The following is a 57671-nucleotide window of genomic DNA, read 5'->3' as shown; positions in this document are numbered from 1 at the left end:
TGAAGGAAGGGGCTCTGTTTTCGAAGGACTCGCACTGTGTTGATGGGATAGTGTTGGGGGTCGGCCACATGTGGCCGACCCCCAACACTGCGTCTGTGGTAGCTTTCCCTTATGCAGCTTCAATGAGTTCAAGACCCAGAAAGTCTGCTGCAGCGATGCGGCTGGCAGGCACACGCAGAGCCTCGATGGCGCGACGTACGTCGCCGTTCGTGAAATCAGCAAACCACGGGCGTACCGCATTGGAAAGTTGATCAAGCAGAACGTTGTTTGCCTGCCGATCCGAATTCCGGTCATGGACTGACACGGTCTTTGCATTGCGATCTTCAATTGTCATATTTCTATCCTCTTCTTCTTCCTCACGCCATAACGGGGTATGTACTCTTTGCGCACAGGCCGCCCCGTCAGGCATTCAGTTCTCAATCACACTCGCCCACCCCTCATCAGGTGGAAAGTGTGAAGTCATATCAGCGCAACTCTCAACACCAGGTTGACAGTTTGCATCCACGTCAACGATAACACATCATCGGGTCGCGTGAGAATAAGCCTCGGCGGCCGTTAGAGAAAACGTCCTCCCCGCAGCATCGCCGTTGATGCTGACGGCTCGACGCGATCATCTACTGTCTGCCCAGCATTCCGACTCGGCCACCAATGGAGTAATCAATATCGTCACCCACTGAGTGAACACGAATCAGGTTCGACGAGCCCGACACGCCCGGCGGCATACCGGCCACGATGACCAGCTGGTCACCCTGCTTACACAGCCCGGCTGTCTGTGAGATTTGATCGACCTGCCAGACCATGTCATCGGTGTGCATCACCGAGGGCACACGGTAGGTCTGCACTCCCCACGTCAGTGCCAACTGCCTGCGTGTCTCTTCGAGCGGCGTGAAAGCCAGCATTGGGATAGGGCTACGCAGACGCGCCATATAGCGCGCCGTCATTCCTGCCTGCGTGAAGGTCACCAGGAACTTCGTATCGAGCTTCTCTCCCACTGACACGGCGGCCTGGGAGATCACGGCCGAGCGGTCTGCGATGAAACCACCCAACGGCGCGATGCGCTCACCACCGTTTTCTTCGATGTTCTCCACAATGCGTGCCATCGTGCGTACAGCCTCGATCGGATACTGACCAATCGACGTTTCACCCGACAGCATGACGGCATCAGCACCGTCAAGGATCGCGTTCGCACAGTCCGATGCCTCAGCCCTGGTCGGACGCGGGTTCTTGATCATCGACTCCAGTACCTGGGTCGCAACGATAACCGGTTTGGCTGCCCGGCGTGCCAACTCAATGGCGCGTTTTTGAACCAGCGGCACAGCTTCAAGCGGCATTTCCACACCCAGGTCACCGCGCGCCACCATGATGCCATCGAAGGCGTCGACGACCTCCTCGAGCACCTCAACGGCCTGTGGCTTTTCAATCTTCGCGATGACAGGGCGCCTGCGGCCTTCCTCGTCCATGATCGCGTGCACTTCGTCAATGTCGCGGGCGTTGCGCACAAAGGACAATGCAATAAAGTCCACACCGATCCTCAGTGCCCACCGCAGGTCATCGCGGTCCTTTTCCGACAGCGCCGGCACTGACACCGCAACACCCGGAAGGTTCAGGCCCTTGTGATCGGACACAAATCCGGGGACCTCTACCTTGGTGGTTACGTCGGTGTCCGTTACTTCCATGACACGCACGGCGACGTTTCCATCGTCGATCAGGAGACGGTCACCAGGACGACAATCCCCCGGCAGGCCTTTGAACGTCGTGCCGACGCGTTCCTTGGTGCCCTCGACATCTTCAGTCGTGATCGTGAAGGTGTCTCCCATCTCAAGGAACTGCGGGCCGTCCTTGAATGTCTGCAGACGAATCTTCGGGCCCTGGAGGTCCGCAAGAACAGCTACGGCCCGGCCCGACGTCATCGCTGCACGACGCACACGCTCAATGACACGTTCGTGTCCTTCGTGAGTTCCGTGTGAGCAGTTGATACGGGCCACATCCATGCCCGCGTCCACGAGTGCCTGTACTTGTTCGGCAGATTCAGTGGCTGGGCCTAACGTACACACGATTTTTGCTCGACGCATACTCTTACTCTACAGTGCCGATCTCGATTCAGGGGAACCCTCACCGGCTTCGGCGCTATCAAAGACGTTTTTCGCGCCCTGCACGCTGCCCGATTCGTCCGCGAGTTTCGATACATCCTCTTCATCTAAAGATTCGTCGGCCTCATTATCTGCGCCATCCGACTTGTCGAGGCCCAGGTGTGCCCGTAGGCGCTCATGCTCGTCTTCGCTGACAGTCGTTGACCTGCCGAGGCGTCCTGCCACGCAGAAAACGGCCAGGCCCGCGAGGAAGACCGCGATCGATGTCCACACGTTCAGACGCAGCCCCAGAATGTGCTGCGCTTCGTCAACGCGGAGCATCTCGATCCACACACGCCCGAGCGTGTATCCCATCAGATACAGCCCGAAGACCTGACCTGAAGCGAACCGTGCGCGTCGATCCACCCACACGATCAGTGCGGCAATAACCAAATTCCACAGGCATTCATAGAGAAATGTCGGGTGAAAGAGCGTGCCGGCGGCATACTGGGCAGGCATGTGAGCCGCGTCGACCTGCAGCCCCCACGGTAGTGTCGTCGGCGCGCCGAACAGTTCCTGGTTAAACCAATTCCCCCACCGGCCTATTGCCTGTGCCACCAGGAGGGCCGGTGCAATGGAGTCAGCCAGAGGTCCCATTCGTTGGCCGGCGCGTCGCAGCGCAATGTAGGCACCAACAGCGCCCAGAGCTACGCCGCCCCAGATTCCAAGACCGCCATTCCAGATTTTGAACGCGTCAATGGGATTGCCGTTGGGGCCGAAGTAAGCATCAGGTGAGGACACCACGTGGTAGATTCGCGCTCCGATGATTCCCAGCGGGATCGCCCACAACGCAATTTCGTACATGAAGTCGGCCACGCCACCGCGCCGCTCGTACCGCCGGCCGGTGATCCACACTGCAGCGACCATCCCCAGCATAATGAGGATGCCGTACATATGGATGGTCAGTGGACCAATGTTCCACGCTCCCTGCGGCGGAGACGGTATCGCTGAGCCAATCAGTGAGCTTGCCACAGTCAGATCGTTCATCGTCACCGCGCCTTCCGGTTAGACAGTTCGTGAGTTCTTAACGCCATCACTGAGTTCACGGGCCAAAGTTCCGAGCGCTTCGAAAGCCTGTTCCCTGTCCTCGTCAAAAAGTGTGCGCACAAGTGCAGAACCCACAATAACGCCATCGGCGTAGGAGCCTATTTCATGTGCCTGCGTGCCGCTGGAAACGCCCAGACCCACGCACACGCGCTTTGCACCGGCTTCACGCGTGCGTGCGACCAGTTCGCGCGCGTGAGTGCCGACCGAGGATCGTGCCCCTGTCACGCCCATCGTTGACGCGGCGTACACCCATCCGCGTGCGTGGGAACTGATCAGTTCCAAACGCGTGCGAGTTGACGACGGTGCCACCAGGTAGATGCATTCCAGGTCATTTTCGCGAGCGGCATTTTCCCATTGCTCGCCTTCTTCGGGTGGCAGGTCCGGCGTGATCAGGCCTGATCCGCCGGCCTGGGCAAAGTCGCGGGCAAAATGGTCCACGCCGTACCATTCGACCGGGTTCCAGTACGTCATGCACACGGTGGTCAGACCATAGTCCACGACTTCTCTGGTCGCTTCCAGCAGGTCCTCCAGGTGTGTTCCATGTTCGAGGGCGGCCACGGTTGCGCGCTGGATCGTGGGGCCATCCATCCCAGGGTCGGAATACGGGAAACCAAATTCAAGGACATCAACGCCGTTATCTGCCAGAACTTTCGCTGCACGCACCGAGTCTTCCACAGTGGGGAAACCGACGGGCAAATATCCGATCAGGGCGGCGTGCCCGGCATTATTGGCGCGATCAATCGCATCTGCGCTGTGCATCATTTGTCGGCCTCCCTGCTCGGATCAATGTTCTGGTATGTGGGTTCACCCAGGCCGAACCACTTCGAAGCGGTTGTCACGTCCTTATCGCCGCGCCCAGACAGGCACACCACGATAACGGGTTCCTTGCCTTTTTCGATCGGTCCTGCTTCGAGTCGCTCGTGGGCCCACTGAATTGCCCCTGCAAGTGCGTGTGCCGATTCGATGGCGGGAATGATACCTTCGGTGCGACACAGGCGCACGAATGCGTCCATGGCGTGCGTGTCGTCAATCGCAATGTAGCGTGCTCGTCCGGAACGGGCCAGCCATGCATGTTCGGGTCCCACACCCGGGTAGTCCAGGCCCGCAGAAATCGAATGGGAGGCCTTGGTCTGCCCGTCGCGTTCCTGCAGCACGAATGTGCGCGCACCGTGCAGAACACCGACTTCGTTCGCTGAAATCGATGCAGCGTGGCGACCGGTGTCGATGCCGTCGCCTCCGGCTTCACATCCGATCAGCTCGACGTCCTCATCATCGATAAAAGCAGTGAACGATCCAATCGCATTTGAACCACCGCCCACGCACGCGGTCACGGCATCCGGCAGGCGCCCCTCGCGCTCCAGGATCTGCTCGCGGGCTTCGTCACCAATGACGCGTTGGAGGTCACGGACGAGGCTGGGGAACGGGTGCGGACCTGCAGCAGTGCCGAAAATGTAGTTCGTGGTCTCCACATTCGTCACCCAGTCACGGAACGCTTCGTTAATGGCGTCCTTGAGCGTTTGAGACCCCTGAGTCACACCAATGACTTCCGCGCCGAGCATCTGCATGCGGGCTACGTTGAGTGCCTGACGTTCGGTGTCTTCCGCGCCCATATAGATCGTGCAGTCCAGGCCTAGCAGCGCCGCGGCCGTTGCGGTGGCAACGCCGTGCTGTCCGGCTCCGGTCTCAGCGATGATACGGGTCTTGCCCAGTTCCTGTGTGAGCAACGCCTGTCCCAGCACGTTGTTGATCTTGTGGGATCCGGTATGGTTGAGGTCCTCGCGCTTGAGGAAGACTCGGATTCCCCCCAGATCGGCAGCAAAGCGCGATGCTTCTGTCAACAATGAGGGGCGTCCGGCATAGTTGACGAACAGGTCATGGAGTCGTTTCTGGAAACCGTCATCATGCCACAGACGCTGCCACGTTTCATCAAGTTCTTCCAGTGCAGCCATCAGCGATTCGGCCACGAAACGACCACCGAAGGCTCCAAAATACGGGCCTCTCAGATCGTCCGAGCGCGGCGATGCGGTACTCGACATGCCGACTCCTCCTTACTCGTCAGATGATTCATTGCGTGCCATGCGCACGCGAGCTTTTCTATCGGTGAGCAGTGCCGGATGTTGGCCGGCGCTGACGATATCGCTGACGGCGGTCGCTGGATCACCGGACGTTACCAGTGCTTCTCCGACCAGCACAGCATCAGCGCCCCAGTTGGCGTACTGGATGACGTCGTGGCGATCGCGCACACCGGATTCGGCTACAGCGATCACGTCGGGCGGGATGACATCGATCACCTGCTCGACAACAGTTGGATCGACATCCAGGGTGGTCAGGTCGCGTGCGTTCACGCCAATGACGCGCGCTCCGGCATCGAGCGCCCGCAGCACTTCCAGACGCGAATGCGCCTCGACCAGCGCCGTCATTCCCAGTGATTCCGTTCGTTCCAGCAGCGACACCAACGCCGGCTGTTCAAGTGCGGCAACAATCAGCAGCACAATGTCAGCGCCGTGAGCGCGCGCTTCATGGACCTGATACGGGGTGACAATGAAATCCTTGCGCAGCACAGGGATATCGACTGCTGCGCGCACTGAGTCAAGATCGGACAGTGACCCCGAGAAGCGACGCTGTTCAGTAAGCACCGAGATTGCAGCCGCACCGTTCGCCTCGTAGATGTGGGCCAGTGCTGCCGGATCGTCGATATGCGCCAGCGCGCCCTTCGAGGGCGAGGACCGCTTGACCTCCGCGATCAGCGAGACGGCACCACTGCTGCGCAGTGCTGACACCGCGTTTTTCGCGTCGGCGCAGCGTTGCGCACGCTTCTTGATGTCATCCATCGGCACGCGTGCTTCCCGCTCACGCAGATCTTCCAGCACTCCCGCGATGATCCCATCGAGGACTGTTGCCATCGCTCCTCCTCACCGTTGCCTACTGTGATGCTAACCAAAGTCAGGGTGTTTTCCCCAATTGGCTCACATGATGGGCTCAGTCCAGGTCCCCCGTCAGCTTCGCTGCGGTCAGTACGGATGCCAGTGCCGCGGCCGCTTTATTACGGGTCTCCACATACTCCGTGTGTTCAACCGAATCGGCCACAATTCCAGCTCCCGCCTGCACGCTGGCGCGGCCGTCTTTCAGGCATGCTGTGCGGATCGCGATCGCAAAATCTGTGTCGCCGCCCAGGTCAAAATAGCCGACCACTCCCCCGTACACGCCGCGCGCACACGGTTCGAGCTCGTCGATCAGTTGAATGGCGCGCGTCTTGGGCGCACCTGACAGTGTTCCGGCCGGGAACGTTGCCACCAGGCAATCCAGCGCGTCCACCCCCTCGTTCACGATGCCCGTAACGGTGGAGGAAATGTGTTGAATATGGGAGTAGCGCTTGATTTCCATCAGCGTAGACACTTCCACCGATTCAGGCCTGCAGACTCTCGACAGGTCGTTGCGCGCCAGGTCCACCAGCATGGCGTGTTCGGCCAGCTCCTTCGGATCCTTCAGCAGGTCTACGGCCAGGTCGTGGTCCTCGCTCCCGTTCGCTCCGCGTGGGCGTGACCCGGCAATCGGATAGGTCCACACGCGCTGTCCCTGCGTACGCACCAGTGTTTCAGGCGAGGAACCCACCACGTCGAAGTCACCGCCCACGCCATCGGGCAGGCGCAGCAGGTACAGATAGGGCGAAGGATTGAGGGTGCGCAGCACCGAGTACACGTCCAGCGCATCCGCCTGGGTGGACACATCCATGCGTTGCGACAGCACAATCTGGAAAGCGTCGCCTCGCCCGATCGCCTCTTTCGCATCCCTGACGGATTGTTCAAAATCGTCCTGCGGTGTGCGGTGCTGGATCGCCAGATCATCCGACGAGGGGGATGCACTGACCCATACAGCTGGATTCATGCTGGATTCCAGGCGATGACACATGTCGCCCACTCGACGGCACGCTTCGTCATACGCCCAGTCGACTCGTTCATCGGTACCGTCCATGTTCCACGCATTCGACACCAGCCACAGTGAGCCGTCACTGTGATCGATAGCAGCCACGTCGCGCGCCAAAATGAGCGATGCATCCGGTACGTCCATCTCGCGCGGAGCCGACATCGTGATGCTCGGCTCCCATTCGCGGGCCATTGCCCAGCCAATCGAGCCGACAAAAGCGCCCGTCAAGGGTGGCAGACCTTCGATGGGATCAGCTCGCAGCACCTCGAGAGCCGAGTGCATCACCTCGCGAAATGATCCGGTCTCCATTGCGCCCCTCGGGCACACCCCCTGCCAGGACGTGACGCCATCACGGGTGATCACTGACGAGGCGGAATCCACTCCAATGAATGACCAGCGTCCCCACCTGCCGTCGTGTTCGGCTGATTCAAACAGGTACGTCCCCGGCTTCGAGGCGCACAGGTGGCGGTACAGACCCACCGGTGTAATATCGGGCGCCAGGACTTTCCGCGCCACGGGAATGAGGCGTCGGTTGGCCGCCAGCTCATGGAACTCTTCACGCGATGGCCATATCTGTCCCAGATGCAGGTCAGTGGCGTGACGTGTCATTGAATTGTTCCTCCCGCTTCAAAACATGAATGTGTCCCCGTATGGCACGCAGCACCGATCTGATCGACTTTCATCAACAGGGCATCCCCGTCGCAGTCAATCTGAATGCTCTTGACGTGCTGCACGTGTCCTGACGTGTCGCCTTTGCGCCAGTACTCCTGACGGGAGCGTGACCAGTAGGTGGCACGCCTGCTTTCCAGTGTGCGTCGCAGTGCTTCGTCGTCCATCCATGCCAGCATCAGAACTTCGTCAGTGTCGTATTGCTGGACGATGACTGCCACGAGACCTTGCTCATTTCGCTTCAGTCGCTGCGCGATGCGCGGGTCGAGGCTCTCAGCCGACCGTTTCACAGTCGCACCGCGATTCCGGCACGCGCCATCGCGTCCTTGACTTGCGTGATCGTCAAGGTACCGAAGTGGAACACTGAGGCAGCCAGAACTGCGTCCGCACCTGCCTGAGCTGCCTGAACGAAATCGTCAGTTGTGCCGGCCCCGCCCGAAGCGATCAGAGGAATGGACACTGTGGATCGAATCGCGCCGAGCATTTCCAGGTCGAATCCGCCCTGAACCCCGTCTGCGTCCATCGAGTTCAACAGGATTTCGCCTGCTCCCAGTTCGGCGACCCGGTTTGCCCACTCGACCGCGTCGATGCCGGTTGAGCGCGTTCCACCGTGTGTCGTGACTTCGAATCCGGAGGTCGTTGAGACACCCTCGGGCGTGCGCCGTGCGTCCAGAGACAGCACGATGATCTGGTCGCCATAGCGTGAGGCGACCCGTTCGATCAGGCTCGGGTCAGCGATCGCCGCCGTATTGACTGATACTTTGTCGGCTCCGCAGTCCAGCAGGCGTGACACGTCGTCCACACTGCGTACACCGCCACCGACAGTGAGCGGCACAAAAATCTGGCTCGCAGCGGCAGAGACGACATCGAGCATTGTCGAGCGCTGCTCGGTCGAGGCGGATACGTCGAGCAAAGTGATTTCATCAGCGCCCTCGTCGCTGTAGTGACGGGCACGTTCAACAGGATCGCCCGCATCTTTCAAATCTGTGAAGTTGACACCTTTAACGACGCGTCCGGCGTTGACGTCCAGGCATGGAATGATTCGGCAGGTCACTGACATGCTTCCATCGTAGCCATGTGCACGCACTTGGTTGGCACCGGCTCAGGAAGTGGATGACGACGGCGGGTAGGTGGCAAGGATATCGACCAGGACGCACAGCGTATCGTCACCTTCGGCCAGATCAGGAGGAATGGTGATCGCCAGGCGTGAGCCGACTCTTTGATCGACCAGCCCCTGCTGCAGGCCCGGCATGATGGTCGCCATGTCCAACCGTTCCGGCATTCCGTCGTTCCACGTTGATCGACGCTTGTCCGGATTGTTCCACCCCGCAATCACGTATTGCACCAGGACCCGGTCATCGGGCCCGACCTGAGGACCGTCACCTTTGATATGTGGGGCGATGACGATCTGGCTGGGGGCCTCCCCCGTGTGAGTGACCTTGAAACCATCTTCTGCGAATTCGACGCTGAATGGCTGGGTTGGTTCGGGATCAATCGGTGTGCCAGTAGCAGTCGAGGAGATCACATCGACGACGTCAATTTCAATGCGTGGCTGCGCAGGGGTCGTTCCGGCAAGTGTCTCCCCGTCCTTATCCGACGCCGGTGTCAGTGGTCTGACGAACAGGAGGCGCGTCCCTTCGCGAGACCCGATCAGGGCCTGAACCAGCGTGGCATCCAGTTCGTCACTCGTTGCACGCTCCGTAAAGATCGCGGGCTGCCCGTCGGCCGTGATGACTTCCCCCGTGTCTCCGTCAAACGGTGTGATCGCGGCGATCACGGGCGACCCCTCGGTAATTTCCCGTCCTTGCCCCTCGATAATCGTTCTCACGAAAGGTGCCGTCACCGTCAAGGTCCCGTGAATGGACACAGTCGGTATGGCGCCGTGGTTACCGAATACTTCAACCTGATTGCCCACTGACTGTGTGTCATCAGCGCTTTGCACCACGTCAGGTGAGCTGCGGCGCCCCAGGGTCCACCACCCGACCATGATGAGGACGACGACCACCAGCACAGTCACTGTGGCAACCGTTCTGCGCGAAGACAGTGTCATGTGATCACGCCGGCAAGTCAGGCGCCGACTGGTTAATGTGCTCGATCAGCGCATCCACTCGCGCATCCTCGTTCGAGAGCGGGTCATTGAGTGTCAGTGGGGTGGCTGAAATATCTCCGAGCCGCACGTGCACCCAGTCGACCGACAGATCCCGGCGCGCGTCCTGTGCTGCACCGATGATCCGGCCGCGCAGGGACGCCCTCGTTGTGGCAGGAGGCGTGGTGACTGCGCCTGACACCTGGTCGGCCGCGATCAGCCGGCGCATCAATCCGCCGCCTTCCATGCGGTCACGCAGGCCTGTCGCCGTGATGTCGTGGTAGCTGAGCTCCAGGCGCGCCACGCGCGTGTCGGACAGCGGCACTGAGCGGCGTTCACAGTACTGGCGCAGCAGGCGGCGCTTGATTGCCACATCCAGTTCGGTCTCGACGCCGGACCAGTCTCCTGATTCGATCGCATCCAGTCCACGCTTCCACAGGTCCAGAACGTAGGTGTGCATGGGATCGAGGGCGCTGGTGTCCGTGTGGTCGAGGATCCTGCGCCGGATTTCCCGCTGGATTGCCACAGGTGACATGGATGTTCCCGAGGCCAATGGGATAGGTGCCTGTCCCGTCAGGTCCGCGTTGATGGAGCGAATAGCCGACATGGGATCGGCCAGCGCCAGGTCTGCCAGCTTCACACCATCTTCGACCGCGCTCAGCAGCAGCTCGGTTGCCCCGACCTTCAGGGCGGTTGTCGGCTCGGACACGTTCGTATCCCCCACGATCACATGCATACGCCGGTAGGAGCCTGAATCTGCCAGTGGTTCGTCGCGCGTGTTGATGATTGGGCGCGAACGAGTGGTTGCTGCCGAAACTGCGTCCCACATCTGGTCTGCACGTTGGGAAAAGACGTACGTACTGCGTCCTGAAATGGTGCGGATATGTCCAGCTCCGACGACGATTTGTCGGGTGATGAAGAATGCGACGAGGGCGTCCGCGACTTCTCTGAAGTCACGTCGGCGGTGCAGCAGATAGTTCTCGTGGCAGCCGTAGGAGTTTCCCTGGGAGTCCACGTTGTTGCGAAACAGGTGGAGTCGGGCTGGGACGCCCTCGGACTGGAGCTGCTCGTCTGCGCGAGAGGCGAGGTCAGCCAGTAGAAGGTCACCTGCACGATTGTGGGCCAGGAGGTCCTCCAGCAGGTCGCATTCGGCTGTCGCATATTCGGGGTGTGAGCCGACGTCAAGGTACAGGCGCCCGCCGTTGCGCAGGAACAGGTTCGAGGAACGTCCCTGGTCAATGAGCGGGGCGAACAGGTACCGCGCCGCCTGATCCGCATCCACTGGTGAGGGCGCGGAGGTGGTGGAAGCTGCGGTCAGCCCGTATTCCGTTTCGATTCCGACGACTCGGCGCCTCACTTTATTGGCCGCCCTTCTGCACGAAGCCCTGAACGAAGCTTTGCGCGTTTTCTTCCAGGACGGTGTCAATGTCATCCAGCAGGTCATCGAGGGAATCGGTGTTCGCCTGAACCTGCCCGGCCTGGGCGTCGTCCTCGTCGAGCGGGTCTGAGTGAGGTGAATGTGTGTGTGACTGAACCATGGATGCTCCTTAGACAAGGTCAGAGATGTCGGTTGTGGTATCAGATGCGTCAGGCAGTGAGATGCGGACCAGGCGGTTGTGTTCGGGGTCGTCGACTACCACTGATGTCCATGATGCCCGAACGACGTTCGGCATCGAGGCAACAGCGTGTCCGCGTACTCTGGCGCGGGTTGACTGTGGCGGCGTATCGGCCGCACGGATCACGTCGTCAGGTGTGAAGAGTCTGCGAACTCGTCCCGCACGGTCGAGGCGGTTCACCAGGGAGCGTTCTTCTCGCAGGTCCGCCCATTGCAGATCCATTGCCGCCAGACGTGGGTCGGCCCAGTCGGTGTTCAGCCGCTCACGCTGGCGATCGAAAAGCTGGTATTTTGCCACCCATTCAACGTCGCTGGCCACCGAGAACATGTCGGTGCGCAGACCGTCCAGGACTCGCTGCCAGGTGTCAAGCAGGTCGCGTGTGTCCTCATCCGGATTCTGGCCAGTCTCGTCGAGTGTTTCGAGCACCAGATCCAGGTAGATCTGCTGAATATCAACGGCATTCAGTGCGCGTCCGGCAGCGATCGGAACTTTGTGGCTCAGCGTCGGGTCGTGACTGACGTTCCATGTTTCCTGCACCGGATCGTCAATGCTCAGTCCATCCCAGTGCATCGACGTGCCCTGTTCAATGGCCCACAGGACAATCGAGGTCGTCCCCATCTTGAGGTAGGCCGAGATGTCGAAGAGGCTGGCATCGCCTCCGATGACATGCAGGCGACGGAACCGTGCGGGATTGGCATGAGGTTCGTCGCGCGTATTGATGATCGGGCGATTGAAAGTGGTTTCCAGGCCGACCTCGTTTTCCACGAAGTCAGCGCGCTGCGAGAGCTGGAAGCCGGGAGCCTGTGACTTTTGACCCAGCCCGACCCGACCCGAACCACAGGTGACGGGGCGCGTCACCATGAATGGGATGAGGCCGCGGATCAGGTCATCCAGATCAACTGAACGCTCCACCTGGTAGTTCTCATGAGTGCCGTAGGCCGCACCTTTACCGTCGGTATTGTTCTTGACCAGGACGAGCGGCTCCTCCGAGCTGGCATCGATATGTGCCATGATTCGGCGCGCAATCTCATCACCGGCCCTGTCCCACAGCACTGCTTCGCGCGGTGACGAGGTTTCAGGTGCGGAATACTCCGGATGTGCGTGGTCGACGTACAGGCGCGCACCGTTGGTCAGCACCGCCACCGTCGGGGTTGGCAGTGCGCGCTCACTGTCACTGGGGCGTTCCAACGCTTCCACGCCCCCTGACGGTGCCAGGTGGTAGGGATCATCGGTCAACAGTGACGGGTCGGCTGCGGCACGGGACAGGCGCATACCGCGCAGATCATTGAGCGGGTCCTCACCCGTGTAATCCCATCCAACAGGGTCGCCCTCGCGTGACAGCTGTCCGCCTGCAGCGATTGCCTGCGTGGACAGTGCGACCGCATTTGCCCACGGGTTGCCTGGCTGATAGACACCGAATTCTGTTTCGGTGCCCATGATGCGGTGGACGCTCATTGTGGATCTCCTTGAATGGGGGTCACGGATTGAATATCATCACGCACTCCCACGGTGCGTGCCCAGTCCACTGGCGAAGACGTAGCAGCCAGCTCCATTGATTCGCGCATCTCTTCTTCCACGCCGCGCAGCACGTGTTCCTGGCTCAGCCCCTGCTCGCTCCCGCCAAGCGTGGCGCGGATAGCGTGTTTCTTGGCTCGCTCCACGCTCGAGGCGATCAATGCGCCTGAAACGATGTCACTCAGGTACAGCGTCGTCTGCGCGCCTGAGGTCAGCGTCGCGTGGAACAGTGCAGTGGACTGATCGCGTGCATACAGACGCTCCACGGCGGCGTCGATCATCTGATTGAGGGCCTCCTCGTGGCTCCCATAGCGGGAAATCTCGCTCGCTGCAATCGGGACGTGCGTGGTCAGATACTTCGTGAAGATGTCGCGCGCGCCCGTCCGGTCGGGTCGGTCGATGCGTATACGCACGTCGAGGCGTCCGGGCCGCAGTACAGCAGGGTCGATCATGTCGGCTCGGTTGGATGCGCCAATGATGATGACATTGTCGAGGGCTTCCACTCCGTCCATTTCAGCCAGAAGCTGCGGGACAATCATGGTTTCCACGTCAGAGGAGATACCTGCGCCGCGCGTGCGGAACAGAGCTTCCATCTCATCGAAGAACACGACAACAGGGATCCCGGTTGCCGCCAGTGCACGAGCACGGGAGAAAATTGCCCGAATCTGGCGCTCTGTCTCCCCTACGAATTTGTTGAGCAGTTCGGGGCCCTTGATAGACAGGAAGTGGCCGCGCACGCCTGATTCGGTCTGCGACAAAGCGTTTGCCACTGCTTTGGCAATGAGTGTTTTACCCGAACCTGGCGGCCCGTACAGCAGGATGCCTTTGGGCGGGCGCAAGCCGTAATCGCGGTAGAGCTGCGGGTGACGCAGCGGCATCTCGATCGAGTCACGCACACTGGCCAGCTGCTGATCCAGTCCGCCGATGTCGTCGTAGGTGACGTCCGGGACCTGCGGGGTGAGCAGCTGCTCGACATCCGAGCGGGTGACGCGTTCGATGGCCTGACCGGCGCGCAGATTCGCCATGACGGAATCGCCTGCCCGTACGCTTCCGTGCCGCAGTGGTCCGGCCAGCGTCAGAACCTGTTCCGCGCCGCCTTCCAGGGACACCAGTACGCGATCGGCGCCCAGTACTTCCAGCACCGATGTCAGTGTCCCGGTGCGCTCGAAGTGGTCCACACCCACCACGACCATGTTCTCGTTGAGGCGTACCAGCTGTCCGACGGCCACCGTTGACAGGTCAACACTGGAGTCAACGGTCAGGCGCATGTGTTTGGTGCCCACCATCGCATCGATCTGACGCGCGGCGGTATCGACCGCAAGAACTGAGACGAGTGTGTGTGGAGGCTGCTGAGAGCGGTGGATTTTCTCGTTGAGTTGGACAAGCTGTCCGCGGGCCGTCGACAGGGCACGTGAGAGGCGTTCGTTCTTCTCTTCCAAAGAAGCGACAGATCGCCGCAACGCGTCAACGGTCTGTTGGTCGGCAGACGTGCTCACTCGTACCCTCCTCGCGAGTCAGTTTTAGTGGTCATTCAACACTATGACGATCAGTGGGATTCCTCCAGATCCTTCCGAACCGTGGTCTGTAATGTTTCTCCCACCCAATGTTCGCTGCGCGCAGTTGCGTCACGACGCACTCGCCGTACTTTCTTGTCACTGGGCACTCGCTGCCCGATTGACGAGGGTGTCCACCCATCCTCGTCGTCCCACATTCCACCCTGTCCTTCAGCAGCCGGAGCGGGGCGGCGTTGGGCGGTTTGCGGACGGGTGTGCGGTGCCAACAGACGCGTGGTGACCAGAAAGCCGGTATGGGCCACCATGCGGTGTTCGGGACGCACAGCCAGCCCTTCGAGATGCCACTCACGCTGCATCGTTTCCCACGCCACTGGCTCTGTGAATCGTTCGCATGCGCGGATGTCTTCGACCAGACGGGACATCTGGGTCACTGTGGCGACGTAGCACGTCAATACTCCTCCGTAGTTCAATGCGTGTTCCACGGCTTGAAGGTTCTCCCACGGGGCCAGCATGTCGAAGACGATGCGATCCACGCTATGCGCCTCGCATCGATTGAGCACATCAGCCACCTCGCCTACTTCCAGGGTCCACGCGGGGTGGTGAGAGCCGAACCAGAGATCCACATTGGCGCGCGCAATGTCCGCAAAGTCTTCGCGGCGTTCCACTGAGTGGAGGTGGCCGTGTTCGCCTACCGCGTTGAGCAGTGCCAGTGTCAATGCACCTGATCCCACACCTGCTTCCACTACGCGTGCGCCGGGGAAAATGTCCCCCATATGAATGATGGTGCCGGTGTCTTTGGGGTAGATCACCGTTGCGCCGCGCGGCATCGACATGACGTAGTCGCTTTGCAGGGGTCGCAGCACCTGGAATGAGCGTCCTTCAGGCGTGGTGATCACCTGACCGTCGGGCTGACCGATCACGGCGTCGTGATCGAGCCACCCGCGATTGGTTTGGAAGCGTCCGCCCGCCACCAGCGTGATGGTGTGGAATCGTCCCTTTGGGTCGCGTACCTGCACCCGATCGCCTTCGCGCAGTGGCCCGCGCCGGTTTTCCTGACCTAGTTCACTATGAGTACTCATCGCTGGGATTGTATCCACAACCGGAGCAGGCGAGCACGCAGATGCCAGTGCGCGGCGCTACGGTAGGCACATGTCGTCTTCATCATCGTCTGAACAGTGGGCGCCCGCACTGTCGGTGTCGCGCGCCCGCGATTTCATGAAATGCCCTCTCAAGTTCCGCCTGTTGGTTGTGGATCGCATTCCCTCGCCCGCCACACGTGCCACGGCGATGGGCACCCTCGTACACGCTGTCCTCGAGCATCTCTTCGACGTGCCGCAGCACGATCGCACCCCTGAGCATGCTCAGGAACTGGTTGCCCCGCAATGGGAAGTGCTACGCAGCAACGATCATACAGTGATGAATCTGTTCGATTCTGAAGAGGATTTGCAGTCATGGATGCGTGACGTGCGAACCGTCATCGAGCAGTACTTCCATATCGAGGATCCACGGTGGCTTGAACCGGTTGGACGTGAAGAACTGATCACTGTGGTGATGCCGGAAGGCATTCGTCTGCGCGGATTCATCGACCGCATCGATCAGGCTCCCACAGGCCAGCTGCGCGTTGTGGACTACAAGACTGGCAAGGCACCCAGTCCACGTTTCCAGGACGAAGCTCTCTACCAGATGCGCTTCTACGCATTACTGCTTCAGCTCTCTCGTGAGCTTCCGGCCCGCACGCAGTTGGTGTACATCAAGTCCGGTCAGGTCCTCACCTTGGACCCCACCGACGCCGACATGGTGGACATTCGCGCCGATGTGGCACAGCTGTGGGAGCGCATCGAAAGTGCGGCTCGCCAGCGTCGTTTTGTTCCGACAAAAAACCCGCTGTGCAACTGGTGCCACGTGCAGTCCATGTGCCCCATCTTTGGCGGTCAGGTGCCCGATATTCCTGAAGAAGGCATCGAGCGTGTACTGTCCATGCGTGCGAGTCAGTAAGTCACCCTCGTCAGGCTGCGACTCCCCCGGGCGTCAGGACGCCGGTCAGCAGCAGGATCGCGACGAGGGCGGCCAGACCCAGGCGGTACACGACGAAGGGGCTGAACGAGCGGGTGGAGATCAACTTGAGGAACCACATGATCACCACGTATCCCACGCCGAAAGCGATGAGCGTGGCCAGGATCGTCGGCCCGACCGCAACAATGTCACCACCACCGATCACCTTGGCCATCTTGTAGAACCCCGATGCGAAGACGGCGGGCATGGCCAACAGGAATGAGTAGCGCGCTGCAGCTTCTCTCGTGTAGCCCAGCGCGCGCCCCATCGTGATGGTGCCACCTGAACGGGAGACGCCGGGAATGAGAGCCATCGCCTGAGCAAAGCCGTAAGCAATGGCATCGCGCCAGCTCATGCGGTCAAGGGTGAGTTCCCTGCGCCCCAAGCGATCAGCCGCGCCGAGCAGCAGACCGAAGAAAACAAGCATGGCCACCGTGATCCACAGGTTACGGAATGATGTGTCGATCCAATCTTCGAGCAGCAGTCCAAGGATTCCGATCGGCAGGGATCCGACGATGATCATCCACCCCATGCGCGCATCGGGATCGGCACCGCTGACGCGCTTGGCGGGGCCGACTACGGGAAGGGAACGCGCCCATTTCGACACGATCCTCACGATGTCTTTCCAGAAGAACACCAGCACTGCAGCTTCAGTTCCGATCTGCGTGATCGCGGTGAAGGCAGCTCCCGGATCTGCCTGTCCGATCAGCTCTCCCACAATGCGCAGGTGAGCAGATGAGGAAATAGGAAGAAACTCCGTGAGGCCCTGAACCAGCCCCAGGATGATTGCATCAAGCCAACTCATGAGGCCTACTGTACGGGCACCACGCCGATTCCCCTACCGCGCCACCCGGTCACCACCACACTACGGTTACAGTATGCGCACTCGTTTTTGCGGCCGTTCGGGCCTGAGCGTCTCTGATGTTGGACTCGGCACACTCACGTGGGGCCGCGACACTGATGAGCACGAAGCTGAAGACATGCTGCGCCATTTTGTCGATGCCGGTGGGAACCTGATCGAAATTGCACCAACGCACGGAGACGGCGCGGCGGTGGACGTCCTCGGGTCGCTCATCAGCACAGTCAGTCGCAATCAGCTCGTGATCGCACTTCGAGGGGGCGCACACCTGGATGCGTCCACTAAGTGGCGTGCCAGTGCGGCGCGCGGCGACATGCTCGCCAGTCTGGACGATGCGCTGGCCCGGTGGCACACCGATTTCGTTGACCTGTGGCTCGCGGAGTTCACGCCGCACATTCCGGTCGACGAAACACTGTCCGCGCTGGAGGTCGCCTGGCGTTCGGGTCGTGCGCGCTACGTAGGGATCGCTCACGCGTCGGCGTGGACGGCGGCATCAGCATCGACGAGGGCGGCCCTGGCGGGGATGCCTGTGGTTGCGTTGGAAGATGCCTGGTCACTGCTGGATCGCGGCCTCGAGTCTCAGGTGTTTGCACCGGCACGCTCAGCCGGGATGGGAATCCTGGCGCATTCGCCACTGGCGTGCGGCGTCCTGACCGGGAAGTATCGCCATGCCACTCCCCCAGATTCACGCGCCGCGTCACCGCACTTGCGTTATACCGTTGAACGCTACCTGGATCCTGCTTTGTCTGGCACGGTCAACGCCCTCGAACGCGCTGCTCAGGGGCTTGATCGCACGAGTATGGATGTGGCGTTGGCATGGGTGCGTGACGCTGAGGGTGTGGCAAGCGCGATCGTCGGTCCGCGCACGGTCCGACAGCTCGATCAGCTGCTCGAATGTCAGGATCCACTTCCTGAGCAGATCCGAACGGTACTCAGCGAAGTATCTGATCCGCGCGTAGATTAGTCGTCCTCGTCGTTATCGTCGTCCAGGTCGATCTGGTCGTACTCGTCATCGTCGAAGCCGTCGAAGCTGTCATCGTCATCATCTTCGTCGTCGCCGTCGTCCTCATAGTCGTCATCATCGTCGTCGTCATCATCTTCATCCAGAATGTCGAACGGCAGTTCAGCGTCGAATCGTGTGAAGAGAACGTCGTCGTAGGTGAAGAACGCATCACGGAGGCGTTCTTCTGCCTGCGAAATGACGGCATCCGACGCGGCTGTGCCGCCCTGGACGACATCAAAGTGGTGCTCAAATGCTGCGATGAGTAAGTTCAGCGCGTCGCGAGGATCTTGTGTCATGCTCCCAGCCTACCTGTTCACGCCTAAATTGACGTGCTCAATTCAGGGAAGATTCAGTTGCGAGCGGATAACGGAAACCATCAGATCAGTGCCCTTGATCTCCGCTGTCTGTTCTGCACCGAGGATACGCATATTCCCGTCTGCGTCGATCAGCTGTGATGCACCCATCGACGGCCCGAGCGGCAAGATGACCCACTCCTTGGTGGGTTGGTAGGAGATATCGGGCTCTCCGCCTTCCAGTTGATGCGTGATATTGGCAATGACAACTCGGGCCTGCTGACGTGCCGCATCTGCGCGCTTGGATTCACGCACGTCGGTGATATCACCAATGGCGTACACGTTGGAGTGTCCCTTGACCTGCAGCGTGGGATCAACACGAATTGTTCCGTTCGGGTGAAGAAGTTCTTCGTATTCGGTTCCCGCCAGGTATCCGGAGTTCGCTGTCGCGCCGTAGCACTGGAACCATATATCTGCCTCGATCTGGTCACCGTTATGCGTCTGAACACTGAAGCGTCCTAGCTGGCCGGCCTGAATCGGCGGCAAATACGCCAGCGGGGAGCCTGTCACCACGCGCACACCCAGTTCGTCGAGCTGTTCCGTGATCGCGTCGCGAAGCTCCTGTGTGTAGCCAGGCGTGGACAGAATGGAATCACCGGATTCAACCAGAATGATCTCCAGATCAGGGAACGCGCTGGCCAACTCGCCTGTCATCTCAATGCCGACGGTGCCTCCGCCTACCAACATGACCGAGCCGGCCGATGTCAGTGCGTCGTGGAGCTGTTCAAGGCGCGCTTTCGCCACAGTCGCTTTCGAGGAGGAGTACTTTGCGGGGAACGGATACGTTGATCCACTTGCCAGGATCACGTAGTCCGCTTCGATGGGGTCGTGCCCAAAGACATGCACCGTCGTCCCCGTCACTGACGAGACGACGCCCTGGATCACCTGCCCATTCTTCAGCAGGTTCGAGTACGGCATGAAAATGGCGTGCTCCCACACCTCGTCGACTGCTGCCCGAAGTGCGGCCGCGTGGTGAACGAATTGGTCCTTCTGCTCAATGAGGATCACGTCAGCGACTGGATCCAGTCCTTTCGCGACGGTGACACCACCGTACCCACCGCCGACAACTACCACTTTGGTCACAGTTGATCTCCTTCGTTGATGATGATGCCATCATCTCACGTGTCAGTCGTCTAGGTGGAGCACGCGAGCAATATTGGGTGGGAAAAAGTTCGGTCCCTTCAGAACTTTTCCGTCCTCACGACGCTTCACCGACCCATCCGGCATGAGTTTGGACAGGTTCGATGCCTGGACTTCTTCCAGGACCGCATCCAGGTCGATGCCTGATTCCAGTGCCATCCCGTAGATGACGTAGACCAGGTCGGCCAAAGCGTCAGCGGTCTCGACGATATCCGAGGTGGCATGATCGCCTTCAGCTGCCTGCTGATAGGCCTGCTCAATGAGTGTCCTCGCGGCAGGTCCCCACATGGCTCCAATCAGTTCGCTGAATTCCTCAGCGATCAGGCTCATGCGCATCATGACACGGTCGTAGTCCAGCGTGGGTTCCCCGCCGTCTGCCACACGGTTGGGCATGTGGTAGGTCGAGTGGAACTCGCTGACCAGTTCCTGGGGGCTACGCGTGCTGCGGCCCGGTGTGTGCGAAGTGCCACTGCGCCGCCCCATCACCGGTGCGGGTGCAGCCGGCCCGTCCCACGGTGCAGCAGGCTCCATCGTGTCATCTGGTTCAAGGAATGCTTCCCAGACTTCTTCACCCTTGTCGTTTTCGACTTGCCGCCCTCGTTTGCCTGCGTGGAAGCCCAGTCGCCACGCCACGCGCCACGACGGCCAGTTGCCGACCCGTGAGCGCCACACGAGGCGCGGCGCGTTCAGCGTATCGAATGCGACGCGCGCAGCCAGGATAAGTGCTTCGGTAGCGTAGCCTGATCCCCGGCTGTCGGCGCCTACCCAGTAGCCCACATCGAGCGTCCCGTCCTCGGATTGAATCCGCATCGACAGGGTGCCCACGAGCGTGTTGGTGGCCACGGTGCGGATCGCCCAGTGTGGTTCGTTCTTCTCCCAGCCGGCGGTCGCGACTTTTTCAACGAATTCTCTGGCCTGGTCACGCGAATATGGCGAGGGAACCGTCGTCCACTGCATGATGGCCGGGTCCTGGCACAGACGGTAGATATCGTTGGCATCGTCACAAGCTAGTGGCACCAGGGAGATGCGCGCGCCGGTGACCGTGAGAGGAGCGAGCGACATTGAATCCTCCTTTGGATGATCGCTTCAGGCTTCAGCGTGAGTGTGTTCCCACGCGGTCGCCAGCATAGTCCCCAAGGCCTGCGCATTCTGTGCGCCCTGGATCACAAACTTCTGATCGATGAGCATGGTGGGAACCGACTCAACACCCATTTCAACGGCGATCTGGTAGTCGGAAACTACATCTGCTGCTCGCTGCTCATCAGCGAGGGCGGCCACCACATCTTCTGCTGACATACCGACTCGCTTCGCACACTGAATCAACACCTCCGGGTCGGAGACGTCCTGACCCATTTCGAAGTGGGCACGGTCAAGCGCTTCAGCCAGAGCAAGCTGAGTGGTATTCGCACCTGTCAGCGTGTCGTGCGCAAGGTCGTGTTCGTAGGCTGCGGCGAGGAGCCGGTGTGCGTTCGAGGTGGGCGCCACCACCATTGTTTCGAAGTTGAAGGTGATGTCCTCAGCCATCCCCAACTCAGTGAATTGAGCCAGGCTCTTGTCTGCATCTTCTTCTGACATTCCACGATGTGCTGTCAGGTATTCGCTTTGAGATAGCTCCAACGGTTCTGCTAAGTCAGGGTCAAGGAAGTAGGCGTGAAGTCGAATCTCAACCTCGTCAGCATGCTCGAATGAGCCCAGGGCCGTGCGCAGGTGGTGAAGACCCAGATAGCACCACGGGCATGCCACGTCAGACCAAATGTCGATGTGCATGTTGGCAACTGTCTCATAACTTTGCTCGATTGTCAGGGTGCCCGGGCCTTTGTCACCTAACTCATGAGCAAATGTGACGTGTCGCTCGTTCATATTGGACGTTTCGATTTGCCGACAGGTACCATTGTCGTGTTAAAGTTCTATCCGCTCTCATTGAGCATTGCGCGGGTGGCGGAATAGGCAGACGCGCTAGCTTGAGGTGCTAGTCCTCGCTTTAGAGGGTGGGGGTTCAAGTCCCCCTCCGCGCACAATGAGAAGAATGGTCGCGACACCTTGGGGTGTCGCGATTATTTCTTACTCTGCTCTACAGTAGAGACGTGGAAACTTCTCGCTGGACCTGTGTACTTTTCGACGTGGACGGCACAATTGTCGATTCGGCAAGTGTCGTTATCGACTCGTTCCAACGCACACTTGCACACTTGAACTATCCGTTTCGTTCACGCGATGAGCTGGGGAAATACGTCGGCCCACCGTTGTGGGACTCCTTCATGGATCTGGGGATGGATGCTGAGCAGGCTGACAATGCTGCCACCATCTACCGTCACTACTATCGTGAACTGTTCCTTCAGCCAGAACCGTATCCCGGCATTGGACAGCTTCTGGAAGATTTACATGCCGCCGGATACGCCTTGGCTACGGCTACCTCAAAACAGGAATACATGGCGCGCGACCAGATGGTTCATCTGGGTTTTGATCGCTTCATCGATGTCATTGCGGGAGCCATCCCAGATCCCGCCTATTCGAAAGCTCATGTAATCCGCGATGCACTGAAGCGCCTGGAGGAAAAAGGCCTCGACATTTCTCGCCCCGTCGTGGTAGGTGACCGCTCATGGGACCTGGAAGGTGCTCTGGAAGTCGGTCTGCCGGCGATCGGGGCAGGATGGGGATATTCGCGTCCTGGCGAGTTCGATCAGGCACTGGCAGTTGCTCACGATGCTGACGAACTGCGCCAGCTGCTGATAGGAGATCACTCATGACTGATTCATCACGCACCTCAGCGTTCGGCAATCTGAAGCAGAACCTGAGCCGGTTCGTACGTTCTCCGCACGTCACTCAGGTGCCGGCCACGACGCGCACATCCACGCCGGCGCGCCCTGCCCCATATCGCACACCCCAACGGCGACGCGTCTCCTCGCCTCCGACCAAGCATTCGCGGACCAATACTGCCGTGAAGCGACCTGAGCTTCCTGACTGGCTGCGTAAATCCGGCCTGGCAGCGTGGGCCCTGATCGGCATCATGATCATCGTCGCCGCCGTCGTCTATGCTCTGGCACGCGTCACCCCGGTCTTCATCGCTGTTTTCGTCGCACTGGTGGTCACTGCGATTCTCAATCCCGTGGTCAATTTCCTTTCGCGCTTCATTCCGCGTGGCCTGTCAGTGGTTCTGACATTGCTGGGATTCTTCGGCATCTTCGCAGGTTTGATGGCATTGGTCGTCAACTCCGTGATGGGACAGTGGACGAGGCTGGCCAATCAGTTCTCACGCGGTCTGGATGTGATCTCCGATTTCCTGTCCTCCCTGCCATTCGACATCAAGGTCACGCCGCAGGATGTGTCCGCATGGATGAACGACATGATCGCCAAGGGCCAGCAATACGTCCAGCAAAACTGGAGCAGGCTGGCATCCGACCTCCTGTCAAATGTCTCAGCCGCTGCCATCACGTTCACAATCGCCGCACTGGGCTTGTTCATCACGATCTTCTTCCTGCTGTCGGGAGAAAAAATGTGGCGCTGGTTCCTGGATGTCACACCGGCACGCAGGCGTGAGCCTATCCATCGCGCAGCTCTGGCTGGATGGGACACCTTCTCGGGCTACGCGCGCGGCACGATGATCGTGGCCGCGACCGATGGTCTGTTGGCGGGGATCTTCCTGCAGATCCTGGGCGTACCGGTTGCGCCCGCATTGGGCGTCCTGGTGTTCATTGGTGCCTTCATTCCCCTGATTGGTGCGCCCGCAGCGATGATCATTGCGATGATCGTGGCTGCTGCAAGCGGCGGTTTGATGCAGGCCGCCATCGTTGGCCTCGGCATCGCCGGCATCGGCCAGCTCGAAGGTCACGTCCTCCAGCCCCTCATCATGGGCAAGCAGGTGTCTTTGCACCCGGTGGTTGTCGGTGTTGGCGTCACCGTCGGTACACTCACGGCGGGCCTGCTGGGTGCCGTTATCGCGATCCCGATTATCGGCGTGATCTGGTCTGTCTTCTCTGAACTGTATGAGCGTGATGCACCGATCGAAGATCCGCTGCCTGAACGCCGCAATGCGCCCGACGTTGAGGAAGAGCACGAGAACAAGATCGGCACCAGAATTGTGCGTTTTTTCCGCAACCGCGGCGACGACGAATCCGAGGCTGACGGGCAGAAAACCGAGGCTTCAGCGGAAGTCTCGTGATCGGACGCGCATCGGCATGTGCAGCTCTTTGAGCGAATGTGCCCGGATCATGACGACACCCTCGCCTCTTTCGACAGTGCCACTGACGATCAGTGCCTGCGCTGTCGTGGCGGTGGTGCGATAACGCGTCCACAGTCCCGGTGAGCACACAATGTTGGCAAACCCGCTTTCGTCTTCTAAAGACACGAAAATCAGGCCGCGCGCTGTGTGGGGACGTTGGCGGTGCGTGACAATACCAGCGACTGACGCGATGGACCCATCGTCACCTTTCTCCATCAGGTCACGCGCTTTCACGACGCCGCGATCATCAAGGAATGAGCGGATCAGGGCCAGCGGATGTTCTGCCACGGTCAGGCCGGTGGCCTGATAGTCGGCGCGCATCTGGTCAACATCGCTCATCTGCGGCAGGTTCCCTGGCGTCGTGCCCACCTCGATACCGGGAATATACGGCTGATACGCGTGTTCTTCTGCCACTCGCTCGGCACCCCACAGTGCGTCTCTTCTGCTGATTGCCAGCGAATCGAAAGCACCGGCTCGCGCGCATGCTTCCACCTGGCGCTCGGTGAGGTGAGCACGCTGCGCCACGTCACTCATACTGAAAAACGGACCGTCAGCTCGCGCATCGACGATGCGGTGGGCACCCTCCCCCAGTCCGCGTATCGATTCCAGCCCGATCCGAATCATGGCATCGTCATCCATGTCCAGTTCAACGCGTTCGTTTGCACATCGCTCGACAGCCGGGTCGTAGGGCTGGACGCATGCGGATACGTCAGAAAACTGCACATCGGCCCGAGCAACTGCTACGCCGTGACGCCGCGCGTCGTGGATCAGGCTATCCGGAGAATAAAACCCCATAGGCTGACTGGACAGAATACCTGCGTAGAAGAACTCCGGGTAGTGCACTTTCAGCCAGGCTGACGCGTAGACGATGTGAGCGAAGGAAAAGGAGTGCGACTCAGGAAAACCGAACGATGCGAAGCCTCGGAGTTGATCAAAAATCCTGTGTGCGCATTGCTCAGAGATTCCGCGTTGACGCATTCCTTCCATCAGCGGAGGTTTGAGCATGTCCATCTGTTTGAGTGAACGCTTCGACCCCATCGCCTTGCGCAAGCGGTCAGCTTGCGTCGCGGTGAAACCTGCCGCATCCTGCGCGATGCGCATGAGCTGTTCTTGAAACAGCGGAACACCCAGAGTCTTTTCCAACGCAGGCTTGAGCAGCGGGTGCAGATACGTCACCGCTTCTGCGCCCTGTCTTCGACGCAGATACGGATTCACTGCCTGCCCCTGGATGGGGCCAGGTCTGATCAGCGCCACCTCCACCACAATGTCGTAGAAGCAGCGCGGCCGAAGGCGTGGCAATGTATTCATCTGCGCGCGCGACTCCACCTGAAACACTCCCACCGTGTCAGCTGCGCACAGCAGGTCGTAGACACGTGGATCCTCTTCTGTCAGATTATGCAGTCCCAGCGCGCGCCCGTTCCTGCCGGTAATGCCACGCTCCCCCAGCCAGTCGAATGCCCGGCGAATGGCGGTGAGCATTCCTAATCCCAGCAAGTCGAATTTCACCAGTCCGGCATCAGCGCAGTCGTCCTTGTCCCACTGGAGAACGGAGCGGCCCTCCATGGCTCCCCACTGCACGGGGCAGATATGACTGACCAGTGTGCGCGTGAGCACCATTCCTCCGGTGTGGATTCCCATGTGACGCGGAAGGTCGGACATTTTCTGTGCGATTCGAGTGACCTGATCAGGGGGCGGGTCGCCCTCGCTCTTGCTCCACTTCGTCGCAACACCGGCGGCATATCCGCATGCGCGAGCAGCATCACGGATCGCTGAGCGGTGCCTGTAGGTGATGACGGTGGCAACCTGTGCGGCGCGTTCACGCCCATAGTGCTCGTAGACATGTTGGATGACTTCTTCGCGCCGCCCTGCCTCGATGTCGACATCGATATCAGGAGGGCCGGAACGTCTAGGCGACAAGAAGCGTTCAAAAAGCATTGAGTGACGCACCGCGTCAACTGCAGTGATGCCGAGGGCGAAACATACGGCTGAATTGGCGGCTGATCCTCGTCCCTGGCACAGGATGTTGCGGGAGGCACAAAAGTCAACGATTTCTTTGACGATCAGGAAATATCCCGGAAAATCCATGCGTTCGATGATGGACAGTTCGTGGTCAATCACCTCCCACGCATGGGGGTTGTCTGCCCGCGTTCCGTAACGTTCGAGGGCGCCCTGTTCAGTCAGATGACGCAACCATGTCGCGGACGTAAATCCCTCGGGCACCTTCGTTTCAGGCAGTCGGGGAGCAACGAGGCGCAGGTCAAAACTTGCGTGAGATCCGATGTCTGCCGCCATGCGAACAGCATCCGGGTAGTCGTGGTACATCAGCAGCATTTCTTCTGCGCTGCGCAGAAAAGAACGGAAGGCCGGCAGGTGCGGTTCAGCTTCTTCCAGTGACATTCCCAGTCGGGTGGCAGCCAGGACATCACCGAGGGGCCCGGATACCGGGGTGGCACATCGCGCGGCCGTTGTGGCAACCAGCGGCACGTGGGCACCTGTGGCCAATTCACTGAGTGCACGCAGGGTCTCAGGTGGCTCCGTGGGGCTCAGCGCGCTTTCGACGGCGACGCGGTCACGTCCAAAGATACTGATCAGGCGTGTCAACATGGAGCGGGCGGCCGGCATGCCACCCGCCCGCAGCGCTCGACGCAGCGGGCCACGCGACGTGCCGGTGAGCACTATCCACTCCCCTGCACCCAGTTCGTCCAGCATGTGTATCGGCGTGCGCCGACCTGGATGAGAAAGGGTGTGCCGACTCATTGCCGCACACAGCTGCGTGTATCCACACGGATTCGTGGCGATGATGGGAAGACGGATGCCAGGTTCTTCGGCTCCGGGAATCAATCCCCATCCAGGCTGGGCTGAAAATTGCTGCGGATCCAGGGTCAGTTCCGCCCCGCACACAATCGGCAGTCCGCGCGCTCGACCGGCAGTGGCCATCTGTATTGCAGAATACATACCATCGACATCCAGTACCGCGAGCGCCTCCAGGTTCAGCGCGCAGGCAGCATCGACCATCTCGCTGGGCGTATTGGCGCCGTCGAGGAATGTGAATGCGCAGTGAGCATGTAATTCCGCGTAACGAGCAGGTTCGACCACTCCACCATTATATCGAACATCTGTTCGATTCTGTAACGGTCTTATCCGTCGATCAGCGCACGCAGGTCAGCCACGTTAAGGCGCGTCCACTGCCCCGCGTCCTTCTGATCAACAGCCGCATCAACCAGGGATGTCACAAGTTCACGTTTGCGTTCCTGCAGTTCGACGACTTTATGTTCAATGGTGTCGAGGGCGACCAGACGGTACACACTGACAGGACGTTCCTGCCCGATGCGGTGCGCACGATCCACTGCCTGTTCTTCCACGGCCGGGTTCCACCATGGATCCATGACGAACACGTAGTCCGCTTCCGTCAATGTCAGTCCTGTCCCCCCAGCCTTCAGGGAGATGAGGAACACGTCAGCGTCCCCCTCGCGAAACTGTTGAATCACTGAGCGGCGATTGCGGGTTGAACCGTCGAGCTGGACACAGGAAATGGAGCGCCGCTTCAGCTCCTCCCGGATTCGTGCCAGGTAGGACGTGAACTGGCTGAACACCAGAGCCTTGTGACCTGCAGGCAGAATCTGCGTCAAGTGGTCCACCAGCACGTCGATCTTTGCCGACCCAATACCTTGGTAGTGTTCATCGACCAATGCCGGGTCAAGGGCCAGCTGGCGCAGTCGCGTCAGCGCGGCCAGAATGTCGATGCGGTGCCGTGAAGCGTCGTCAAGCAGATCGAGCAATTGGACGCGTATGCGCGTCAGATACTGGTCGTAGATCTGGCGGTGTTCAACTCCCAGCTCCACACCGACGGTTGTTTCAGTCTTGGCGGGAAGATCAGGTGCCACTGCTTCCTTGGTGCGTCGCATGATGAACGGTCGGATCGCTGCGCTCAACGCTGCGGCGGCGTTCGCGTCCCCCTCGTCAATGGGCCGTAAGATATGTGTGCTGAACGTTTTCCAGCCGGGCAACAAGCCGGGAGCAACCAGGGCTGCGAGCGCCCACAGATCCGCTGCGGAATTTTCCACGGGTGTACCGGTCACTGCGAGTGTCCACGGCCGGGACAGCTGCATGAGCAGGCGGTGGATGACAGTGCGCGGATTCTTCACGTGCTGCGCTTCGTCGATCACCAGGCCGCCCCATTCGCGCGCTGCCCATTGGTCTGATTCCAGGCGCGCAATGGTGTATGTGGTGACGACGATGTCGGCATCGCGGATGGCACTGTCAAGTGATTCGTCGCGACGTTTGGAGGTTGACGTAATGTCGACGACTCGCAGCTCGGGTAGGAAGCGTTCGGCCTGTTCAACCCATGTGCCGACGACGGAGGTCGGTGCCACCACCAAAACTGGCGGTTCGGTGCCACCAGCGCGTTGCGACGCGATCGAGGCGAGGATTTGCAGGGTCTTGCCCAGGCCCATATCGTCAGCGACAATGCCGCCCAATCCGTTGTGAATGTGGGAGGTGATCCACTGATGACCGTCGACCTGGTAGGGCCGAAGATCCGCATTAAGGGTGTCAGGCAGCGGCAACGGATCGCGCGCACCTCGGGCAGTAAGCACGTCGATAGCGCGGCGCAGGGAGTTGGGCACGGTGAGCGAGTCCGTCAGGTCGTCGAATTCTTCCCACAGCCCCACATGCATGCTCGATAGCTGCAGGTCAGATTCAGTGAAGCTGCCGCCCAGTTCCTGCGCGTTGTGGAGCAGGGCGCGCAGCCTGTTGATACGAGCGCTGTCGAGGGCGACCCACGTCCCCTCAACCAGCATATGATCGCGTCCATCGGCAAGTGCGGTGAGGACATCAGATAGGGCGACATCACTGTCACCGATGCGGATGCGTATATGGACATCAAACCAGTCGGTGGATGAGGACGGTTCAGCGTCCGTGTGGATCGTCAGTTCCTCATTGCTGATGCTCAGTGCCCGCACATCAGGGTCCACGTCCCATTGCAGAGCGTCGGCGGTCACCTCGTCGAGGGTGGCAAGCAGTTCCGGGGCTTTCCAGGCGGGCATATGGATGGGTGTGCCGACGGTCAAGGGCGCGCCGGTGGGAAGCGAGATCTGGCCGATTGCAGACTGTACGCTGCGTGCCAGGTGCGTGACATCGGGGTCTGTACTGTCGTAGGCGGTGCGCACATGAGAGGTGCCGACAGCTTGATCGACCCACCAGCGCATCACGACGTGTTCGATGTGATCCATACTGACGCGTCCGACGATGCTTGTCTTAACTGAAACGTCTGCGCTCACTGAGTCGTCACTGGACATGACCGGGTTGGTGCCGCTGAGCCGAGGAAGCCACTGGGCATGGAATTCGGCCGCGTCTTCAGCCGGAATGATCAGCGGTGAGGCACCTTCGAACGCGTCGAGCAGATGCGCCCCTGAACGAATATGTGCGACTGTGCGCCCGGCGTTGAAGAATGCCAGCTGCGTGGCTGCGCTGATGCGAACTCGGGCGACGATGCGCGCACCGTCGGTGAGCACGGGTTTGATAAGAATGTCGCCTGTTTCGCCAGTGCGAGTGGTGTCGAGACTGACGTGCCAGGGAGTCGGGTCGACGCTCAGTGGTGTGAGCGGGTCGAGGTCAACGAACATGTCAAGGCCGGCTCGCGTAGCTGCCTCAATCCACGGCCCTGCCTGCACGCCCAGCGATTCCAGTGTGACGTCATTTGGTGAGCGGTACGTTCCATCTGAACGTGAGTGGCGGTAGGCCTGCCTGATCAGCGCGACGTGTGTGGGGTTGAGTCCATCTGTGACCGATTCCCACTGCGTGGCGGTCAGGTCCTGCCACGTTGCACGCTTCGTGGTCCACGCGCTGTGCATTCCAGGGCGCAGCGGTGTCAGTGCAATAGGTTCACGAGGGTTATGCGTATCAACCAGTAACGCCAGTGACTGACCCTCCATCGCCGTGGTGCCGGAAAGGGTGCGCAGCCTGTCACGCCATGTGGGGCCCTCCTCCGATTCTGCGGGCACGGAGCGCACGGCAAGTAAGGCTGCCACACTGTGCGGACAATCACGTCCGATCGCGCACGCGCAGCTCAGATCCAGGTGGACAGGGGCGCCGTCACGCAGGCTCACCCATGTGCGGTAGGTCAATCCGGGGCCTTTGACGCGGCACTGGGCTTCGCGTTCTGACGTGAGGTCGGTGTCCAGGACGTCGCCTCGGGTAAAGAACGCCAACCCTTTTGCCCACGTTGCCGGGCCTACGCGCATCATGATGTCGTCGTCACTGAGGTGGTGAACATACGTCACGATGTCGCGTGGAGCCATCTTTCCAGTTTATGACGCCGCGCGCGCAGATGCTCAGTCTCCCAGCTTCCCGCCTGATTCACGCAGGTAGCAGCGTGCGCACAGTGATTCATATCCTGAGTCGACACCGTCGATCGCGACCTGTCCGCCGTCAAAGATGAAGGAGCCATTGACGATGCGGCCGTTGAAGACTGCTTTCTTTCCGCATCGGCAAATCGTTTTGAGTTCTTCGAGGCTGTGCGAGATTTCCAGGAGGCGGCGAGCACCAGGAAATGCGTTGGTCCGGAAATCGGTGCGAATGCCGTAAGCCAAGACGGGGATGCCATCCATGACGGCTACCCGCAGGAAATCGTCAACCTGACGTGGGGTGAGAAATTGCGCTTCGTCCACCAGAATGGCGGAGGTGGAAGCCATGCGGCCGGTTGCCTCGAGCGCTTCAAAGACGTCATCGGTGGAGTCCAGAAGGACATCAACGGTGCGCGTTACTCCCAGACGGGACACCACCGTGTCGTTGCCGCGCACGTCGACGCGCGGTTTGATCACCAGGACATGCTGGCCACGTTCTTCGTAGTTGTAGGCAACCTGAAGCAGTGCGGTTGATTTGCCTGAGTTCATCGCTCCGTATCGGAAGTACAGTTTCGCCACAGCTTCCCTTTCCTCGTCGACCGTGTCCTCCTGAGCCTGATGGTACCCGAGCTCGTTTTATTCAAAGAAACCTTCGATCCACCATCTGCCTGACTGAAAGCTCAGCAGGACGTCGCTTCCGTCCCGACTTACAATGACATAGACACGTGCCGAACGTTCTGTTGTCTGTTCCTCCCACCAGCGCCCTTGGACAACCCAGATGCCCTGCACCTGCACGATGGAGATCTGTTCCCTGGCGCGCACGATATGTGTGGGCGGTGCGCTGAGGTATCCGCGTTCAGTCACCACGACAGGAGTCAGCCCGGCGCGCACCTCAACCTGCTCGGGTTTGTCCAGCATCACTGTGGGCGCGCGCAGCAGAGCGCCGTCCCATTCTCCTTCGCTCCTGACGGGCTCTTGTCCCGGGCTTCCCCACGGGGAAGAGTACACACGCGACCGTGGATCGAATCCTCCCTGCATACATACCGCGCGCACTCCCTCGGTGCCGACCACTGACTGCACCCGCAAAGCGGCCCGTTCAGCGCGTCGACTGCTCTCCGGCCCTGCCCACAGCTGGTCCGGCATTACTGTGTCGTACAGGTCGCAGGCCACCACCTGCATCGTGCTCAACCCACCGGCATCGCCATCGTCCTGTGGAAGCAGGCGGTCAAGCCAGCCGCGTAATTGCCAGCGCAGACGATCAACAACTTCACTGGGGTCCAGGCAGTTCACCCCACACCATGTGCGCTCACAGTCCTGTCCTGTTGTCGTCGCGACGCGGATACTCAGCGCGTGCGCGTTGACACCCTGGCTCCACAGTTTCTGCCGCAGATTTTCCGCCACTGCTCGAAGCTGCAAGGCAACCATGTCAAGACTGGTCACTGGGTCATCGAATGTGCGTTCCACGTTCACCGCTGAGGTGGTGCGTGCACGCGGCGCAATAAACAGGTCACCCCCGCTGGCCAGGCTCCACAGGTCCTCCCCTGAGCGCCCGAATCGTGACAGCAGCGCCTTCTTGCCGACACGCAGCACATCAGCGCACGTTGTCACCCCCAGGTCCTCAAGCACCTCGATCGCATGATGTGCGTCCTGTGTGCGTTGACACGGTACGATGCGTGGAATATGCGCCAGCGGTATTTCACTCACATACTGTTCGGCACAGGTGGCGGGAACGATCTCATCAGAGCGGGCGGCCCATATTGCTGTCAGTATCCCCGTCGCAATCCCCACGTGGCATTCGACCCCGCATTCCTCGACGATCGTTTCAGTCAGTTTTTGTGCGAGTTTTTCTTCCGATCCAACCCACCGCGCCGGGCCTGCAGCAGGCGCCCACGCCAGTCCTGGCCGCAGGCACGTCACATGTGCGGCCACCCGGTCGCATGCATCGAGCACATGTTCGAATGCGGCATTTTGCTCAAGCGGATCATCTGGGTAGATCAGTGCGTCGGGGCACAGATACTGCGCAGTCGTCAAGAGCATCGACGTGCGCACACCTGCGCGGCGCGCAGCCAGTGTCGCAGCCTGCACGCGACCATTTGACGCAATAATGGCTCGCCCTCCTGGCGGCGTGTTAACTGCAAGTGACTGGGTAGGCCAGTCGGGAACCCACACCACCACGCGTCTGCTGGCCGCCATCTCAGACCGCCTGCTTCGTTGGAGCCACCAGACTTGCAGCCAGCGGACGCGAAAGACCGATCCACGGGTAGGCAGTGACGATCCGTATCCCGCGTGTGCGCGCTCTGCCTGCCAGTTGGCGCTGTTCGCGCACGGTCAGTTCGACCCGCCCCACTGCGACGACATCCACGCCGTCGATCAGGGTACTCAGGATCTGGGCAGCACAGCGATCCGGGTGCGGCACATCGATGACGCGTTCGAGTTCAAGTCCCATGTTCGATGCCGCTTCCCACCCCATATTCGCCACGCCGACAAATGCGCACCACGCTCCGTGCGGTGCCAGGTCAATAACGGCGCGGATCAGGTGAGCCGCAGAGGGCTCAACGTGAAAAATACAGCCCACCGGAGCCTCGGCGTCGTGAGCACGTGAGTTCAGATGGCGTTGGATGTCATACTCGTCGCGATGACGCACGCCAGTTTCTTCTTCCGCCTGAGCAAGCGCTGCGCGTGCGCGCTCCAGTCGTTCGCGTGCACTCAGTGCCATTCCCCCTCCTTTCGAACATATGTTCGACATCATAGGACACTCCCCCGGCATCTGGAGCTCATCCGCCAGTCGCCCTCGAAAATCACGCACAGCACGACTATGGTGGATATCACAAACGAAAGGAGCAATGGTGAACCTCAACGATCGCCCAACAGCCCCCGATCCCTACGATCTCCTGCCTGTTGACGCTACTTTTCCCGTGACTTCCAACGACATTGTTGACAACCAGACTCTTCCCGCCATCCACAGCGCCGAGGGAGGAAACGTCTCACCCCATCTGGCGTGGAGCGGCTTCCCCGAGCAGACCCGCTCATTCGTCGTCACATGTTTCGATCCGGACGCCCCCACACCGTCAGGTTGGTGGCACTGGATAATCGTGGACATTCCTGCCACGCAGACCGAACTTCCACAAGGTGCCGGATCCTCCGACCTTGACCTTGACGGCGCCGCTTTCCATATTCGCGCAGACCACGGCGACCATTCGTACTACGGAGCCGCCCCGCCGCCTGGAGATCGCCCGCACCGCTACATTTTTGCCGTTCACGCACTGGACGTCGAAACCCTCGAGGTGGACGAGGACGCCTCGGCCGCCCAGGTTGCCTTCGCAACCATGTTCCACACGATTGCACGAGGGAGACTGACGGCAACCTTTGCCACGCCTCAGGAGTAAAAGATCACGACGCGCCATGTCGCTGTCAGCGCCCGACAGGGGGCAAGATTGAACACGTGCTACATGTGATCTTTTATGAACCGCGCATCCCGGGCAATACGGGAGCCGCCATCCGGCTTTCCGCATGCACCGGATCGATGCTGCATCTGGTTGAGCCACTGTGCTTCGACATGGATGACGCGAAACTGCGTCGCGCCGGCCTGGATTATCACGACTTGGCGCACGTGAAGGTTCACCCCAACCTCGACGATGCACTGGCCGACATTCCCGGAAAGATCTGGGCATTTACCGGACACACGACCACGATGTACACCGATGTGTCCTACAGCGACGGCGACGGGTTGATGTTTGGCCCCGAACCGACCGGTCTGCCTGAGGACGTGATGGATGATCCGCGTGTGACGTCGCGGGTCCGTATCCACATGTGCGAGGGGATCCGGTCACTCAACCTGGCGAACTCGGCTGCTATCGGCCTGTATGAGGCCTGGCGTCAGATCGGATTCCCGCACTCGTGCTAACTGCGGCGCCTCGGCTGGCGTTCGATCTGTTCGGCAAGTTCCACGATACGACGCGGATTTGACCACCACAGCCACACCAGTCCGACGACTGCCAGCAGCAGCGGCAGATAATAGTATTCCGCGCCGAAACGACTCCACGGGGATCGCTCGGATGTGGGCTCGTTGATTCCCCAGAACGACAGTCCGACGATCAGTGGGCCGACCGTCTGAGTGATGACACTGGCCCATCCGACCATGCGCATGCGGCGCCCGTTATGAGTCAACGCCGCTGCTGCAACGAGGTACAGCAGTGAGGCGACCAGGGCGAGCACATAGGGCCCCAGCGGTTCCTCGCCCCGACTTGTCAGGCTACGAATCGACACGACCGTTGTCCATGCACCGAAAAGCCAGTACGCGGCAGGAACAAGGCGGCCCAAGCCCCATGACGGGCCGCGATCATCTGCCACGCTTTCTGCTGGCTGTGGTGCCGGCGTAACACCCATGGACAGTGTCTCCTTTCAGCAACGGCGGTACTGTCGCATATGACATAGTACGGCCCAGAAGCGACAAAACGGCCGTTCTTGGCGCGATGGCGCCAGATATGGGATGGCGCACCAAAAGTTCCCACGTACAAGTCAGAAAAAAACCGCTGCAAGTGGGACAATAGACCCAGTTGGTCCATGACGGTCCACACGAGTCCAACTTTGAGGAGTGAATAAGTGAGCGAGCCCGATTACGACATCGTCATCTTAGGAGCAGGATCCGGCGGATATGCCGCTGCCTTACGAGGCGCCCAATTAGGACTGAGAGTTGCACTGATCGAGGGAGACAAAGTCGGGGGCACATGCCTGCACCGCGGCTGCATTCCAACGAAAGCCTATTTGCATGCCGCTGAGATCGTCGACACGGTCAAGGAATCCGAGCACTTCGGTGTGAAGTCCTCCTTCGAAGGCGTGGACATGCCACAGCTGATGAAGTACCGAGACTCTGTCATCAAGAAGCTTTACAAGGGCCTGCAGGGGCTGATTTCCCAGCGAAAGATCGACGTGATCGAGGGATGGGGCCGTCTGACCTCCCCCACCACGATTGACGTTGACGGTCGCACCGTGACGGGAAAGAACATCGTGCTTGCGACGGGGTCATACTCGCGCTCAATCCCCGGTCTCGAGATCGGTGGCCGTATTATCGCCTCTGAGCAGGCGCTGCAGATGGAATGGGTGCCCAAATCCGTGGTCGTCCTGGGCGGCGGTGTGATCGGCCTGGAGTTTGCCTCCGTGTGGTGTTCACTGGGTGCTCAGGTCACGATCATCGAGGCACTGCCGCACCTGGCCAATAACGAAGATGAAGCGGTCTCAAAGCAGCTGGAGCGCCAGTTCCGCAAGCGCGGCATCAAGTTCCACACGAATACGCGTTTTGCCGGTGCCACGCAGGATGATTCCGGCGTTCACGTCACGACCGAAAACGGTAAGGAAATTGACGCCGACATTCTGCTGGTCGCAGTCGGACGCGGTCCTGTTACCAACGACTTGGGTTACGAAGAGGCCGGCATCACGATGGATCGTGGTTTCGTAATTACCGACGAGCGTCTGCGCACCGGCGTGGGCAACGTCTACGCTGTGGGCGACATCGTCCCCGGATTGCAGCTGGCTCACCGTGGCTTCCTGCAGGGAATTTTTGTCGCCGAGGAGATCGCGGGGCTCAATCCTCAGGTCATCGATGAGACAGGAATTCCGCGCGTCACCTTCTGTGAACCGGAGATCGCCTCTGTTGGTCTGACTGAAAAGCAGGCTCGTGAAAAGTACGGTGATGATGCCGTTCACACAGTCGAATACAACTTGGCTGGCAATGGCAAATCAAATATCTTGAATACCAGTGGTTTCGTCAAGCTGATCAACGTCCAGGATGGCCCGATCGTCGGGTTCCATGCTGTGGGTGACCGTATGGGTGAACAGATCGGTGAAGGCGAACTTATGGTGAATTGGGAAGCGTATCCGGAGGATCTGGCCGCGCTGATTCACACTCACCCCACCCAAAACGAAGCAATTGGTGAAGCAGCTCTGGCCCTTGCCGGCAAACCTCTTCACTCCCACAACTGAGTCACGCATAAAGGAGATTGAACGATGGCGACAGCAGTGAAGATGCCCGCTCTGGGCGAGTCCGTCACTGAAGGAACAGTGACAACGTGGCTCAAGCAGGTGGGCGACAAGATTGAAGCTGACGAACCGATTGTGGAAGTGTCCACCGATAAGGTCGACTCTGAAGTTCCCTCCCCCGCCAGCGGCGTTCTGCTCAAGATCCTGGTTGAAGAAGACGAAACCGTCGAGGTCGGAACCGAGATCGCCCTGATTGGCGAGGAAGGTGAAGAGGCTTCAGCGGACGAGGCAGGCGACGAGGGCGACCAGAGCGCCGATGAATCACAGGAAGCTGCCTCCGAGGAATCTGAACCAGAGCCGGAAGCCGAATCCAGGCAGGCCCCTGCCTCGAGCGGCGGTAACACCACCGAGGTCACCATGCCCGCCTTGGGCGAATCAGTCACTGAAGGCACGGTGACAACCTGGCTCAAGCAGGTCGGTGACGAGGTCGAAGCAGATGAGCCGCTTCTGGAAGTGTCCACTGACAAGGTCGACTCTGAAGTTCCCTCCCCCGCATCCGGTTACCTGGTGGAAATCCGGGTGGAAGAAGACGAAACGGTGGAGGTCGGCACCGTGGTGGCCGTGATCTCCGATCAGGCCGGCGGCGCAGCATCTGACCAGTCGGCGGAAAAGAAGACGGCAGATGCTGTCGCACCCGATGAGCCGTCGGAAGATACATCGGCTCCATCCCCATCGGCCGAGCCGCCCGCACCTCGTCAGGCGCCTCCGGCACCCCCTGCGCCACCCGCACCGCCTGCACCCCCGGCTCCTCCGATGCCGCATCAGCCAGGCGATTCGGATAAGAAGGAATTCGAGACGCCTGAAACGCTGGCGCCGAAAGCTACCGAGTCCGGCACGAAGGTTGCGAACCAGCCTGAACAGTCGGTTGCTTCTGGTCAGTACGTCACACCGATCGTGCGCAAGCTGGCACGTGAGGCCAGCATCGACCTGTCCACCGTGACTGGCACGGGTGTTGGTGGCCGTATTCGCCGCGAAGACGTCGAAAAAGCCATTGAGTCCTCCTCGTCGAAGGCAGCGCCGGCCGCATCTGGTGGGGCTCCTGCACCGCAGTCATCCGATGAGCCGATCGTCTTCGAGCCGTCTGAACTTCGTGGAAAGACTGAGAAGATGACGCGTCTGCGCCAGACGATCGCAAAGCGCATGATCGAGTCTTTGCAGACAGCTGCTCAGCTGACCACAGTGGTCGAAGTGGATGTCACCCGTATTGCTGCCCTGCGCGCAGCCTCCAAGGCTCCGTTCCAGGAAAAGCACAATACGAAGCTGACGTTCCTGCCTTTCTTCGTCAAGGCCGCTACCGAAGCCCTCGTTGCGCACCCGAAGATCAACGCAACGATCGACGACAAGAAGGTGACGTACCACGATCACGAGCACATCGGCATTGCCGTGGACACCGAGCGCGGGCTGCTGGTTCCGGTCATCAAGGATGCAGGAAGCAAGTCACTTCCTGAAATTGCAGCCTCGATCAATGACCTGGCCAAGCGCACACGCGATGGCAGCGCAGGTGTCGATGACCTGAGCGGATCCACCTTCACGATTACCAACACGGGATCGGGTGGAGCACTCTTCGACACTCCGGTTCTCAACATGCCGGAAACCGCAATTCTGGGCGTCGGAACGATCGTGAAACGCCCTGTGGTTGTCAAGGACGCGATGGGCAATGATTCAATCAGCATCCGCTCGATGGTGTACCTGGCCCTGTCGTACGATCACCGTTTGGTCGACGGCGGCGACGCGGCCCGCTACCTGATGGACGTCAAGCGTCGTCTGGAGCAGGGAGCATTCCAGGCAGATCTGGGTCTCTAGAAATCCTCACCAGGCGGGGGTGCGCTCGAGTTACTCGGCGCATCCCCGCTTGCTATGTCGTGAACACTCAGCGGATGTCCGCCCAGTGTCAGTTCCACGTTGTGTTCAGGCTGGGTGCCGACGCTGCGACACAGTCCAGCCTCGCAGCGCTGGTGGCTGGCCTGCTGAATGCGGGTGCTGACCGTCACCATCTGCCCGTCGCAGCGAACCGTCACATCGCCCACAACGGCTGTCGACAGATTCTTCAATTCCACACCGTCTGCGACCAGATTCTCTATCAGTGCCTGGTCCGACTCCAGCAACACACCACTGGTTGCATACGTCAGCCCGTCAACATCGCGATTCATCAATGCGCTGTCACGTGAACGCAGCACATCGGTGATGACGTCACGAGCTTCATCACTGCTCGGGCACGCTGATACCGCGCCCGATTCGGAGACGCTCTGTTCAGCATCGCTGCGCACTGCATGCCCGATCACCCATGCGCCGACTCCGAACGCCATACACGCTGCAAAACCGACTTTTGCGTGAGAAGACCGAGGTCGCTTATGCCGTGCCGGCGCGTTCTCATGCTGTGTGAGCTCCGTGTTCGCCGCGCGACGCAGCACCTCCCCTAATTCGTCGCCCACACTGCCGGGGCCGCTGAGTTTGCGTTCAATACGCGCAACGCTGTCCCAGTCGCCCTCGACTGTGCCCTCACCATCGGACCATCCTTCAGTGCCGATGATGCCTTCGGGACCATCGATAATGTCAATGAGGACCGCCTGATAGTCGGGGCGCACCACGATATTGGATGGAGACAGGTCGCCGTGCACGATGCCGTGCTCGTGGAGCGCCTCCACACCGCGCCGGATGGACGCGCTGATGCGCTCGCGCACCTGCCTGCGACGAAGTGAGGGAGTCCCGATCAGCGTGTCGAGTGTGCGACCGGTGACGTACTCCATCACAACGGCACACCGTCCATCGTCATGGCGCGCCACGTCGTGGAGCCGTACCACGTTGTCACAGTCAATCTGCGCCCAGGCGCGCCACCGTGACTCCAGGCGCTGCGCATCGTCAGCTGACCGCAGTGCCAGCAGGCCTGCGTTCTCATCGCGAGTCAGTGTGTGCCACATGGGGCCGGCATGGCTCATCGAGGCCAATGACCGCAACTCGTAGGAATTGATATCCATGCCCCTACTGTGACGGGCCTTCCCCTATGACACAATACGCAATCGCAATCTGTGGATGGCGCATGGATACACGCTAGAATGACACCGCTGCCGTGGCGCAGCAAGCCCTCCTGCTCTTGCCTGGCAAGACCCTTGAGGGCACGCCTATGTTGGGACATGCTCTCGTGCAGACATCACCATTTCGCGCTCTGGCGCATTATCGTATTCTGCCCGCTCTGGTTGGGTGGCCCGAGCTCATCATCGCGTTTGTGGCTCGCGCACCTTACGCCATGGTTCCGTTGGGGACGATGACGGCAATCACCGCCTCTACTGGATCCGTCGCAACCGGCGGACTGGCGACCGGTGTGGTCTCTCTGTCAACAGCCATCGCTTCGCCGCTGATCGGACGCTGGGCTGACCTTGGCGGACAACGACCGGTACTGCTCACGCTGCTCCCCCTCAACGCGCTCTCCCTAACTGGACTATGCGCTGTAGCGCTGACTGCTCACAGTGGCCCAGGTTTGTGGCTAGCTGCCTTGTGCGTGGGCCTGACTGCCGTTCCGATTGGCTCATTTACGCGTGCACGCTGGGTGGCGCGCACTACCTCCCCCCATCATCTGGCCGCAGCCTTTTCCTATGAGTCCACCGCTGATGAATTCGTCTTCGTCCTCGGCCCAGCCCTCGTTGGCATCGCCGCGTCCGCCGCAGCACCTGCCGCGCCATTGGCACTGGCCGTCCTCCTCGTGCTGTGCGCCGGGATTCCTTTCGCTATTCGCACGCCCGCTTCCCTGCCGAACGAGGACGACGCTGATCGCACGCAAACCCCGCCGGTGTCGATCGCCTCGGTGCTGCGCGTTGTCCTTCCGGCGATCCTCATCATGGCCTGTATCGGTACGATATTTGGCTCCGTTCAGGCCGGCACCACCCAACGAGCAGCAATGGCCGGAATGCAGACGCAGGCCGGTTTGATTTACGCGGTCATGGGTATCGGGTCAGCCGCAATGGCCCTGATGGTTGTCTTGATTCCCGAATCCGTGCGACTGTCGTGGCGCGTCATCATCGGCGGGGTCGGAATTGCGGCAGCGATGGGGGCAACAGCTGGGGCCTCGAGCATTATCCTGACTGCTCTCATGCTGCTCATTGCCGGACTCTTCGTGGGGCCCACAATGGTGACGGCCTTTTCATTGTCGGAACGCCTGGCTCCCCCACAAGGTGTTTCAGTGGCGATGACGTCGATGCAGTCTTCGGTCACAATCGGCGTGTCCTGTGGATCAGCCGCGGGTGGCATGATGGCGTCTTCGTCCGGTGCGCCGTGGGCGTATGCGATCGCAGTGTGCGCCGGACTTGTTATCGCACTCACGGGTGAGATTTTGCGTCGCGCAGGAAGCCGTGGTCCCGCACGGCTCCAATCACAGGTAGGATAGGACCATTATGGCAAAGGAAAACGCACCCCAAGAAAAGAAGCGTCGGTGGTATCAGAACTTCGCTGACGCTTATAAGATCACTGCGCGCTCATATCCGTGGATCGGATGGGTGATGATCGGTGGTTCCATCGTTCTCATCGCTCTTGGCATCCTCCTCGGATTCCTCACCAACTCATGGTTCATGTGGATCCTGACGGGAGTCATGTTGGCACTGCTGCTGTGCATGGGTCTGCTCGCTGCACTTGTGCGCCGCGCAATGTATCAGCAGATCGACGGCACGATCGGATCCGTGTATGCGGTTATCAGTCAGATCAAGCGCGGGTGGATTGTCAGCGAAGAGCCTGTTGCAGCGAATCGCCATCAGGATCTGGTGTGGCGCCTTGTCGGCAGGCCCGGTGTGGTTTTCATTTCCGAGGGACCCTCCTCGCGTGTGCGCCCGATGTTGAATCAGGAGCGTCGCAACACGCAACGTGTCGCCCAGAACGTTCCGATTCACCTGATTGAGGTGGGCCATGGTGATGGACAGATCACCCTCGGGCAGCTTGACCGTCGTATCCGGAAGCTCAAGAAGACGCTGACTCGTGAGGAAGTTCCTGCGATCTCTCAGCGGTTGACAGCGTTGGAGAACAAGACGCACCAACGCGTTCCTCGCAGCATTGATCCCATGAAGGCGCGCCCGTCGCGTCGTGCCCTGCGTGGCCACTGACCATGTCTGAGCGGCGATGCCGCCGCGCCGGTCGCTTCACATATTGAGACGGCGACGCATCACTATACTTTTATGCGCATACTCGTATATGTTGGTCGACGTGGAGAAATAGTTCCTTCGCGTTGCTCGCATATTGGAGGAAATCATGCGTAAGTTTACTGTCGTCACTGCAATTGCTGCCCTGACCGCCTGTGGCCTGGCCGCGTGCTCTGATCCCGATGACGTCCCTGCCGATCAGTCGAATGCCGGCGCATCATCCGGAGCACAATCAGCGACCTCATCTGCCGACAATCCAATGGCGTCCACGGGGATCACCCCCTTCGATACCAGCCAGATTCCAGTCCAAGATGATATCGCTGCCCTCGTTCCACAGGAAATCAAGGATCGTGACGTCCTGCGAAATGGTGCCTCCACGGACTACGCGCCGGCGGAATTCCGCGGTGACGATGGTCAGACCCCCGTTGGCTACGAAGTTGACCTGGTGCGCGGCCTCGCACAGGTGCTGGGTCTGTCGGAAGGCACCACCACGCACGCCGAGTTCCCCACGATCATTCCGGCACTGGGCACCAAGTTTGACATCGGCATGTCGGCGTTCACGATTACTCCAGAACGTGAGAAAGAAACCAACTTCGTTCAGTTCATCGAGGTTGGTTCCGCATACGCCGTATCGACAGGCAACCCGAAGAACTTCGACCCCGCTGACCCCTGTGGCGCCACCCTCGGCGTTCAGAACGGCACGTTCCAGCACGAGTACGCCAACGAGCTGTCCGCAAAGTGTGAAGCCGACGGCAAACCCGCCATTCAGGTCATGCCGATGGATCTGCAGACTGACGTCGCCACGAAGGTTGTGGGTGGACAGTACGACGCAACCCTGGCAGATTCCACAGTGATCAGTTACACGGTCAAGCTCACCCAGGGACAGCTCGAACAGGTTGGAGACGTCATCGAAGCAGCCCCACAGGGCGTTGCGGTTTCCAAGTCTGATCAGGCTCTGACAGATGCCCTTGCCAAGGCCATGCAGTACCTGATGGACAGCGGATACCTAGAGAAAATCCTCGCGCCCTACGGCGCGGACTCCTCCGCCCTCGACACGGCCACTGTCAACCCGCCGGTTGAGTGACCTGTCGGTTAACCAGAGAAAGAGTGACCAGTGCCGAAGCAAGACATTCGTGACGGCGTTGAGATTATTCACGCCAAACCCGTGCCACGTATCGGTCGGCTCGTGTCGGCTGCGATTGTCGCCGTGCTTGTCGCCATGGCGATCAACACGCTGCTGACCAACCCGAACTTCCGGTGGGACGTTGTGTGGCAATGGCTGTTCTCACGCACCATTGTCAGCGGCGTGATGTACACGATCCTCCTGACGATCGTCGCCATGATCCTCGGCACGGTCCTCGCGGTGACGATGGCAATTATGCGTCAGTCGCCCAACCCGATCCTGCGGTGGGTCGCCACGTTCTACATCTGGTTCTTCCGCGGCACACCAATCTACACGCAACTCATCTTCTGGTCTCTGCTTCCAACCCTCTACCCTCAGCTCTCACTTGGTATTCCCTTTGGCCCCGAGTTCGTCACCTTCGACACCGCTCAGGTTTTCACGCCGTTTTGGATGGCGTTCATTGGCCTGGGACTCAACGAGGGTGCCTACCTGGCTGAAATTATCCGCGCAGGTCTGCTGTCCGTTGATAAGGGACAGGAAGAAGCAGCGACCGCGCTCGGTATGCATCGCGGTCTGATCCTGCGTCGCATTATCCTGCCGCAGGCAATGCGCGTGATTGTCCCGCCGATCGGGAATGAGACGATCTCGATGCTCAAGACCACCTCTCTGGTTGCCGCCATTCCGTTCACCCTGGAATTGACGTTCGTGGCGCGCACCAAGGGGCAAGCGCTGTTCGTGCCGATCCCCCTGCTGATCGCGGCCGCACTGTGGTATCTGGCGATCACCTCGCTGTTGATGGTCATTCAGTACTTCATTGAGCAGCACTATGGGCGTGGCTTTACCTCTGACCGCCCGGAAGGCACGACCGGCACTTCCTCGCACAAGACGGGACGCCAGAGCGCCATCAATTCCTCTCACACCACGAAAAACGATCCATTTATCGAGGTCACACCATGAGCTCTTCACTTGCCCCGATGGTCTCCGTGCAGGCAGTTCACAAGTTCTTCGGTGATCTTCATGTATTACGCGGCATCGACCTGACGGTACGCAGCGGCGAGGTGTGCGTGATCCTGGGGCCGTCCGGTTCAGGAAAATCAACCCTCCTGCGCTGCATTAACCAGTTGGAACGTATCAGCGCAGGCAGGATTTATGTTGAAGGCGACCTGATTGGGTACCGCGAAACCACTGACTCATCTGGTCAGCCTGTTCTGCATGACCTGCCCGACAAGGTCATCGCTCAGCAACGCTCTCGCATTGGCATGGTGTTTCAGCGTTTCAACCTGTTCCCCCATATGACCGCCCTCGAAAATGTGATGGAAGCACCTGTGCACGTCAAGGGCGTCAAGGAAAAAGAGGCGCAGAAAACGGCGCTGTCGCTGCTGGATCGTGTCGGTCTGGCTGACCGTGCTCAGCACTATCCTTCGCAGCTGTCCGGTGGCCAGCAGCAGCGTGTTGCCATTGCACGCGCACTTGCCATGGACCCGGAGCTGTTGTTGTTCGATGAGCCGACGTCAGCCCTCGACCCTGAGTTGGTTGACGAAGTGCTCGGCGTGATGAAAGATCTGGCCCGCTCCGGCATGACGATGGTGGCTGTCACGCACGAGGTTGGGTTTGCGCGCGAAGTGGCCGACCAGGTCGTGTTCATGGATGAGGGTGTGATTGTGGAGGCGGGGAAGCCTTCCGACGTCATCGAGCATCCCACGCGCGAACGCACCAAGGCGTTCTTCTCGAAGGTTCTCTAAGCACTCAGTTCTGATCGCACCAGTGGAATCTCGCCGTCGGGCACGGGCCATTGGTCGATCGGACGGTCGTTCCATGTGCGCGCAACCCACTGGCCGCCTTCACGATCGAGCACCGTGGTGCCGGTGTTGCGCATCGGATTGGTTACCGTCATGCGCGCATCCGCATTCGAGGCAAGCACGGGTGTGATTGTGCGCAAAATAGCGCCATGCGCGACAAGTGCGACGACTCCGTCCTTGTGCTCCTCGGCCCACTGTTCAATTTCTCCGATGACGGGACGCACCCGTGCCAGCACTTCATGCCCGTTTTGCGCACCCGGCATTCTGGCATCCAGATTGCCCTGAGCCCAGTGGACGATGGTGCGCACGTACGTCATTTCCGAGGCGCGGTCCACCGCCATTTCACCGTCGCCTGTCTCGATTTCACGGATGCCGGGTCGAATCCACACGTGTGGGTTGAAGCGGGCGATCAGCGGTGCTGCTGTTTGCCGCGTTCGGATCAAAGGTGAGACGACCACCAGGCCTAGTGCCGGTGCAATATCGTTTTCCCACCGCGCTGCCAGCGATTCGGCCTGTTTACGTCCTCGCTTGTCGAGGGGTGCGCCGGGGCGGCCCGTATCCAGTGCGTGTGATCGATTGGCGGCGGTTTGTCCGTGCCGGACAAGAACAAGTTTCATTTCCTACTTCCTCAAGATGCCATTCACCGTGAGTCTGACCAGAAGAGCCGTTCCATCACATCCCGTGAACGCCGGGCCGCACGCAGCCAGTCCTCTTCCAGGGCGTGATAGCCGCCTGCCCCATATCCTAACAAGTGCGCCAGCGAAGCCAGTTTCGCACCCGAGCGCGCCAGCACGTCGATTTTGACCCCGGATGTGCGCCCGGTCGCCAGCACGTTTCCCGTACGAATGCGTCGAGCTAAACTCCACGCGCGATCCAGGTCATCAGCGTCCTCTCCGCTGATCAGGTTGCTGTGTCGTAGGACCGCCAGCGCGCGCTGCGTGGAGGTGGTGCGCAGCTCCTCACAGCTGTGAACGTGACGCATCTGCATGAGCTGCACGACCCACTCCACGTCGCTCATTCCCCCCACGCCAAGTTTGACATGCCGCGTCGGCTCAATACCACGGGGCAGTCGCTCGCGTTCCATTCGAGCTTTCAGCAGGCGAATCTGCTGGATATCAGCGTCCGAGGGTGACTGATCGTAGCGGATCGGATCGATGGCGGCAAAGAAGTCGGCCAGCAGCTCCCCGTCACCTGCTGCGGGTCTGGCTCGTAACAGTGCCTGACGTTCCCATACTGATCCCCACCGCTGGTAATACTCCTCATAGGAGCTCACCGTGCGCGAAACTGGCCCGGATTTTCCTTCCGGTCGCAGATCCATATCCACGCTCAGCCCCGATCCCTCGTGGACAGAGCTGAGCAGCTTTTTCACGCGCATGGTGATGTCAACGGCGGCACCGGCGTCCCCCTCGTGAACGGCAATAATGTCGGCGTCGGACATCAGCGAAGATTCGCGTCCGCCGTATGAACCCATCGCAACAAAAGCCAGGCGTGGCGGCTGCGCGTCTGCGTGCTCACTGCTCCACTGGCGAGTCGCGATAGTCAGTGCGCCATGAAGCGCCACATCCGAAGCGTCCGCAATGGCGGTTCGCACAGGGGCAACATGTGCCAGTACATCTCCCAGGGCTGCGCGCGTCACTTCACGTACACGTACCGCCTGCACGCGCCACATGGCCTGTTCAGTGTCGCTGTGTCGCGAGATAAGCGCGTCCACCTCGTTGATCAGGCGCTGACGGTCGCGCGCTTTGAGCTGCTCATCACCGTCAAGCCACTGCACTGCTTCAGGCAACTCAGCAAGAGCGGAGGCAACCCAGCGTGAGGACGGCAAGAGTTCGCACAGTCGTGAGGCCGCCAGACCTGAATCGCGCAGAAGCGACAGGTACCAATGCGAATCGCCGATGCGTTCGGACAGGGTACGGAAGTTCAACAGCCCGAGGTCAGGGTCAGCTCCGTGCCCAAGCCACGTCATAAAGACAGGCAACAGGTGGCGTTGAATGGTGGCACGGCGTGACGTGCCGTGTGTCAGGGCCTTAATATGGCCGAGCGCTCCGGCAGGATCCAGATACCCCAGCGCCGCCAAACGAGCCTTGGCAGCCTCCAGATCCAGCGCGGCTTCGTCGGGAGCCAGGCGGGCGGTGGCCGCGATAATCGGCCGGTAGAACATATCGTCATGCAGCTTGCGGACGCGCTCACGCACGTCGTCCACGGTGTCGATGAGGTTTTCCGCGCTCATGAGCTCCGGCCCCATCGCTCGGGCAATACGCCGCAGTTCGTGTCCTGATGAGGGGATCATGTGTGTTCTGCGCATGCGTGCCAGCTGGGCCCGGTGCTCAACAGTGCGCAGGAAGCAGTAGCAGTGCGTCAGGTCGCGTGCATCCGTTCGGGCAACATATCCTCCGTCGGACAGTGCCCGGATTGCTCCGACGGTGTCGGCAATACGGATCGATTCGTCTGTGCGCCCGTGAACAAGCTGGAGCAGCTGAATCGTAAATTCGACGTCCCGAAGTCCTCCGGCACCGAGTTTAAGTTCCCGGTCGCTGTCCGCAGCCGGGACCAGGGCTTCGGCGCGTTGCCTCAAGGTGCGGGCGTTGTCCACGAACCCTTCGCGGTCCGCGGCGGACCACACAAATGGAGTAATCGCGTCAATGAAGTCTTGTCCGACTTGACGATCACCTGCCACAGGGCGCGCTTTGAGCAGTGCCTGGAACTCCCAAGTGTGCGCCCAGGACTGGTAGTAGGCGACGTAGGATTCGACGGTTCTGACCAGTGCGCCGTCACGGCCTTCCGGCCGCAGCGTGGCGTCAACTGCCCACAGCGGTGGCTCACTGCCCGCACCAGAACACGCCTGAGCGGTCATCGCTGCCAGCCGCGTGGCAATTTCAATAACGCTGCGCTCTGACTGGCCTTCCTGCACGCCCACCACGTACATGACGTCAACGTCCGAAATATAGTTCAGTTCACGCGCCCCCGTCTTACCCATAGCGATGATCGCGAACTTGACGGTGTGATCGGGGTCGATCTGGCGCCGTGCCAACAACAGGGCACCTTCCAACGCCGCGTCAGCAGCATCAGTCAGCCGTGCAGCCACCTCAGGCAAGTGCCCAACCGGGTCGGAGTCCGTCAGGTCAGTGGCGGCAATCGAAATCAACACGTTTCTGTACGCTCGTCGCAGGTCATCTGCTGTTGCGGTGGCCGAGGCAAGAGCGTCGAGGATGACCTGGCGAGCATCACGTGCCTCGACCCACACCGCGTCAATGGCGTCAGAGTGGGCAACAATAAAATCGCCGAGGGGACGCGATGCGCCCATCACGGCGGCAAGATGGCGCACCGCACCGTGGTCGAGTACGTGACGCAGAGCATTCGGGTCAGCTTCGTGCAGTCGCACGAGCTGGAGGGCAACCAGGTCTGGATCAGCACTGGTCTGAGCTGCCCGCATCCAGATGTCGGCACTGTCAGGAAGCTGCCTGAAATAGTCCGCACTGGTGCGGGCATCGTGAAAGCCTGCACTGCGCAGGTGCGCTTCAATGCGCTCGCTGCGCATCAATTGGCCTTAATGAATTGTCTGATTTCCTGGGGCGTGATCTGGTGGCGGTACTCAGCCCATTCCTTGAACTTGTTGCGCAGCACGTAGTCGAAGACTTCTTCACCCAGGGTCTGAGCGACAAGATCTGAATTCTTCATACATTCCAGGGCGCTGTGCAAGGAGGCAGGCAGGGAATCGATGCCAAGAACCTGACGTTCGTGTTCGGACAGGTCCCACACGTTGTCCTCAGCTTCAGGCATGAGCTCCATCTTCTTGTCAATGCCATCCAAGCCTGCGGAGATGAGCACTGACAGCGCAAGGTAGGGGTTGCACGCCGGATCAAGTGCGCGGTATTCAATCCGCGCTGAGCGCCGTTTATCCGGCTTATACAGTGGTACACGAACCAGTGCCGATGAATTGTTGTGACCCCAGCACACGTAGCAGGGAGCTTCTCCCCCGCCCCACAGACGTTTGAACGAGTTGACGTGCTGATTGGTGATCGCGCTGATTTCGCGGGCATGCGCCAGCAGTCCGGCGATGAAGTGGCGTCCGGTAGCTGACAGCTGATACGTGCCGGCCGGATCGTAAAATGCGTTGTGGTCACCTTCGAACAGTGACAGGTGGGTGTGCATGCCTGAGCCGGGGTAATCGGCAAACGGCTTAGGCATAAACGTGGCGACGACGTCCTCGCTCAGTGCCACGTATTCAATGAGCGTGCGGGCGGTAATGATGTTGTCGGCTGCCCGAACCGCATCGACTGCCCGCAGGTCAACTTCGTTTTGCCCAGGGCCGCCCTCGTGGTGGGACAGTTCGACGGCGATGTCCATGCTTTCGAGCATGTGAACCAGGCGACGACGAAAATCGTGGGCAATGGATCGCGTGACATGGTCGAAATAGCCGGCACCGTCAATGGGAACGAGGTGATCGGGGGTTGCAGGCTTATGCAGCAGGTAGAACTCGATCTCGGGATGCACCATCACGGTGAATCCCATGTCGGTTGCACGCTGCACAGTACGTTCCAGCGTTCCTCGCGGATCGGATCGGGCCTGCTCACCGTCGGGGGTGAGGACATCGCAAAACATGCGTGCAACTTTGTCGTCCTCACTACCCCACGGTAAAACCTGGAAGGTGCTGGGATCTGGTTTCAGGAGCATGTCCGACTCATGGACGCGTGTCAGCCCCTCGATCGAGGAACCGTCAAAGCCGATACCTTCGCTGAGCGCATCCTCCAATTCACCTGGATCAATGGCCAGCGATTTGAGTACGCCGGCCACATCCGTGAACCACAGGCGGATAAAGCGAATTTCCTGATCGGCAACTTCACGCATCACCGAGTCGGACAACTGATCCATCTATTTCTCATTCTCCTCTGGAGGCAGCTCCACATCTTCGATCGGCTCAATCAGGTCTTTGAGCTTTTCGGAGGGGTGGGCCTGCGTTGGCTCATCGAGGACGCTCGGCCCTTTGGGACGGGTGTCTACAATCGGTGCCTGGCTTGAGTGCCTCACAGGGTTGGGCGGCATGGTCGGCTTAGCCGGCCCGGATTCTCCATCCGTTCCCCCACCTGAAAAGCCTTTCGCCACAGCGTCGAGGGCGGCTGTCAGCTCAGTTGGCACAACCCAGACCTTCGATGCTTCACCTTCAGCGATACGCGGCAGCATCTGCAGGTACTGGTAGGACAGAAGATCCGGGGTCGGCTTGCCGGCGTGAATGGCGTTGAACACGGTCTGGATGGCCTCGGATTCACCGCGAGCTTTCGTCACTGCGGCCTGTGCGGCACCTTCAGCGCGCAGAATCTGGGACTGCTTGTCACCTTCAGACTTGAGGATCTGAGACTGGCGCACACCTTCAGCAGTCAAAATGGCGGCACGCTTGTCGCGCTCAGCGCGCAGCTGCTGCTCCATCGCGTTCTGAATGGACGGCGGCGGATCGATGGCCTTGAGCTCGACTCGATTCACGCGAATACCCCAGCGGCCGGTTGCCTCGTCCAGGACGCCGCGCAGCTGAGAGTTGATCTGGTCGCGGCTGGTCAATGTTTGCTCGAGATCCATTGAGCCGATCACGTTACGCAGTGTCGTGACGGTGAGCTGCTCGATAGCCTGAATGTAGTTCGCGATTTCGTAGGTCGCGCTACGCGGATCGTTGACCTGGTAGTAAATGACCGAATCGATGGAGACCACAACGTTGTCAGCGGTAATGACAGGTTGGGGTGGGAACGACTGGACCTGTTCACGCAGGTCAACCTTGCTTGCGATGCGATCAAGGAAAGGTACCAGGACGTGAAGTCCGGCGTAAAGCACCGACTGGAACTTGCCGAGACGTTCCACCACCAGGGCCCGCGACTGCGGGACCACCTGGATTGACTTGGCTACGGTGACGACAACGAACAGCACGATGAGGAAGATCAGCGCCATTCCGATTGTCTGCCCGAATGAGTTAAACATTGTGACAGCCTCTCACTGCATAGGGGGTTCGTTACGTTCAATAATGGCTGTTGCCCCATCGATGCGGACAACGTGCGCGTGGACGCCGGCGGGGATTTCCCGCCCATCCGCCGAGCGCGCGCTCCACGTATCGCCGGCAACTTTGGCACGCCCGTCGATTCTGTTGACTCGAGTAAGCGTGAGGGCGTCTGTTCCAATCAGCCCTTGTGCATTGGTTCGAATATTCGGGTTCGTGCGTGTCAGATGCGCCTTAGCCCATGGACGAACGAGAAGGAGAAGAAGCAGGCTGGCGACCGCAAACACGGCCACCTGCACGCCTGTTTCCCCTCCGGCAGCGCTGGCAATTCCGCCTGCAAGTGCCGAAATAGCCAGCATGAGGAAGAAGAGGTCGAGTGACAGCATCTCGACGATGCCCAAGCCTAGTGCGATGAGAAGCCACCAATAAAAGACCACTGTTTCCTCCGTTTCAGTGTCGACGGGAACTGTCGGGTTTCCGGTCCCTGTTCATACGCGCCCACCAGCGCCCGTCACCGTGACCGACCTCCAGAGGCAGATCGAATGCCGTCGACAGGGTCTCACTGGTCAAAGTCTGTTCAATTGGCCCGCTCGCAACGAGGTGGCCCTGTGACATCACCACGCCGTGCGTGAAGCCGGGTGCAATTTCTTCAATCTGGTGGGTAACCAGCAGCAGTTGCGGTGAACGCGTATCCCCGCTCAGCTCCGTCAGCGCCTCCACCAGCAGTTCACGCGCCCCCAGATCAAGTCCGGCACTCGGTTCGTCAAGTATCAGAATTTCCGGGTCCGCCATGAGTGCGCGAGCCAGTGCGACGCGTTGGCGCTCCCCTTCTGACAGCGTTCCGAAACGGCGCTCCGCCAAGTGCGAGACGCCGAACAGGTGCAGCAGGTTATCTGCGCGCCCCTCGTCCTCAGTGTCGTACTGTTCGCCGTAGGTAATCGACCTGCCCCATGCTGCGGTCATCACCGCCATGCGCACCGGCATGGACACTGAAATTCGTGCCGTCAGTGACTGTGAAGCAAAGCCGATGCGCGCGGACAATTCCCCGGGGTCGGCTTCTTCGATCGGCGTGCCCAGAATGGTCACGGAACCGCTGGTTGCGCGCTCGCGCCCACTAATCAGTCGGATCAAGCTGGTTTTGCCTGCACCGTTCGGGCCAACAATGACCCAGTGTTCACCGCGATGCGTCGACAGCGTCAGGGAATCAACAAGGTGGGATCCGCCGCGCTCAAGCGTGACGTCGTGTAGATCAACAACGTTCTCCATGTCTTCAGTGTAGCCAGAACCTTGCCTCATCAGCCCACCAGCGCGCGATAAAGGTCGAGTGTCTGCTGGCCGACTGTGTCCCACGAAAATTCAGTGCGCGCCCGCTCCAGGCCGGCTTTGCCCATCTGACGCGCCTGCCCTGGATCAGCCAGCACGGCATTGATGCGTTCAGCCATCGCAGATTCGAACGCTTCTGGATCAATGGGGGTTCCGGTTCCGTCAGTCTGCTGCTCGATGGGAACAAGGTAGCCGGTTTCTCCCTCGACAATAACGTCGGGAATTCCGCCGGTGCGTGTGCCCACCACCGGCAACTCCATCGCCATAGCCTCCAGGTTCACGATGCCCAGCGGCTCGTACACAGACGGAGTGATGAAGACGGTCGCCACGTCCAAGATTGCACACAGATCGGTTCGCGGCAGCATCTGGGAGATGAGCACGACCCCGTCTCTGTCGGCCGCCAGTTCCTTGACCAACGTGTCGACCTCAGCGGCGATTTCCTTGGTGTCCGGCGCTCCTGCACACAGCACGATTTGAGCATCTCGTGGAAGCTGGCGAGCTGCGCGCAGGAAGTACGGCAGACCTTTCTGACGGGTGATCCGCCCAACGAAGACCACTGTGGGCCGGTCAGGATCAATACCGAATTCCTTGAGCACGCGCGCCTGGTTGGCTTTCTCATCCTCGGTGGAGGGTTTGCGCCACTCATTCAGATCGATACCGTTAAAGATGACGTGAACCCTGTCCTCTTCGACACTGGGATACGAGCGCAGGATGTCATCTTTCATCCCGTTGGACACCGCAATGATCGCGTCAGCGTTCTCGTAGGCGATGCGCTCAGCGAAGCTGGACAGACGGTAGCCACCGCCCAGCTGCTCGGCCTTCCACGGACGCAACGGTTCGAGCGAGTGTGCGGAAACAACGTGAGGGACGTCGTACAGCAGCTTCGACACATATCCGGCAAAGTTGGCGTACCACGTGTGCGAATGCACCAGGTCAGTTCCGTCGGTGTGGGCCGCCATCTGCAGATCCACCCCGAGTGTGCGCAACGCTGCATTTGCGCCGTCCAGTTCGGCAAGTTCGTCGTATCCTCGCACACCGTCGAGGGCACCCTCGTCCCCCGGCTTCCTGGGACCATCAAATGCGTGAACCCGAATGTCAGGACCTAGGCTTCGCAATACGCGAGCCAGTTCAGTCACGTGAACACCCGCACCGCCGTAGACGTGCGGCGGATATTCACGTGTCAATAAATCTATACGCATGGCTGCCTCCTACTGAGAGCTTATCGAACAGCAGCGCATCTCGTGTCGTTTGCGCACATTCACGCTGATTATTGCCTACCCTTGAGACATGGCAAAAAAACATGTCCTAGCAATCGTTCTTGCGGGTGGCGAAGGCAAGCGTCTCATGCCCTTGACCATGGATCGAGCCAAGCCTGCAGTACCTTTTGGTGGAAACTACCGACTGATTGACTTCGCGCTGTCCAATATCGTCAACTCCGGCTACATGCGTGTCGTCGTGCTCACCCAATACAAGTCGCATTCGCTGGACCGACATGTTACAAAGACGTGGTATATGTCACCGTTGCTGGGTAACTTCATTGCTCCCGTACCGGCGCAGCAACGACGGGGACCGCACTGGTACCTGGGCAGTGCCGACGCGATCTACCAGTCCCTGAACGTCATTGAGGACGAGCACCCTGACTACATGGTGATCATTGGTGCCGACAACATCTACCGCATGGACTTTTCTCAGATGGTGGAGCACCACATTGAGTCCGGTCTTCCGGCAACTGTGGCAGGCATCCGCCAACCGGTTGAACTCGCCCCCGCTCTGGGCGTCATCGACGCCGAAGGTGGCGTGGTGAAGAACTTCCTCGAGAAGCCGCAAAACGCTGAGGGTCTGCCGGATGATCCGACCAAAGTGCTCGCATCTATGGGTAACTACGTGTTCGATACGGACGCCCTCGTCGCCGCACTTCGTGCAGACGCGGAAAACGAGGATTCAAATCACGACATGGGTGGCAATATCATCCCGTGGTTCGTCGAACGTCAGCAGTGCGGTGTCTACGATTTCAAGGACAACATCGTGCCCGGGTCCACAGAGAGGGACCGCGACTACTGGCGCGATGTCGGCACACTGGACGCGTACTACGACGCGAATATGGACCTGATCAGCGTCCACCCGATCTTTAACCTCTATAACCGCGACTGGCCGACGATGACCCTCATCGATGGCTCCTTGCCGCCGGCAAAGTTCGTCTACGGCGATGAGCATTCGCGTATGGGGCACGCCGTCGACTCGTTTGTCTCCCCCGGCTCGATTGTCTCGGGCGGCGAGGTTTACCATTCGATCATTTCGCCTGGCGTGTACGTGCACTCGTGGGCTCAGGTCACTGACTCGGTCGTCATGGGCAACACCCGCGTGGGTCGCCACTCCATCGTCTCCAAGACGATCCTGGATAAGGACGTCGTCGTGGAAGAAGGAGCGACGGTCGGTGTGGACCTGGAACATGATCGCGCTCGCGGTTTCACCGTCACCGAGTCCGGCATCACCGTCGTCCCCAAGGGCATGGTGGTGACTAAGTGAGCCAACGGGCTGGCGCAGCACTTTGCGTCATTGCCCCGCATGACGTCGCAAGTTTTCCGTACGAGGCTCCGGCAGTTCGCGCACTGGCAGATTTTGCCGGTGTGCGCCGTTCAAAAATACATGTGCGAGCATTGCCGTTCGTGGCGAACCCGATTGGCGGGGACGTCCCTGCGTGCGTGGTGGCCTGCGTGCGCGAGGGTGATGACGGTGTGGGCATGCTGGATCTTGACGGTGCGCACGCCGCGTTGTCACGGTGGGGAGATGTTCTGGTTGTCCCTGTTTCTGTTCGTGAAGAAGGCGGGCCAGCGCTGATCGTCACCGACGTGGATTCAACGCTGATCGCTCAGGAAGTGATCGAAGAACTTGCCGAGTGGGCCGGTACGCGTCAGGAAGTGGCGGCAGTGACCGCGCGGGCAATGAACGGTGAGATCGATTTTGCGCAGTCCTTGCGGGAGCGGGTCGCCACACTTGCCGGCGTCCCTGAGACCGTGTTCCGCCACGTTACCCGCTCCCTCACCGTCACCCCCGGCGCCAAGCAACTCATCAAAAGTGTCCACTCCGTTTCCGGCGGTGCCTTTGGTGTGGTCTCCGGCGGGTTCGAGGAAGTCGTCGGCCCATTGGCAACGCGACTGAGCATCGATTTTTACTGTGCGAACCGACTGGAAGTGCGTGACGGGCACCTGACCGGCCACGTCCTCGGAGAGATCGTGACATCGCACGTGAAGGTCCGTAAGCTCACTGAATGGGCAGCTCAGCTGGGAGTATCCCCCTCACGGTGCGTTGCCATTGGTGATGGCGCGAACGACATCCCCATGATGCAGGCCGCAGGATGGGGCGTCGCTTTTTGCGCCAAGTCCGCTGTCCGCGACGCGATTCCCAATTCTCTGGCCGTGCGTCGCCTCGACGCGCTCGTCGCTGCCCTGTTCTAGGTTCGGCTACTTCCAGTCGACGCCTTCTGAACGGTGCCAGGTGAGCCGCTTGGCATCCCACAGTTCCGTGAGTGAGGTGACGCGCCGGGAGAATTCCTCCCACTTGTCGTCACCACTGCCGGTCCATGCGACCTCAGCAATGGCAGTCAGACGCGGCAGGAGCTTCTCAAAGAGCTGTTCACGCGTGCGGATGTACTCTGCCCACACACATGCTTCAACACCGATCACCGCCCGAGGATCCAGCCCTTCGAGCGCGGTGCGCGGATTCCACTCCAGCGCTGTCCGGAACGGTAGAGGCCCGGCCCAGTCCTGGCCCCACGGCTCATCGGCATTCTCTTTCATATCCAGATATGATTTCTGTCCAGGCGACACGATGACGCGTGCACCGCGCTCAATGCCCGCCAGCACGCCCTCAGTATGATTGTTGGTGGTATCCCACAGCTGCACGATGTCGCCCTCGTGTGCCATTGCGCCCGCTTCCTGCCACATGATCGCCCGCCTGCCGCATGCGTGGACGCGTTCCACCGCCATTGTGACCAGGGCGCGGAACTCGTCGTGAGGTGTGGAATGGCTTTCGTCGCCGCCGATATGCATACCGAGCGGCGAGTCAGCTGCCAGCTGTCCGATCACTTCGTCCATGAAGCGTTCGGTGTCGGCTGCCTGCGTGCTCAGCGTCGACATTCCCACGTCGATACCTTCGTAGACATCCCGCGCCTGACCGTCGGGATTCAGACCCGGCATCGCGTGCAGTGCGGCGTTGGTGTGTCCCGGCATATCAACCTCAGGCACCACGTCAACTCCGCGGGCACTCGCGTAGCGTCGCAGATCGTTGTACTGCTCGACAGTCAGGTATCCGCCACCTTCGCCATTCACGGCACTCTGTGATGATTTTTCCGTCAGTTCGGGAAGAGCGGGAATTTCGACTCGCCACCCCTGGTCGTCACTCACGTGCAGATGAAGGACGTTCAGTGACAGGCTTGCCATCAAATCGACGATCTCCTTGAGGACATCGAGGGAAAAGAAGTGGCGCACAGTGTCGATCATGAGGCCGCGCCATTCGAATTCGGGCCAGTCCACAATCGTTCCGCTCAGCGCGACTCCGCCTCTCTTGAGCTGATTCAGTGTGCGGCTGGCGCGCACCACACCAACCTCGGTGATGGCCCGAATATGAGTGCCGTCCTCACCGATCGTCAGGGCGTACGCCTCCTTTTCCTGGAAAGGCTCCAGTGCCGTGTCAATACCCAGTTGCGTCGCGTCCTGAACCAGTTTCGTCGTGACAGGTGAGAACCGTCCTGCACCCTCGGACATATCGGCATGTCGGACAGTGGGAATTACGGGCACATACATGACATTCTCCTCAGTGGCTGATGTGGTGGCTACTTTACCCGACGGATGACTCGTCAAGCTCGATCATGGTCCCATCCCACCCGTCTTTCCATTGACGAGCCATCGCGACCAGGTCACGTGGATAGACTTCCGCTCTTCGGGCTTCGACCTCAAGATCGTCCAAGTCCCACCACGTCATCGCATCGAGCACGCTGCGCTCCAGTTCAGTCCAGCCGTCCCAGTTCAACTCTGTGCGGTGCACGTGCGCAACGAAGAACCATTCCTCCTGGCGCGCTGTCACGTTGAGAAAATCGAACAGCGCGCGCCGATGCAGGACAGGGCCAACAAGACGAGTCGGATCCAGGGCGATCCCCGTCTCTTCACGAATTTCGCGCACCGCCGTCTGCTGCAGTGTTTCGCCTTCTTCCTGCCCGCCTCCTGTGGTGAACCACCAGGAGCGTCTGACATTTTCTGAATCGTGTCCGCGCACGAGGAGCAGCTTGCCGTCCTCGTCGAATACGGCTACGCGGGCAGCGCGTCGGAACGGTATGCCGTCTTGGTCTGGAATCCATTCCGGTCCAAGGTCGCTCACTCGTTATCGTCCAATCTGCCTGTTGGCGTGAGCACTGCGCGTGCGCGTCAGGAACACGTCTCGGGACGCGATCAACTGCTGCAGCATGTCCTGATCCTGTGCCACGCGATCTGCGTGCCTGCCCGCCTTACGGTGGATCATTTCATCCATTCCCAATGCGGCAGCCAGTCGCTGGAAATTCTTCATGGCGCGTTTGGCAGCGCGACCGCCCTGAGCTGCCCACCTAACGGCTGAACGGCGGGCACCGCGGTTGACCACCATTGTCACTTCGCCCGGCAGGATCCATCCGGTACGCACATAGGGCTCCAGCCCGTTGGCAATGGTGCGCGCCTGCCGCGCGGACATGACCAGCAGCGCGACGATCCACGCGATGAAAATCGGGACCTCGACGAAGAGGTAAAACACGAACCACCGTTCCATCGACGTGCTGGCCAGGTAGTTCCACGATCC

The 57671-nt window shown here is 60.1% G+C and carries 52 protein-coding genes and 1 tRNA gene (1 of these 53 only partly in view); 16 read left to right on the top strand and 37 right to left on the bottom strand.

What is annotated here, in order from left to right:
* Positions 1–109: 109 nt before the first annotated feature.
* The 15 genes from HMPREF2975_RS06945 to HMPREF2975_RS06875 all read right to left on the bottom strand — a co-directional run bounded on the left by HMPREF2975_RS06945 (position 110) and on the right by HMPREF2975_RS06875 (position 15579).
* The gene (locus tag HMPREF2975_RS06945) at positions 110–334 is read right to left on the bottom strand and encodes a hypothetical protein (protein WP_058236642.1); all 225 of its coding nucleotides are present in this window, start codon (positions 332–334) and stop codon (positions 110–112) included.
* 280 nt (positions 335–614) lie between these two features.
* Positions 615–2072, bottom strand: coding sequence for a pyruvate kinase (pyk, locus tag HMPREF2975_RS06940; protein WP_070726674.1), 1458 nt, complete (start codon positions 2070–2072; stop codon positions 615–617).
* Between the two features lie 9 nt (positions 2073–2081).
* On the bottom strand, positions 2082–3116 hold the full coding sequence (gene lgt, locus HMPREF2975_RS06935) for a prolipoprotein diacylglyceryl transferase (RefSeq protein ID WP_083314461.1): 1035 nt from the start codon (positions 3114–3116) through the stop codon (positions 2082–2084).
* Between the two features lie 18 nt (positions 3117–3134).
* Positions 3135–3935, bottom strand: a complete 801-nt coding sequence (trpA, locus tag HMPREF2975_RS06930; protein WP_413772598.1) for a tryptophan synthase subunit alpha — start codon at positions 3933–3935, stop codon at positions 3135–3137.
* Complete coding sequence (gene trpB / locus HMPREF2975_RS06925) at positions 3935–5212, bottom strand: tryptophan synthase subunit beta (RefSeq protein WP_070726670.1); 1278 nt, start codon at positions 5210–5212, stop codon at positions 3935–3937. The genes trpA and trpB overlap by 1 nt, the downstream gene beginning before the upstream one ends.
* A 12-nt stretch (positions 5213–5224) precedes the next feature.
* Positions 5225–6079, bottom strand: coding sequence for an indole-3-glycerol phosphate synthase TrpC (gene trpC / locus HMPREF2975_RS06920; RefSeq protein WP_058236637.1), 855 nt, complete (start codon positions 6077–6079; stop codon positions 5225–5227).
* Positions 6080–6155: 76 nt separating this feature from the next.
* Positions 6156–7709 carry a chorismate-binding protein gene (locus tag HMPREF2975_RS06915; RefSeq protein WP_070726668.1) on the bottom strand — a complete coding sequence of 518 codons (1554 nt, stop codon included), beginning with the start codon at positions 7707–7709 and terminating at the stop codon, positions 6156–6158.
* Positions 7706–8059, bottom strand: coding sequence for a phosphoribosyl-AMP cyclohydrolase (hisI, locus tag HMPREF2975_RS06910; RefSeq protein WP_070726664.1), 354 nt, complete (start codon positions 8057–8059; stop codon positions 7706–7708). Before hisI ends, HMPREF2975_RS06915 begins: the two co-directional genes overlap by 4 nt.
* Positions 8056–8829: an imidazole glycerol phosphate synthase subunit HisF gene (gene hisF / locus HMPREF2975_RS06905; protein WP_070726779.1), complete on the bottom strand. Its 774-nt coding sequence runs from the start codon at positions 8827–8829 to the stop codon at positions 8056–8058. The genes hisI and hisF overlap by 4 nt, the downstream gene beginning before the upstream one ends.
* 42 nt (positions 8830–8871) lie before the next feature.
* Complete coding sequence (locus HMPREF2975_RS06900; RefSeq protein WP_083314460.1) at positions 8872–9819, bottom strand: FKBP-type peptidyl-prolyl cis-trans isomerase; 948 nt, start codon at positions 9817–9819, stop codon at positions 8872–8874.
* Positions 9820–9823: 4 nt separating this feature from the next.
* Positions 9824–11212 (bottom strand): Pup--protein ligase, encoded by a 1389-nt coding sequence (gene pafA / locus HMPREF2975_RS06895; protein WP_070726662.1) that lies wholly within the window; start codon positions 11210–11212, stop codon positions 9824–9826.
* Position 11213: 1 nt separating this feature from the next.
* Positions 11214–11393: a ubiquitin-like protein Pup gene (locus tag HMPREF2975_RS06890; RefSeq protein WP_058236631.1), complete on the bottom strand. Its 180-nt coding sequence runs from the start codon at positions 11391–11393 to the stop codon at positions 11214–11216.
* Between the two features lie 9 nt (positions 11394–11402).
* On the bottom strand, positions 11403–12926 hold the full coding sequence (dop, locus tag HMPREF2975_RS06885; RefSeq protein ID WP_070726660.1) for a depupylase/deamidase Dop: 1524 nt from the start codon (positions 12924–12926) through the stop codon (positions 11403–11405).
* On the bottom strand, positions 12923–14482 hold the full coding sequence (gene arc, locus HMPREF2975_RS06880; protein WP_070726658.1) for a proteasome ATPase: 1560 nt from the start codon (positions 14480–14482) through the stop codon (positions 12923–12925). Before arc ends, dop begins: the two co-directional genes overlap by 4 nt.
* Positions 14483–14532: 50 nt before the next feature.
* On the bottom strand, positions 14533–15579 hold the full coding sequence (locus HMPREF2975_RS06875) for a tRNA (adenine-N1)-methyltransferase (RefSeq protein WP_070726657.1): 1047 nt from the start codon (positions 15577–15579) through the stop codon (positions 14533–14535).
* Positions 15580–15649: 70 nt separating this feature from the next.
* On the opposite strand from HMPREF2975_RS06875, the gene HMPREF2975_RS06870 reads away from it, so the two are divergent.
* A complete protein-coding gene (locus tag HMPREF2975_RS06870; RefSeq protein WP_070726654.1) occupies positions 15650–16495 on the top strand; it encodes a RecB family exonuclease in 846 nt (281 codons plus the stop codon).
* Between the two features lie 10 nt (positions 16496–16505).
* Here HMPREF2975_RS06870 and HMPREF2975_RS06865 read toward each other — a convergent pair whose 3' ends face one another.
* On the bottom strand, positions 16506–17357 hold the full coding sequence (locus HMPREF2975_RS06865; RefSeq protein ID WP_070726652.1) for an undecaprenyl-diphosphate phosphatase: 852 nt from the start codon (positions 17355–17357) through the stop codon (positions 16506–16508).
* Positions 17358–17430: 73 nt separating this feature from the next.
* Here HMPREF2975_RS06865 and HMPREF2975_RS06860 point away from each other — a divergent pair, with 73 nt between their 5' ends.
* Positions 17431–18375, top strand: coding sequence for an aldo/keto reductase (locus HMPREF2975_RS06860; RefSeq protein ID WP_058236625.1), 945 nt, complete (start codon positions 17431–17433; stop codon positions 18373–18375).
* Here the strand turns inward: HMPREF2975_RS06860 and HMPREF2975_RS06855 are convergent.
* From HMPREF2975_RS06855 to HMPREF2975_RS06840, 4 genes are read right to left on the bottom strand one after another with little or no spacing between them, the layout of a single operon-like run.
* Entirely contained in the window at positions 18372–18710 is a 339-nt protein-coding gene (locus HMPREF2975_RS06855; protein WP_070726651.1) for a DNA primase, read from the bottom strand. The genes HMPREF2975_RS06860 and HMPREF2975_RS06855 overlap by 4 nt on opposite strands.
* A gap of 42 nt (positions 18711–18752) precedes the next feature.
* A complete protein-coding gene (locus HMPREF2975_RS06850; protein WP_058236623.1) occupies positions 18753–19850 on the bottom strand; it encodes an NAD(P)/FAD-dependent oxidoreductase in 1098 nt (365 codons plus the stop codon).
* 42 nt (positions 19851–19892) lie between these two features.
* Entirely contained in the window at positions 19893–20969 is a 1077-nt protein-coding gene (locus tag HMPREF2975_RS06845; protein WP_070726649.1) for a GNAT family N-acetyltransferase, read from the bottom strand.
* A 24-nt stretch (positions 20970–20993) separates the two neighbouring features.
* A complete protein-coding gene (locus tag HMPREF2975_RS06840) occupies positions 20994–21767 on the bottom strand; it encodes a DsbA family oxidoreductase (protein WP_227469308.1) in 774 nt (257 codons plus the stop codon).
* A gap of 69 nt (positions 21768–21836) precedes the next feature.
* Here HMPREF2975_RS06840 and HMPREF2975_RS06835 point away from each other — a divergent pair.
* From HMPREF2975_RS06835 to HMPREF2975_RS06825, 3 genes are all read left to right on the top strand, one after another.
* Positions 21837–21922: transfer RNA gene (locus tag HMPREF2975_RS06835), tRNA-Leu, on the top strand.
* Between the two features lie 69 nt (positions 21923–21991).
* Positions 21992–22651, top strand: coding sequence for an HAD hydrolase-like protein (locus tag HMPREF2975_RS06830; RefSeq protein ID WP_070726646.1), 660 nt, complete (start codon positions 21992–21994; stop codon positions 22649–22651).
* A complete protein-coding gene (locus tag HMPREF2975_RS06825; protein WP_070726644.1) occupies positions 22648–24063 on the top strand; it encodes an AI-2E family transporter in 1416 nt (471 codons plus the stop codon). The genes HMPREF2975_RS06830 and HMPREF2975_RS06825 overlap by 4 nt, the downstream gene beginning before the upstream one ends.
* Here the strand turns inward: HMPREF2975_RS06825 and HMPREF2975_RS06820 are convergent.
* Genes HMPREF2975_RS06820 through HMPREF2975_RS06800 form a run of 5 tightly spaced genes read right to left on the bottom strand, consistent with a single transcriptional unit; the run spans position 24046 to position 33183 of the window.
* Entirely contained in the window at positions 24046–27219 is a 3174-nt protein-coding gene (locus tag HMPREF2975_RS06820) for an error-prone DNA polymerase (RefSeq protein ID WP_070726640.1), read from the bottom strand. The genes HMPREF2975_RS06825 and HMPREF2975_RS06820 overlap by 18 nt on opposite strands.
* 41 nt (positions 27220–27260) lie before the next feature.
* Positions 27261–30422 (bottom strand): DEAD/DEAH box helicase, encoded by a 3162-nt coding sequence (locus HMPREF2975_RS06815; RefSeq protein WP_083314459.1) that lies wholly within the window; start codon positions 30420–30422, stop codon positions 27261–27263.
* Positions 30423–30455: 33 nt separating this feature from the next.
* The gene (locus HMPREF2975_RS06810; protein ID WP_058236617.1) at positions 30456–31046 is read right to left on the bottom strand and encodes a thymidine kinase; all 591 of its coding nucleotides are present in this window, start codon (positions 31044–31046) and stop codon (positions 30456–30458) included.
* A 57-nt stretch (positions 31047–31103) separates the two neighbouring features.
* Positions 31104–32660: a DNA polymerase Y family protein gene (locus HMPREF2975_RS06805; protein WP_070726639.1), complete on the bottom strand. Its 1557-nt coding sequence runs from the start codon at positions 32658–32660 to the stop codon at positions 31104–31106.
* A gap of 1 nt (position 32661) precedes the next feature.
* A complete protein-coding gene (locus tag HMPREF2975_RS06800; RefSeq protein WP_070726636.1) occupies positions 32662–33183 on the bottom strand; it encodes a hypothetical protein in 522 nt (173 codons plus the stop codon).
* A 130-nt stretch (positions 33184–33313) separates the two neighbouring features.
* Here HMPREF2975_RS06800 and HMPREF2975_RS06795 point away from each other — a divergent pair, with 130 nt between their 5' ends.
* Together HMPREF2975_RS06795 and HMPREF2975_RS06790 are read left to right on the top strand one after the other, a co-directional pair.
* Entirely contained in the window at positions 33314–33853 is a 540-nt protein-coding gene (locus HMPREF2975_RS06795) for a YbhB/YbcL family Raf kinase inhibitor-like protein (RefSeq protein ID WP_070726773.1), read from the top strand.
* Positions 33854–33909: 56 nt separating this feature from the next.
* Positions 33910–34371: a tRNA (cytidine(34)-2'-O)-methyltransferase gene (locus tag HMPREF2975_RS06790; RefSeq protein WP_070726634.1), complete on the top strand. Its 462-nt coding sequence runs from the start codon at positions 33910–33912 to the stop codon at positions 34369–34371.
* Here the strand turns inward: HMPREF2975_RS06790 and HMPREF2975_RS06785 are convergent.
* Positions 34368–34853: a hypothetical protein gene (locus tag HMPREF2975_RS06785; protein ID WP_070726632.1), complete on the bottom strand. Its 486-nt coding sequence runs from the start codon at positions 34851–34853 to the stop codon at positions 34368–34370. The genes HMPREF2975_RS06790 and HMPREF2975_RS06785 overlap by 4 nt on opposite strands.
* A 216-nt stretch (positions 34854–35069) precedes the next feature.
* On the opposite strand from HMPREF2975_RS06785, the gene lpdA reads away from it, so the two are divergent.
* Positions 35070–36446 (top strand): dihydrolipoyl dehydrogenase, encoded by a 1377-nt coding sequence (gene lpdA / locus HMPREF2975_RS06780; RefSeq protein WP_070726630.1) that lies wholly within the window; start codon positions 35070–35072, stop codon positions 36444–36446.
* Between the two features lie 24 nt (positions 36447–36470).
* On the top strand, positions 36471–38306 hold the full coding sequence (sucB, locus tag HMPREF2975_RS06775) for a 2-oxoglutarate dehydrogenase, E2 component, dihydrolipoamide succinyltransferase (RefSeq protein WP_070726627.1): 1836 nt from the start codon (positions 36471–36473) through the stop codon (positions 38304–38306).
* Here sucB and HMPREF2975_RS06770 read toward each other — a convergent pair.
* Positions 38303–39478 (bottom strand): protein kinase domain-containing protein, encoded by a 1176-nt coding sequence (locus tag HMPREF2975_RS06770; RefSeq protein ID WP_070726626.1) that lies wholly within the window; start codon positions 39476–39478, stop codon positions 38303–38305. The two genes, sucB and HMPREF2975_RS06770, sit on opposite strands and share 4 nt — an antisense overlap.
* A 92-nt stretch (positions 39479–39570) precedes the next feature.
* Here HMPREF2975_RS06770 and HMPREF2975_RS06765 point away from each other — a divergent pair, with 92 nt between their 5' ends.
* The 5 genes from HMPREF2975_RS06765 (at position 39571) to HMPREF2975_RS06745 (ending at position 44488) form a co-directional block, all read left to right on the top strand.
* Entirely contained in the window at positions 39571–40881 is a 1311-nt protein-coding gene (locus HMPREF2975_RS06765; RefSeq protein ID WP_227469307.1) for an MFS transporter, read from the top strand.
* A 7-nt stretch (positions 40882–40888) separates the two neighbouring features.
* On the top strand, positions 40889–41587 hold the full coding sequence (locus HMPREF2975_RS06760; protein ID WP_058236609.1) for a DUF4191 domain-containing protein: 699 nt from the start codon (positions 40889–40891) through the stop codon (positions 41585–41587).
* Positions 41588–41732: 145 nt separating this feature from the next.
* Positions 41733–42707, top strand: a complete 975-nt coding sequence (locus HMPREF2975_RS06755; RefSeq protein WP_058236608.1) for an ABC transporter substrate-binding protein — start codon at positions 41733–41735, stop codon at positions 42705–42707.
* Positions 42708–42737: 30 nt separating this feature from the next.
* Positions 42738–43703, top strand: coding sequence for an amino acid ABC transporter permease (locus tag HMPREF2975_RS06750; protein ID WP_227469306.1), 966 nt, complete (start codon positions 42738–42740; stop codon positions 43701–43703).
* The gene (locus HMPREF2975_RS06745) at positions 43700–44488 is read left to right on the top strand and encodes an amino acid ABC transporter ATP-binding protein (RefSeq protein WP_058236607.1); all 789 of its coding nucleotides are present in this window, start codon (positions 43700–43702) and stop codon (positions 44486–44488) included. The genes HMPREF2975_RS06750 and HMPREF2975_RS06745 overlap by 4 nt, the downstream gene beginning before the upstream one ends.
* Here the strand turns inward: HMPREF2975_RS06745 and HMPREF2975_RS06740 are convergent.
* The 7 genes from HMPREF2975_RS06740 to glgA are packed head-to-tail and all read right to left on the bottom strand — an operon-like array spanning position 44485 to position 53047.
* Positions 44485–45162, bottom strand: a complete 678-nt coding sequence (locus HMPREF2975_RS06740; protein WP_070726624.1) for a histidine phosphatase family protein — start codon at positions 45160–45162, stop codon at positions 44485–44487. The two genes, HMPREF2975_RS06745 and HMPREF2975_RS06740, sit on opposite strands and share 4 nt — an antisense overlap.
* Before the next feature lie 23 nt (positions 45163–45185).
* Entirely contained in the window at positions 45186–48083 is a 2898-nt protein-coding gene (locus HMPREF2975_RS06735; RefSeq protein WP_070726622.1) for a bifunctional [glutamine synthetase] adenylyltransferase/[glutamine synthetase]-adenylyl-L-tyrosine phosphorylase, read from the bottom strand.
* Entirely contained in the window at positions 48083–49417 is a 1335-nt protein-coding gene (locus HMPREF2975_RS06730; RefSeq protein WP_070726621.1) for a glutamine synthetase family protein, read from the bottom strand. The genes HMPREF2975_RS06735 and HMPREF2975_RS06730 overlap by 1 nt, the downstream gene beginning before the upstream one ends.
* Positions 49418–50509: an SPFH domain-containing protein gene (locus HMPREF2975_RS06725; protein ID WP_141757319.1), complete on the bottom strand. Its 1092-nt coding sequence runs from the start codon at positions 50507–50509 to the stop codon at positions 49418–49420.
* A gap of 12 nt (positions 50510–50521) precedes the next feature.
* Entirely contained in the window at positions 50522–50962 is a 441-nt protein-coding gene (locus tag HMPREF2975_RS06720) for an NfeD family protein (protein ID WP_070726619.1), read from the bottom strand.
* Between the two features lie 13 nt (positions 50963–50975).
* Positions 50976–51821, bottom strand: a complete 846-nt coding sequence (locus HMPREF2975_RS06715) for an ABC transporter ATP-binding protein (RefSeq protein ID WP_319803192.1) — start codon at positions 51819–51821, stop codon at positions 50976–50978.
* Positions 51821–53047: a glycogen synthase gene (glgA, locus tag HMPREF2975_RS06710; protein WP_070726616.1), complete on the bottom strand. Its 1227-nt coding sequence runs from the start codon at positions 53045–53047 to the stop codon at positions 51821–51823. The genes HMPREF2975_RS06715 and glgA overlap by 1 nt, the downstream gene beginning before the upstream one ends.
* Before the next feature lie 88 nt (positions 53048–53135).
* Here glgA and glgC point away from each other — a divergent pair, with 88 nt between their 5' ends.
* Both glgC and serB read left to right on the top strand, forming a co-directional pair.
* Positions 53136–54374 (top strand): glucose-1-phosphate adenylyltransferase, encoded by a 1239-nt coding sequence (gene glgC / locus HMPREF2975_RS06705; RefSeq protein WP_070726614.1) that lies wholly within the window; start codon positions 53136–53138, stop codon positions 54372–54374.
* A gap of 266 nt (positions 54375–54640) precedes the next feature.
* A complete protein-coding gene (gene serB / locus HMPREF2975_RS06700; RefSeq protein ID WP_070726769.1) occupies positions 54641–55303 on the top strand; it encodes a phosphoserine phosphatase SerB in 663 nt (220 codons plus the stop codon).
* A 6-nt stretch (positions 55304–55309) separates the two neighbouring features.
* Here serB and HMPREF2975_RS06695 read toward each other — a convergent pair whose 3' ends face one another.
* The 3 genes in view from HMPREF2975_RS06695 to HMPREF2975_RS06685 are tightly spaced (at most 34 nt apart) and all read right to left on the bottom strand, a layout consistent with a single transcriptional unit that may run on beyond the window.
* Positions 55310–56650, bottom strand: coding sequence for a family 20 glycosylhydrolase (locus HMPREF2975_RS06695; protein ID WP_070726612.1), 1341 nt, complete (start codon positions 56648–56650; stop codon positions 55310–55312).
* 34 nt (positions 56651–56684) lie between these two features.
* The gene (locus HMPREF2975_RS06690; protein ID WP_070726611.1) at positions 56685–57221 is read right to left on the bottom strand and encodes an NUDIX hydrolase; all 537 of its coding nucleotides are present in this window, start codon (positions 57219–57221) and stop codon (positions 56685–56687) included.
* A gap of 3 nt (positions 57222–57224) precedes the next feature.
* On the bottom strand, positions 57225–57671 hold the 3' end of the coding sequence (locus tag HMPREF2975_RS06685) for a PrsW family intramembrane metalloprotease (protein WP_070726609.1). Its footprint extends 837 nt past the window's final position; the window shows 447 of its 1284 coding nt (coding positions 838–1284); the start codon falls outside the window, past its right edge; the stop codon is at positions 57225–57227.

The sequence above is a fragment of the Actinomyces sp. HMSC065F12 genome, assembly GCF_001814535.1.
Taxonomy (GTDB): domain Bacteria; phylum Actinomycetota; class Actinomycetes; order Actinomycetales; family Actinomycetaceae; genus Pauljensenia; species Pauljensenia radingae_A.
The sequence above is the reverse complement of the archived record's forward strand: the minus strand, read 5'-3'. Positions and strand labels throughout refer to the sequence as shown.

Excerpts from the sequence above, each read along its gene's own strand:
- HMPREF2975_RS06860 (WP_058236625.1), top strand. The coding sequence starts at position 17,431 with ATGCGCACTCGTTTTTGCGGCCGTTCGGGCCTGAGCGTCTCTGATGTT.
- lgt (WP_083314461.1), bottom strand. The coding sequence starts at position 3,116 with ATGAACGATCTGACTGTGGCAAGCTCACTGATTGGCTCAGCGATACCG.
- HMPREF2975_RS06770 (WP_070726626.1), bottom strand. The coding sequence starts at position 39,478 with ATGGATATCAATTCCTACGAGTTGCGGTCATTGGCCTCGATGAGCCAT.
- pyk (WP_070726674.1), bottom strand. The coding sequence starts at position 2,072 with ATGCGTCGAGCAAAAATCGTGTGTACGTTAGGCCCAGCCACTGAATCT.
- HMPREF2975_RS06805 (WP_070726639.1), bottom strand. The coding sequence starts at position 32,660 with ATGGCGGCCAGCAGACGCGTGGTGGTGTGGGTTCCCGACTGGCCTACC.
- HMPREF2975_RS06945 (WP_058236642.1), bottom strand. The coding sequence starts at position 334 with ATGACAATTGAAGATCGCAATGCAAAGACCGTGTCAGTCCATGACCGG.
- HMPREF2975_RS06695 (WP_070726612.1), bottom strand. The coding sequence starts at position 56,650 with ATGTATGTGCCCGTAATTCCCACTGTCCGACATGCCGATATGTCCGAG.
- HMPREF2975_RS06875 (WP_070726657.1), bottom strand. The coding sequence starts at position 15,579 with ATGAGTACTCATAGTGAACTAGGTCAGGAAAACCGGCGCGGGCCACTG.
- trpA (WP_413772598.1), bottom strand. The coding sequence starts at position 3,935 with ATGCACAGCGCAGATGCGATTGATCGCGCCAATAATGCCGGGCACGCC.
- glgA (WP_070726616.1), bottom strand. The coding sequence starts at position 53,047 with ATGCGTATAGATTTATTGACACGTGAATATCCGCCGCACGTCTACGGC.
- HMPREF2975_RS06800 (WP_070726636.1), bottom strand. The coding sequence starts at position 33,183 with ATGGCACTGAGTGCACGCGAACGACTGGAGCGCGCACGCGCAGCGCTT.
- HMPREF2975_RS06730 (WP_070726621.1), bottom strand. The coding sequence starts at position 49,417 with ATGGATCAGTTGTCCGACTCGGTGATGCGTGAAGTTGCCGATCAGGAA.
- hisF (WP_070726779.1), bottom strand. The coding sequence starts at position 8,829 with ATGTCAGTGACCTGCCGAATCATTCCATGCCTGGACGTCAACGCCGGA.
- dop (WP_070726660.1), bottom strand. The coding sequence starts at position 12,926 with ATGAGCGTCCACCGCATCATGGGCACCGAAACAGAATTCGGTGTCTAT.
- HMPREF2975_RS06745 (WP_058236607.1), top strand. The coding sequence starts at position 43,700 with ATGAGCTCTTCACTTGCCCCGATGGTCTCCGTGCAGGCAGTTCACAAG.
- HMPREF2975_RS06735 (WP_070726622.1), bottom strand. The coding sequence starts at position 48,083 with ATGCGCAGCGAGCGCATTGAAGCGCACCTGCGCAGTGCAGGCTTTCAC.
- HMPREF2975_RS06825 (WP_070726644.1), top strand. The coding sequence starts at position 22,648 with ATGACTGATTCATCACGCACCTCAGCGTTCGGCAATCTGAAGCAGAAC.
- HMPREF2975_RS06900 (WP_083314460.1), bottom strand. The coding sequence starts at position 9,819 with ATGACACTGTCTTCGCGCAGAACGGTTGCCACAGTGACTGTGCTGGTG.
- trpB (WP_070726670.1), bottom strand. The coding sequence starts at position 5,212 with ATGTCGAGTACCGCATCGCCGCGCTCGGACGATCTGAGAGGCCCGTAT.
- HMPREF2975_RS06740 (WP_070726624.1), bottom strand. The coding sequence starts at position 45,162 with ATGAAACTTGTTCTTGTCCGGCACGGACAAACCGCCGCCAATCGATCA.
- HMPREF2975_RS06845 (WP_070726649.1), bottom strand. The coding sequence starts at position 20,969 with ATGTCGCTCGCTCCTCTCACGGTCACCGGCGCGCGCATCTCCCTGGTG.
- HMPREF2975_RS06725 (WP_141757319.1), bottom strand. The coding sequence starts at position 50,509 with ATGTTTAACTCATTCGGGCAGACAATCGGAATGGCGCTGATCTTCCTC.
- HMPREF2975_RS06715 (WP_319803192.1), bottom strand. The coding sequence starts at position 51,821 with ATGAGGCAAGGTTCTGGCTACACTGAAGACATGGAGAACGTTGTTGAT.
- HMPREF2975_RS06815 (WP_083314459.1), bottom strand. The coding sequence starts at position 30,422 with ATGGCTCCACGCGACATCGTGACGTATGTTCACCACCTCAGTGACGAC.
- HMPREF2975_RS06855 (WP_070726651.1), bottom strand. The coding sequence starts at position 18,710 with ATGACACAAGATCCTCGCGACGCGCTGAACTTACTCATCGCAGCATTT.
- sucB (WP_070726627.1), top strand. The coding sequence starts at position 36,471 with ATGGCGACAGCAGTGAAGATGCCCGCTCTGGGCGAGTCCGTCACTGAA.
- HMPREF2975_RS06890 (WP_058236631.1), bottom strand. The coding sequence starts at position 11,393 with ATGGTTCAGTCACACACACATTCACCTCACTCAGACCCGCTCGACGAG.
- HMPREF2975_RS06755 (WP_058236608.1), top strand. The coding sequence starts at position 41,733 with ATGCGTAAGTTTACTGTCGTCACTGCAATTGCTGCCCTGACCGCCTGT.
- HMPREF2975_RS06760 (WP_058236609.1), top strand. The coding sequence starts at position 40,889 with ATGGCAAAGGAAAACGCACCCCAAGAAAAGAAGCGTCGGTGGTATCAG.
- trpC (WP_058236637.1), bottom strand. The coding sequence starts at position 6,079 with ATGGCAACAGTCCTCGATGGGATCATCGCGGGAGTGCTGGAAGATCTG.
- HMPREF2975_RS06915 (WP_070726668.1), bottom strand. The coding sequence starts at position 7,709 with ATGACACGTCACGCCACTGACCTGCATCTGGGACAGATATGGCCATCG.
- glgC (WP_070726614.1), top strand. The coding sequence starts at position 53,136 with ATGGCAAAAAAACATGTCCTAGCAATCGTTCTTGCGGGTGGCGAAGGC.
- HMPREF2975_RS06870 (WP_070726654.1), top strand. The coding sequence starts at position 15,650 with ATGTCGTCTTCATCATCGTCTGAACAGTGGGCGCCCGCACTGTCGGTG.
- HMPREF2975_RS06840 (WP_227469308.1), bottom strand. The coding sequence starts at position 21,767 with ATGAACGAGCGACACGTCACATTTGCTCATGAGTTAGGTGACAAAGGC.
- HMPREF2975_RS06785 (WP_070726632.1), bottom strand. The coding sequence starts at position 34,853 with ATGGGTGTTACGCCGGCACCACAGCCAGCAGAAAGCGTGGCAGATGAT.
- HMPREF2975_RS06865 (WP_070726652.1), bottom strand. The coding sequence starts at position 17,357 with ATGAGTTGGCTTGATGCAATCATCCTGGGGCTGGTTCAGGGCCTCACG.